This is a genomic window from Pseudomonas fragi (assembly GCF_002269505.1).
GTDB lineage: Bacteria > Pseudomonadota > Gammaproteobacteria > Pseudomonadales > Pseudomonadaceae > Aquipseudomonas > Aquipseudomonas fragi_D.
This window is the reverse complement of sequence record NZ_NQKQ01000001.1, coordinates 230,686-288,356: the sequence shown is the minus strand read 5'-3', so window position 1 is coordinate 288,356 and position 57,671 is coordinate 230,686. Positions and strand designations below refer to the sequence as shown.

Here is a 57,671-nt window from a genome sequence, read left to right as displayed (position 1 = left end):
GCGGTGCCGTTCATCAGTGCCAGCGCTTCCTTGGGCCGCAGTACCAGCGGTGCCCAGCCCAGTTCCCGGTGCACATCTGCGGCAAGGCGGCGCTCGCTCTTGAACAGCACTTCGCGCTCGCCCGACAGGGTGGCGGCCACGTAAGACAGTGGCGTCAGGTCGCCACTGGCGCCCACCGAGCCTTCTTCGGGGATCAGGGGCAGGATGTCGTGGGCAATAAAGGCCTGCAACCGCTCCAGCAACTCAATGCGCACCCCCGACACGCCGTGGCACAGCGACTGCAAGCGTGCCGCCAGCACAGCGCGGGTGGCCTGGGCGTCGAGCAACTTGCCCAGTCCGCAACCGTGGAAGGTGTAGAGGTGGCGCGGCAAGGCTTCGACGTGTTCCAGCGGCACAGCCACCACGCAGGAGTCGCCATAGCCGGTGGTTACGCCGTAGATCACGCCTTCCTTGTCCAGCAGCGAATCGAGAAAACGTGCGCCCTTGGCGATGCGCTCGCGATAGTCGGGGTCGTCCTGCAGCCGGGTTGGCGCCTGACGATTGGCCAGGGCCAGCACGTCTTCAATGCGCAACGGGGTTTGGCCGAAGGTTACTGGCTCATGCGGATGCGTCGTCATCGGTCTTCCAGAATGGGTAAAAATTGAACCATTGTTGCGGCGCTTCAAGGCAGTAGTGCCCCAGGCGTTCGGCGTAGCGCGTGGCCCAATGGGCGATCACCTGCTCGCGGTCGCTGCGCCGCCAGATTACGGCGTCGGTGAAGGGTTCGAGGATCACCCGGTAACGCCCTTCATGTTTGAGGCAAAACATCAGGTTGACCGGGCACTTGAGCAACCCGGCCAATAGCCACGGGCCTTGTGGAAAGAGCGCCGGATGGCCAAGGAAGTCGACCTCGACATTGCGTCCGCCATGCAGCGGCACGCGGTCACCGGCAATCGCCAGCCATTCGCCGTTCTCCAGGCGCTGGTTGAGTTGCAGCATGACCGCCGGGTTGAGCTCGCTGACCTGAATCAGGCGCAAGTGGCTGGCGCCGGCTTCGCCCAGCAGGCGGTTGAATTGCTCGGCGTGCCTGGTGTGCACCAGCACGTTCATGGTCACTTGCTCGCCCAGTTCGGCGAGCGCACGGCAAACCTCAAGGTTGCCCAGGTGAGCGCCTACCAGCATTTGCCCGCGCTCGCCGCGCAGTTGATTACGCAACTGGGCGGGGTCGACGATTTCGATGTCTTCGATCTTGAGGCGGCCGTTCCATACGTCGAGTTTGTCGAGCAGGGCATCGGCGAACGCCATGAATTGCCCGAACACCCGCCAGCGGGTGGGGCGCAGTTCGTCCCGGCCGCTCCACTCGGCCAGCCGCTGCTGATACAGCCAGATGCTGCGCCGGGCGCGGGCACCGAACAAAAAGAAGTACAGCACGATGGCGTACAGCACCGGGCTGAGCACGCGTCGACCGAGTAACTTGACGCCCAGAGCGGTGAGCTTCATCAGCCGGAAGCTGCCGCGCTCCTTGTGGTCGGCCCAATGCTGCTGAGGTTCGCTCATGCTTTGCAGCGCCTCCACAGAAAGCCCGGCAGGCGTATCAACATGCCGAAAAACAGCTTGGTGTGCATCGATGAAATCAGCGCATTGTCATGGAACAGGCGAAAGTGCGACAGGCCGTCCTGCGGGTAGTGGACCTGGGTCGGCAGCCAGCGCATGGGCTGGTTGCGCCACGCCAGGCGCACCAGAATCTCGGGGTCGAAATCCATGCGTTTGCCCAGCTTTACCGAATTGATCAGCGCCAGGGTCGGTGCCAGCGGGTAGACCCGAAAACCGCACATCGAGTCGGGAATCTGCAGAGACAGGCTGTTGATCCACACCCATACATGGGTCAGGTAGCGCGCATACAGGCGGCCCTTGGGCACGCTGGCGTCGTACTGTGGATAACCGCAGATCAGCGCTTCGGGATTTTGCCGGGAAACCTGCATGAATGTGGCGACGTCGCGCAGGTCATGCTGGCCGTCGGCATCCACTTGCAGGGCATGGGTGAAGCCCAGTTGCGCGGCTTCACGCAGGCCGGCCATGACCGCGCCGCCCTTGCCCTGATTGACGGCAAGGCGGATCAGGAAGACGTTTTCGCCACGGGCCAGCTCACCGAGGACGGCGGCGCAGGCGGGGCTGCTGGCATCGTCGACCAGCACGCAGGGCAAACCGGCGGCGAGCAGGGCGTCGACCACGGCCGGCACGGCGGTTTCGTGGTTGTACACCGGGATTACGGCGCAGGGGTTATGCATGGGCGGCCTCCAGCACGATGCGGCCACTGGAGCAGGGCGCTGTGGCGTTGCGGTAGGCGAAGTGCAACTTGCTACGCTCTCGGTCAAAACGCAGGGTCAGTTCAATGGCGTCGCCGGGGCGCACCAGTTGCTGGAACTTGAGCACTTCCATCCCAGCAAAACGCGGCGGCAGGTCGAGCAGTTGCTGACCCAGTGCCATTGCCCAGTCCACTTGCACCACGCCCGGCAGTACCGGGGTTTTGGGGAAGTGACCGCTGAAGTACGCCAGATCCGGCGGGATCGACAGATTCAGCGTCCATTGGCCGTCACTTTCGCTCTGGCTCAGTACTTCGGGGGTTTTCGGCCGAGCGGCCAGCAGTAATGCATCGACCTGGGACTGCGGCAGCTTGCCCTGGCTGTTGAGTGGCAGTTGGCGCAGTAAACGCCAGCGACGCGGCAAGGCCAGTGCTTCGCAGTGTTGGCTCAAGTGTTGGCGCAGGGTTTGGGTCAGGGCGCGACGGCCCTGTTCGCGCAGGGCATACATCCCGCTGTCAGTGAGCACCAGCAAGGCGCCCAGCGATGCGCGGCCTTCGCTGACTACGCCCAGACGGGCTTCCGCGACCCAGTCATGCTTGACCAGGGCCTGTTCCAGCATGGGCAGCGAGATGCGCTTTTCTTCCAGTTTGACAATGCGATCCAGTCGCCCGAGCAGCTCAAAACGACCGTCTGCTCCAATGCGGGCCGCATCAGCCGTGTGTTCGACATGACCCGTGGGCAAGTAGGCAGAGGCGATGATCAAGGCGCCGTCTTCACTCTGGCTCAATTGCACATCGGCAAAGGGCTGCCACAGGTTCTGCCCCTGGCGCCAGGCGATGCCGCCGGTTTCCGAGCTGCCGAGGATCTCGGTCGGCCACTGGCCCAAGCGTTCGTACAGGGCTTGCGCCGCCTCTTGCGGCAGGGCTCCACCTGAGGAAAACACTCGGCGGACCGGGCTTAGCGCTGGCCAGTCGAGGTTGTCGGCCATGCGCTTGAGCAAGGCCGGGCTGGCGATCCAGGCAAAAGCAGCGTGTTCGCGGCTGGCCCGTTGCATGTCTTCAGGGAAGGCCAGTTGTGTACGTACAAAGCTGCGACCTGCGCACAGTGGCCACAGCACACGGAACAACAGCCCATAGATGTGCTGCGCCGCCACACTGGCGATAATGCACGCATCACCCAGATCAGCGCCCCACAGTTGCTCCAGTGCCTGAACTTCGTTGGCCATCTGGCGCAGGCTTTTATCGATGCGTTTGGGCTCGCCGCTGGAACCCGAGGTGCACAGGCTCAGTTGACACTGGTCCAGATCCAGCTGAGCGGCAGGCAGCGGGGCGGCGAAAATGCCCCGCAACTCATCGTTTTGAGTTATCCACAGGTCAACCTGACTGTCCCAGCGCAGACGGGTTTGCGCTTGCAGGTCGGCGGGCAACAGCACACTGACCCCGGCCCGCCAGGCTCCAAGCAGGGCCACGGCCAGTTCGGCAGCGTCTTCAAGGTGTACGGCAATGCGCTGCACGCCGCGCTGTTGCAGGCCGCCCGCCAAACGCAGGGCCTGTTCGCGCAGGGTGTCGTGGTTCAGTTCGGGGTCAACGGTGACCCGGCGATCTGCGTACCCCTTGAGCAACAGCTGCTCAAGTTTTATCCAATTCATGCCCGGCCTCTTACCTTTTGTCGTATCAGCCATTCAATGGCAAACAGCAGCCCCATCAGCCCGTAGGCGATCAGGCCGTTGTACAACGTCCACCAGCTCAGCGGCGCCCACAGCGTCAGGGCGGCTGCGATTAACCCGTTGAGCATGAAAAACAGGCACCAGACCTTGGTGACCTGCCGCGTGTAACCAATTGCGATGTCGGGCAGCATCGGCTCGCGCAAACGTGCCAGTCGCTCGATCATCGGTGGCCCGAACTTCAGGCTCAGGCCGAACAGGCAAAGCATGAAGGTGCTGACCAGCACCGGGTACCAGCGCAGCAGTGCCGGGCTGTTGAACAGCCCCAGCAGTGCGCAGAATACCAGTGCAACTACCGCCATCCACACACTGCCGGGGCGGCGCTCGCCGGTCAGGGCGCGGGCCAGCCACAGGCTGCCCAACAACAACGCAAACTGCCACGGCGCGAAATGAGCCATGCCGAAATACACCGCAAAGGGGTACATCAGCCCGGCCAGCAACAGGCCGAGGCCAATCAGGCGACTCATGCGTCAGCGTGAACCAGACGGTAAACCGCCTCGACCACGTCATTGACGGTTCGCACCGATTTGAATTCTTCAGCGGCGATCCGTTTGCCGGTCTTGCGCTTGATGTGGTCGATCAGGTCCACGGCGTCGATGCTGTCGATCTCCAGATCCTGATACAGGTTGGCATCCAGGGTGACGCGCTCGGGTTCCAGTTCAAAGAGTTCGACCAGTGCGTCGCGCAGGGTGTTGAAAATATCGTCACGGTTTTGCATGGTTCGGTCTCAGGCTGCCTGTTTGGCGGTGACAAAAGCCGCAAGGCTGGCCACGTTGGAAAAGTGATTGCGCGTGTCTTTGGCGTCGGCGTCTATTTTGATGCCGTAGGTTTTTTGAATCGCCAGGCCCAGTTCAAGCGCGTCGACCGAATCCAGCCCCAGGCCATCGCCAAACAGGGTTTGCTCGTCGCCAATGTCGCTGATGCTGATGTCCTCGAGGCCCAGTGCATCGATGATCAGCTGTTTAATGTCGCTTTTCAGATCGCTCATCTGTGGCGAGCTCCTTAATGAAGTAGTCATGCACGAAGTCATTGAGCAGGCGCGAGGCCTTGGGCGGCGGCCCAAGCGCGGCAAACGTGTGTGGATCTATATCGGCACCTACACGAAAACTGAAGTGCACGCGTCGATCGGGTATTCGATACCAGGGTTCGGCTTTGGTCAGCGTGGTGGGGCTGACCTTGATCACCACCGGGGTGAGGATCTTCGCACCCCGCAGGGCAATGGCTGCTGCACCCCGATGAAAGGCCGGCGGTTGGCCGGGCCGGGTGCGGGTGCCCTCCGGAAAAACGATCAGGGTCTGACCTTGCTGCAACGCCTGCGCAGCATTATCGAGCATGTCCACGCTGCCATCATTGCTGATGTACTGCGTGGCACGCACGGGGCTGCGGGTAAACGGGTTTTGCCAAAGGCTTTGTTTGACCACGCAATTGGCGTTTCTCACCAGGCCGATCAAAAAAACCACATCGATAAGCGACGGGTGGTTGGCGATGATCATCTGCCCGGGGCGGCCAAGCCGTTCTGCGCCTTGCACCTCGTAGGTTAAAACACCCATGCGTGCCATCGTGCGGATAAACAGCCAGAACAGTCGGCTGACGGTTGCGCGTGCGCGCTCGCGGTGCCGAATGGCGTCTCCCGGCAGCCAGCTCAGCACCGGGAAAATCACCAGCCGCAGGCACAGGCAACCCATGCCGAACAGCGCAAAGCTGATGGCGGTGGCGATCAAACGCCAAAAATAAGCATCGCGACGGTTACTCACAGTCTGCGTTGCCAGTTCCATACGCGGTTTTTCCAGGCGTGTTGGAATGACGCCTGCTCATCGAGCAGATGGCGCAACAGGTTCAGGGCATGGGGCCAAGGGGCTTTTACGGTATCGGCAGGTCCTGTTGCGAGCGTAACATGCCATTGCTCACCCGGTGTCAGCAGCAGGCCAACGGCATAAGGAAAGGGCACATCATCAATCCAGCTTGCGTAGGCATGTGGCGGTTGCTCTTCGGTGATGATCAGCAACACTGCGCGCGCGCCTTCGTTGAGCAGGGCACAGGCTTCGATCAGGCCGTGTTCCAGGCCATCCCCGGCAGCAGCGATGGCGGTCATTTCGCTGGTTTCACCGCGCATGATCGACCACAGGCCAATGACTGCGTTATGCACCGAGAGGCTGAACTGGGTAGGGGACAGGGGCTGCTCGGCCGCCAGGTCGCTGAGGATGTCGAATGTGCGCGGGGTTTCGCCGTGGCGCGAGGCAAACACCAGTGGCAGTGCTTCATGGCCTTCGGCTAGCGGCCAGCCGACGCTGAACGCCATGCGCGCAAGGCGACTGAGGCGGCGGCGTTGCATCGCGGGCAAAAACGACACGTCGGGTGCTGAGTTGCTGGCGGCAAGTACGCAGGGGCGCTGGCTCCAGGCCTGCCAATCGGCCACGCTGTCGAGGCCCGGAGCCCAGGCACGCCACGCGGCGATATTGAAATTGATCACTGGAGTTTCATCCCGCCTTTGCAGGCTTCCTTGATGCGAAAGCGGGCACCGATCGACGCCGCACTTGATACAGAATGGCGACATTATCCCGGTGCAGTTGGTTCGTAGCAAATTTTGCTTACACTTGAAGTATGTTTTGTCTGTGATTTGAAAAAAATCGGACCAATGCAATTTATGTGTGAGGGGCGTTTATTAGTTTTCGTGGATAAGCGCCCAATGGCTGTAGTTCATTTCGTTGCAAGGTAGCTAAGCCGCGCAAAGGGCATCTACACTCGGGTACTCATTGGTACACGGAGGTTTTGAAATGCGTCGCGTGGTGTTTAACCAGAAAGGCGGTGTGGGCAAGTCCAGCATCGCGTGTAACCTGGCTGCGGTCAGTGCCAGCGAGGGGTATCGCACATTGTTGGTGGATCTGGATGCCCAGGCCAACTCCACTCAATACCTGACCGGCCTGACGGGCGACGATATCCCGATGGGGATTGCCGATTTCTTCAAGCACAGCTTGTCAGCCGGGGTCGGCTCGAAGAAGAATCGGGTCGATATTTACGAAACGCCCTTCGAAAACTTGCATGTCATTACCGCCACCGGCGAACTGGCCGATTTGCAGCCAAAGCTTGAGGCAAAACATAAGATCAACAAGCTGCGCAAGTTGCTTGATGAGTTGGCTGAAGACTACGACCGTATTTACGTCGATACCCCGCCTGCACTGAACTTTTACGCCGTATCGGCACTGATTGCCTGTGATCGTGTACTGATCCCGTTTGATTGCGACAGTTTTTCCCGACAGGCGCTGTACGGTCTGTTGTCCGAGATCGCTGATCTGAGAGAAGACCACAACGAAGACCTGCTGATTGAAGGCATTGTGGTCAATCAGTTCCAGGCGCGGGCCAGCCTGCCCCAGCAAATGCTCGATGAGTTGATTGCCGAGGGGCTGCCGGTGCTACCGATGTACCTGAGCAGCTCCGTGCGCATGCGCGAGTCGCATCAGGCGTGCCAGCCTTTGATCCACTTCGACCCCCGGCACAAACTGACACAGCAGTTTGTGGAGTTGCACGATTATCTGGATCAGAACGCTTAAGCGCTGATTCCTTGGCTGCGCAGCCAGGCGTTAAGTTGCTGCAAAGGCAACGCACCGCTCTGGCGAGCAACTTCTCGGCCGTTTTTAAACAGGATCAGGCTGGGGATCGAGCGAATGCCCAGTTGCCCGGCCAGTTGTTGGTTGGCCTCGCTGTCGAGCTTGGCCAGACGGCATTTGCCCAGCAGTTGGCTGGCAGCCTGCTCAAACACCGGAGCAAAGGCTTTGCACGGCCCGCACCATTCGGCCCACACATCCACCAATAACGGCAGATCGCCTTTGATCTGGCTGGCGTAGTCGGTTTGCTGCAAATCAAAGGGTCTGGCCTTTAGCACTTCATTTTTGCAGCGCCCGCACTTGGGGTGTTCGCCCAGGCGATCGCTGGGGATTCGGTTAAGACCGTTGCAATGGGGGCAGGGGATCAGCAGCGGTTCGGTCATAGGGGAACTCCTTGAAAATGGGTCTTTATCGCCGTTTGCAGCAGTGACTGCAGATTGATGGCGTGCAGTTCAGCAGATGATCACCCGGGCCGCCACCCGTCGTGACGTATCTGCTCACAATGTGCCGAAACCGATTCGCAGGTCTCTATCTAGGCTGTGAAAACCCTTCGGGCTTTATGCCACTGGTCAGGCGCAAAATATCGCAAGTTGCGATGATCCTGATCCGGGTTTAGCCTTCATAGCAAGATGCGATAGGGACATTGCATGCGACTAATAACAGCAAAACGAATTTGGGAAGCGAAAGACCAATGGCCGCATTCGGCCAGCGCACTTGATGAGTGGTATCGCAAGATCAAGATCCTCAACCCTCAGGACTTTGCCGCGTTAAGGGCGTTTTTCCCGACTGCCGACAAGGTCGGTTCGTTTCACGTTTTCAACATAGGCGGTAACAAGCTGCGGCTGATTGCCGTGGTCCGTTACCGGGTACAGCGCCTCTACATCCGTCATGTGCTGGATCACCGTGACTATGACAAGGGCAAATGGAAGGAGTAAGCACAATGAACGCTTTGATCACACAAGCGGCAGAGCACTGGAAGTTCGTGGCGCCCCTGCTGCGCAAACCGAAAACCGAAACCGATTACGATGAGCTGGTCGCAGCCCTCGATCAGTTGACCGACTTGATCGGTGACGATGAAAGCCATCCCTTGATGAGCCTGGTGGACATTCTTGGTGACTGGGTTGAAGCCTATGACCTTGAGCATCGACCAATACCCAAGGCCAGTGGTGTAGATGTACTGCGCTCGGTAATGCAGGAGCACGGGCTGACCCAGAGCGATTTGCCGGGTGTGGGTACCCAGTCGGTAGTGAGCGAAATCCTCAGCGGCAAGCGCCAACTCAACGTTCGGCAGATTCGTTGGCTGGCGGATTACTTCAAAGTGCCTGTGGATATGTTTATCTGAGGCTTCACATCACGATGAACAGCTGATTTCCAGATGCTTGCCCCATTCCGGCGGGCGTTCGGCGTAGCTTTGCATGCCAGCTTGCTCGGTAAATGGCTGAGTCAACACGTCATGCAGGCGCTGCACCTCGCTGTAGTCCCCGGCTTGCGCCGCATCGATGGCTTTTTGTGCCAGATAGTTGCGCAAGATATACAACGGGTTGACCGCGTGCATGCGTTCACGGCGAGCATCTTCATCCTGTATGTCTTCACGGGAAACCCGGGCCAGGTACTGCGCGGCCCAGTCGTCAAAGCCCTTGAGGTCGACAAATTCTTCCCGCAGGCGGGCGACGGCCTGCTCGGCGGGTTCGTCGCCCAAACGACGGAAAAACAGGGTGTAGTCGATACTGCTGCCTTGCATCTTCTGTAGCAGTGCTTCGATCAATTGCTGATCAGCCTCTTCGGCGCTGGTCAGGCCCAGCCTGCGGCGCATCAGGTCCAGGTAGTGAGCCTGATACAACGGCAAAAACAGCCCAAGGGTTTCGCGCAAGGCTTCAACGCTAATAAACGGCGTCAATGCCTGGGCCAGCGCGCTGAGGTTCCATTGACCGATCGGTACCTGGTTGCTGAAGGAGTAGCGGCCTTCATGGTCGGAATGGTTGCAGATGAAATTGGCGTCAAAGTCGTCGAGGAAGGCGAACGGACCAAAGTCGAAGGTGATGCCCAGGATCGACATGTTGTCGGTGTTCATCACTCCGTGGCAAAAGCCGTAGGCCTGCCACTTGGCGATCAGTTCGGCGTTGCGCTCGACGATTTCGCGAAACATGGCCAGATAGGGCTCGGGTTGCTCCTGGCATTCGGGGAAGTGCATCGTCAGCACATGCTCGGCCAGTAGCTTTTGTTGCTCGGGGCGCTTGGTGTAGTAGAAGTATTCGAAATGCCCGAAGCGTACATGGCTGGGTGCCAGGCGCAGCACCATGGCGGCGCGCTCCTGGGTTTCGCGCCACACCGGTGTGTCGGAGCCGATCACGCACAGGGCGCGGCTGCTGGGAATGCCCAGTGCATGCAGGGCCTCGCTGGCGAGAAACTCGCGTATCGAGGAGCGCAGTACGGCGCGGCCATCACCCATGCGCGAGTAAGGGGTCATTCCTGCGCCCTTGAGGTGCAGGTCCCAGTGTTCGCCTGCGTCGTTATACACCTCGCCCAGCAATAACCCGCGGCCATCGCCCAGTTGCGGGTTGTAGGAACCGAACTGATGACCCGAATAAACCATCGCCCGCGGCTCGGCGTTGGCCCACAGGGTATGGCCGCCAAACAGCTGGGCAAACATCGGGTCCTGGGCGACAGCCGGGTCGAGATCGAGTAGCGCCATAGCGGCGTTGCTGGCAACCACTACGCGGGGTGCGTCGATGGGCTCGGGCAGCACGTGAGTTGAAAGCGCGTCACCCAGCCGAGCGAAACGGTTATCAAAAGTCAGTTCGTCGAGGGCTTTCAATGACCGTCTCCAGTAAGCATTTTTAGGGGTGGGAGCGGGCTTGCTCGCGATGGCATCCACGGGCTTGGCCAGTTAAACCGATTTGTCTGCATCGCAGGCAAGCCAGCTCCCACAGAAGTTGTATCAGCCTTGAGTCAGTCGAGCTTGCCCAACTGCGGCTTTTGCGCGGGTGGTGTCGGCTCGGGCGGGACTTCCGGCCCTACGGGCACCAGCTTGTATTCCTGACCCTGCAAGTTCTTGAGGTACACCTCCATCTGCTGGAACGAGATGTTGATGTGGTGGTTTTTGAACTCGCGGTTGATAAAGCGGTTGACCTCGTCGATCACCGGGTTGCGGTCGCCCAGGTCACGCACATGCATGCGCAGTTCGTGATCGAGGGTGCTTTGGCCGAAGTTGAGGAAGTACACGTGAGGCTCCGGATCTTTCAGCACCCGCGGGTTCTCTTGCGCGGCCTTGAGCAGCAGGTGTTTGACCAGATCGAGGTCGGAGCCGTAATCGACCCCCAGCTTGAGGGTCACGCGGGTGATGGTATCGGTCAGCGACCAGTTGATCAGTTGCCCGGTAATAAATGTCTTGTTCGGGACGATGATGTCTTTGCGGTCGAAGTCGGTGATGGTGGTGGCCCGGATGCGGATCTTGCTCACAGTGCCCGACAGGTTGCCGATGGTAATGGTGTCGCCGATCCGTACCGGGCGTTCGAACAGGATCATGATCCCGGAAATAAAGTTGGCGAAGATTTCCTGCATGCCGAAGCCCAGGCCTACCGACAGCGCCGCAACCAGCCATTGCAACTTGTCCCAGCTCACGCCCAGTGTCGACAGGGTGGAGACAAAGCCGATACCGATGATCACGTAGGTCAGCAGGGTCGTAGTGGCATAAGCACTGCCCTGGCCCAGATCAAGGCGCGACAGCACCAGCACCTCCAGCAGGCCGGGCAGGTTGCGCGCCAGCGCGATGCTGATGCCGATGATGACCAGCGCTCCGATTACGTCGCCGATACTGATGGGCACCATGCTCATGTTGGCGCCGGTGCCGCTGGTGTATTCGTACAGGGTGATGTTGTCGAGGTAGGAGAAAACCGAGATCAAGTCAGCCCACACCCAATATAGAATGCCGATAAAGCCTGCCAGCAGGGCCAGGCGGATCAGGCGCAGGGACTGTTGGTTGACCTGTTCGATGTCCAGGGTCGGCTCTTCGATAATCGTATCGTTGCCTTCGCCTGCTTCCTTGGCGGCCTGGCGTTTTGCTAGTGCACGCTGGTAGGCCAGGCGCCGTGCGGCCACTGCCAGACCACGGACAAACGCCGCTTCGACCACCAGCCAGAGCATCAGCAGATAGAGGGTGTTGATCAGGCGGTCGCTGAGCTTGAGCGCGGTGTAGTAGTAGCCAAAACACACCGCCACAAACAGCGCCAGAGGCAGCAGGGCGAAGGCAAAACCGAGCAGCTTGCGCAGGCGATAGGCTTTTGTTGCTGTTTCAAAGTCGTTGAGCAACAGGCGGCACAACAGCCAGGCCATGGCCGCATAGCAACTGAGCACAACGAGGATACCCAGTACATCGTCGGCCAGCGCTGCCGGTTGCTGCTCGGCAAAGGCGACCACTGCCACCAGGGCCAGCACCACAAAACCGAGTTTGCGAATCCAGTTTTGCAGGAACGCGACCAGCGGTTTTTCCCAGCGGAAATGCAGTTCGGCCACGCCACCCGGGGCCAGAATCCGATAAGCGGTGTAGAACACCAGCCAGGCCTCGGCCATCTGGATAAGGGCAGCGCCCGTATTGGCGTTCATGCCCCGGGCATCGGTTTGCAGGGCGTAGCCGCACAGGGCCAGCGCTAATGAAATCGGCATCGCCAGCAGGATATTGATCAGGATCGCCAGCGGCGTGTGCCATTGGCTGTCACGCTTGAAGTGACCGATGTCCTGATGGATCTTGTTCAATTTGCTGTAGAGATAGCGGCGCTTCCAGAGCAGGGCTACCACCACCAGCAAAAACGGCAAGAACAGCAGTGGGCGTTGCACCAGGCCTTCTGCCAGCTCGGTAACGCTGGAGCCCCAGGGCAGGGTGGTGATTTGCTGTTCCAGCTGGCGCGGGGCCGTTTCCAGCCACTCCAGATCCAGCGGCTTGTTGCTGGGGATCCAGAACATCTGCTCATCCAGCGTCGCCCGTAAGCTTTGGGCGGTGCTCAGCAGTTGCTTCTGGTTCAGTTGCAGGGTGATCGACTCGTTGAGCAGCGAGCTTAACTCGCGGTTCAGGCGATCCAGCAGGTCGCTGCGGGTATTGACCAGTTCAAGCAAGGTTTTGCGCAGTTGCGGGGTGACCTGATCGGCGGGCTGGGTTGATAGCAGGTTATCGACGTAGGTCGTGGGGTTGCTGATCAGCTCGCGCTGCTGGTTGATTTCAAACTGGTACAGACGGATATCGGCGATTTCGTCCGCCAGGTTCTTGTCCATTTTTTGCAGGCGCGGCAGAGCCTGTTTTTGTTTATACAGAATCTTGGACAGCAGCAAACTGCCCTTGAGCACGTTGATTTGCTCATCCAGCGCCTGGTCACTCTGGGTGACGTTGTCCAGTTGTTGCTTGGTTTCGAGGTTTTGCTGGGTGACTTCGTTAAGGCGGTCGGTGCTGCGCAACAGGTAGTCGGAGAGCTTGAGGTTGATCGCGCTTTCGGTCGCCAGCAGGCTGCTGCTGCCAGATTTTTTTGCCTCGATGGATTGTTCGGTCACGGTCTGCTGCGACTGGGCCAGGCGCTTCTGGTTGATCAGGGTTTGCAGATCCTGGATTTCCTGATCCTGGCGCGTGGTTTTTTCCAGCAGCAGGTCGTGCTGGCTGCCACTGAGGTCTTGCAGCAGGCTGTTGCCAGCCAGTTCCTGGCGGCGCAGAGCTATCAGTGCGGTGAGCGAGGCGGCTTCGGCATTGAGCTGGTTGCGTTGATCAGGGGTGAGCAATTTGCCATTGTCGCGCCCTGTTTTCAGGATGTTGTTGATCTGCTGGATACGTGTCTGGCTATTGCTGATTTCGGCCTGGGCCCGTTCTGGACGGGTCTGCGCGGCAATGCTTTGGCTGTTGGCGATAGCCAGGGCTTTTTGCAGTTCGCCCTGTTGCGTGGTGCGTTCAGCCAGTAGCTGTTCCAGCTGCTGCACGGACAGGTCGCTGTAGCGTTGGGCTACGGGTATGGCTTTGCTGGCCTTGAGCCGGGCCAGTTCGCGCTGGTTTTCGCTCGTCTGGCGCGGTGCGTTGCTGAGCTGTTGCTTGACGTCGTTCAGGCGTTGTTCGTAGTCAGCCTTGTTGTCGAGCAGGGTCAGGGTCTGCTGGAGCACCGCCTGCAGGGTTTTTTGGTCGGCGTCCGGCAGTTTGCGCTCGGCAATTTTGTCCAGGCTTTGCTGCACCGCTTCGGCGGTAGGCGGCTCGGCAGCCTGGAGTGTGCCGACACAAAGGCTCAGGCCGAGCAGGACGGTTGCGATGAACGTGCGCAGAGTTGGCATAGATACCGGTCAGACAAAGGTCAGAAAGTTGGAGTTTAGAGGAACAGCCCCGGGCCCGGGGTACTTCCTTCGGGGAATCTGACGCCCACTTTGGCGATCTTGTTCCCTTCCATCATCGCGACCGTCCAGATGGTGTTGTTCCACTCCACCTGGTCGCCGACCACCGGCGCGCCGCCGACCTTGTGGGCAATGAAGCTGCTCAGCGAGGTGTCCGGGTCGATGCCGTCCAGCTTCAGGCCGTACAAGGCGGCTACAGCGCCCAGCTGAGCGTCGCCTTCGAGCACGAAGTCGCCGAAGAAGCGCAAGTCCAGGCCACGGCTCGGAGGCTGGCTGAACAGTTTGCCCAAGGCAGGCAAGTCGTGTTCGTGGCCGATGACGCAGAGCAGATCACCCACTTCAAGAGTGGTACTACCCGACGGGTGGAGCAGTTTTTTATCGCGAAACAGGGCTGCGATACGAGTGCCGTCGGGCATTTTCAGTTCACGCAGGGCCGCACCGATGCACCAATTTTGTGCGTCGAGGCGATAAACAAAGAGCTCCCACTCGCTGGTGACATGGACTTCAAGGGCTGAGCGGGATACAGGGGCCAGATCAGGCGGCACGGTCACCTTGAGCAGCTTGGCGACCCACGGCAGGCTGGTACCTTGCACCAGAAGAGATACCAGCACGATAAAGAACGCCAGGTTGAAATACAGCTGGGCATTGGGCAGCCCTGCCATCAACGGAAACACGGCCAGAATGATCGGCACCGCTCCACGCAGGCCAACCCACGAGATAAAGGCTTTTTCGCGTCCATGGAAGGCTTTGAAGGGTAGCAGGCCCACCATTACCGACAGCGGACGGGCGAACAGAATCATCCACAGGGCCAGTGCCAGGGCCGGAATGGCGATGGGCAGCAGATCGTGTGGCGTGACCAGTAAGCCCAGCACCAGGAACATGCCGATCTGGGCCAGCCAGGCCATGCCGTCGAGCATATGCAAAATGCCATGACGGCTGCGGATCGGGCTGTTGCCGATTACCAGGCCGCACAGGTAGACCGCGAGGAAGCCGCTGCCGTGCAGGGCGTTGGTCAGGGAGAACACCACCAGCCCGCCTGCGATCACCAGAATCGGGTACAGGCCGTTGGCCAGATTGATACGGTTGACCATCTGCAGCATCAGCCAGCCACCTGCCAGGCCGACCGTGCCGCCGATGGCAAACTCACTCAGCAAATTGAGTAACAGGCTCCAGTGCAGGCCGGTTTCGCCACTGGCGAGCATGTCGATCAGGGTAACGGTGAGGAACACCGCCATAGGATCGTTGCTGCCGGACTCGATCTCGAGGCTGGCTGAAACCCGTTCGTTCAGGCCCTTGCCGCCCAGTAGCGAGAACACTGCGGCGGCATCGGTGGAGCCGACAATGGCGCCGACCAGCAAGCCCTGGATCAAGTTGAGATTGAACAGCCAGGCGGCCATCAAGCCGGTCAACCCCGTGGTGATCATCACCCCCACCGTGGCCAGCGATAACGCGGGCCATAACGCCACGCGAAAACTGGAAACCCGGGTGCGCAAGCCGCCATCGAGCAAAATCACCGCCAGGGCAAGGTTGCCCACCAGATAGGCCGTGGGGTAGTTGTCAAAAATGATGCCGCCGCCATCGACCCCCGCCGTCATGCCTACCGCAAGGATGATGACGAGTATCGGGATGCCAAGGCGCGAAGACAGAGAACTTACCAGGATGCTTGCACCTACCAGCAACGCGCCGATCAAGAACAGGCTGTTGATGGTCGTCGCATTCAAAGGCAGTACTCCAGAAAGCTCAAAAGACAGGGTGCAGGCCTGGCATGCAGTCTGCGTGCCATCGATTCTAACCTGCGCTATTGGCGGGCTGTCAAAAAGGTTTGAATGTTTTACACCCTGGGGGTGTTTGTGTCTGCCTAGTAGGACTGAAGGTCTTTCTTACAAAATTATGGGATTTTTACTGCATTTTTGTATCAGGTAAATTGTGTGTACTGCGGCCTCACACTTACGCACGGACTTGATATGAACCCTGCTACTGAGGCTGGCAACAGGCTATCGAAGACAACATTGTCTTGTGACGACAAACGAATCGATCTCTATGTCGTGTCTGTCAGCAAGTTTCTGCTGCTGTATGGGCTTACGGCAGGTGGATACATGGTCTACTGGTCATATCGCAACTGGGCGTCCTACAAAGCGGTAACCGGGGTGCAAATCACGCCGGTGATGCGCGCTGCGCTCTGGCCGTTCTTTATCCTGCCGCTGTTTGAAGTGGTTCAGAACGGTCTCGACAGAACAGGGCGTTGCTTTTTTTGGCAGCCCGAGACCAGAGGCCTGCTCATCATGCTACTGGTCATGTTCTCGGTGCTGGTGTCCACGCTTTTTACCCGACCCTCGGATGCTGTCTATGTGCTGTTCACCAATGCGGTGCTGATTGCCGGTTGTTGTGCCATGTTGGTGGCGGCCCAGCGTGCAATCAATATGCTGGCGGGTGACCCGCAGGGCAGCGTTAACAAGGCCCTGAGCTACGCCAATTTTGCCTGGATGGTGGCCGGCACGCTGTTGATGGCCATCGTTGCCTATATCGAGTGCACGATCCAGCGCTGACTTCATGGCGTAAAAAAACCGGGCAAACCTTTCGGGTGCCCGGTTTTTTATTGCCCTGTCACACCATCAACCGATGGTCATCAGGCTTGCGTTGCCACCCGCAGCAGCGGTGTTGACGCTCAGTGCGCGCTCGATCACCAAGCGTTCCAGGGCAATGTTGGTTTCGCCCTGGGACAGGCCCTGCACGCCAACGATAGCGCCTGCGCGTTGCGCCACTTGCTGACACACATCACGCAACTGGTCGCAGTCGCCGTGGTGCAGGACGGCGTCGAAGATCACATCGTCCTTGGTCCAGTCCGCCACCAGAGTGGTGCGTGCTTGCACCTCTTTTGGCAGACGTGCCAGCAGGGCCTTGGCCAGTTCGCTTTGCGGCAGAACAGCCGAGCTGCCCACGGCCAGAACGGCAGCCAGTTGGATCAACAGGTCGCTTTCAACCTCGGCCAGGCACAGCACATGTTCGCGCGGCAGGATGGCGTAGCTGTTGCGCTCGCCGGTCGGGCCGTTGAGCAAGCGCGTGATGCCGCTTTGCGAATGTGCGGCGTATTCGCTGCACAGTTCGGCCAGCGCTGGCTGCTGGTTGCTGGTTGCCCAGGCTTGCAGGGCGGTAAGCGGTTTGCTCATGGCTTCGCGGGCCTGGGTGTCCGGTGCGGTCACAGCATCGACCTTGGCGAACGATTGCTCGATTGCATTGCCGGGGCGGGTCGACAGCAGGCGGTACAGGTACAGCGGGCCACCGGCTTTCGGGCCGGTACCTGACAAGCCTTCGCCGCCAAAGGGTTGCACGCCGACCACGGCACCCACGATGTTGCGGTTGACGTAGACGTTACCGGCGTTGACGTTGTTGACCACCTTGGCGATGGTTTCGTCGATACGGGTATGCACGCCCAGCGTCAGGCCATAACCCGAAGCGTTGATCTGAGCGATCAACTGGTCGATGTCTTTACGCTTGTAGCGAACCACGTGCAGCACCGGCCCGAAGATTTCCCGTTCCAGCTCGTCAAAGCTTTCCAGTTCAATCAGGGTCGGCATGACGAAGGTGCCGCGTTTGCATTCTTCGATATCGGCAATGGCCATTTGGTAAACAGTACGGCCCTTGTCGCGCATGCCCTGGATGTGTTGCTCGATCCCGGCTTTGGCTTCGGCGTCAATCACCGGGCCAATATCCACGTTCAGGCGCTCAGGGTTGCCCATGCGCGACTCGGCCATGGCACCTTTGAGCATTTCGATGACGCGGTCTGCCGAATCTTCCTGCAGGCACAGTACGCGTAGAGCCGAGCAGCGTTGACCGGCGCTGTCGAACGCCGAAGACACAACGTCGATAACCACTTGCTCGGTCAGCGCCGAAGAGTCGACGATCATGGCGTTCTGGCCGCCAGTTTCGGCGATCAGCGGGATAGGACGGCCCTGAGCATCCAGGCGGCCTGCCACGTTGCGTTGAAGCAACCGTGCAACTTCGGTGGAGCCGGTGAACATCACGCCTTTGACGCGATCATCGCCCACCAGGCGTGCACCGACGGTTTCGCCACGGCCCGGCAGCAATTGCAGCACGCCTTGCGGGATGCCGGCTTCGAGCAGAATGCGTACGGCTTGGGCAGCTACCAGCGGTGTTTGCTCGGCAGGCTTGGCCAGTACCGGGTTGCCGGCAGCCAATGCTGCAGCTACCTGGCCGCTGAAGATTGCCAGCGGGAAGTTCCACGGGCTGATGCAGACCACCGGGCCCAACGGACGGTGGGCATCGTTGGTGAAGTCGTTGCGGGCCTGTACCGCGTAGTAACGCAGGAAGTCGACGGCTTCGCGCACTTCGGCGATAGCGTTGGCGAAGGTCTTGCCGGCTTCACGGGCCAGCAGGCCCATCAGTGGCTGGATCTCGCCTTCCATCAGGTCGGCGGCACGTTCCAGGATCGCTGCGCGCTCGGCGGGCGGAGTGGCCTGCCAGATCGGCGCGGCGCTCAGGGCGCACTGGATGGCGTTGTCGGCATCCTCAACGGTGGCTTCTTGTACATAACCGACCACGTCACGCAGGTCGGCCGGGTTACGCACCGCCGCAGGCGTTTCGCTGCTGGAGTCGCAACCGAGCATCGGCGCGGCTTTCCAGTCGTTGTGGGCCGTGGCCAGCAAGGCGCAGGACAACGACGCCAAACGGTGTTCGTTGGACATGTCGATGCCGCTGGAGTTGGCACGTTCGCTGCCATACAAGTCACGCGGCAGCGGGATGCGCGGGTGCGGCAAGCCGAAGCCGCCTTCGGCCGTAGCCATTTGCTCTATCTGGCTTACCGGGTCGGCTACCAGCTCATGGATCGCGATGGTGTGGTCGGCGATACGGTTAACGAACGAGGTGTTCGCGCCGTTTTCCAGCAAACGGCGAACCAGGTACGCCAGCAGTGTTTCGTGGGTGCCGACCGGAGCGTATACACGGCACGGACGGTTCAACTTGCCTTCAGAAACTTTGCCTACAACCTGTTCGTAGAGGGGTTCGCCCATGCCGTGCAGGCATTGGAACTCGTACTGGCCCGGGTAGTAGTTCTGACCGGCAATGTGGTAAATCGCCGACAACGTTTGGGCATTGTGGGTGGCGAATTGCGGGTAAATGGCTTCTGGCACGGCCAGCAGCTTTTTCGCGCAAGCAAGGTAGGACACGTCGGTGTACACCTTGCGGGTGTAGACCGGATAGCCTTCCAGGCCTTCTACTTGGGCGCGTTTGATTTCGCTGTCCCAGTACGCGCCCTTCACCAGGCGGATCATCAGGCGATGACGGCTGCGGCGCGCCAGGTCGATGACATAGTCGATCACATACGGGCAGCGTTTCTGATAGGCCTGAATCACGAAGCCAATGCCGTTCCAGCCCGCCAGTTGCGGCTCGAAGCACAGGCGTTCGAGCAGATCGAGGGAGATTTCCAGGCGATCGGCTTCTTCGGCATCAATGTTGAGGCCGATGTCGTACTTCTTGGCCAGCAAGGTCAGCGACAGCAGGCGCGGGTACAGCTCGTCCATCACGCGCTCATACTGGGCGCGGCTGTAACGCGGGTGCAGGGCCGACAGCTTGATGGAGATGCCCGGGCCTTCATAGATACCGCGACCGTGGGAGGCTTTGCCGATCGAGTGGATGGCTTGTTCGTAGGACGCAAGGTACTTCTGGGCGTCATGTTCGGTCAGTGCGGCTTCGCCGAGCATGTCGTAGGAATAACGAAAGCCCTTGGCTTCAAAGCGCGTGGCGTTGGCCAGGGCTTCGGCGATGGTTTCGCCGGTGACAAACTGCTCGCCCATCAGGCGCATGGCCATGTCGACGCCCTTGCGGATCATCGGCTCGCCGCTTTTGCCGATAATGCGGCTCAGGGAGGAGGTCAGGCCTGCTTCGTTGTGCGTCGAGACCAGCTTGCCGGTCAGCAGCAGGCCCCAGGTCGCGGCGTTGACGAACAGCGACGGACTGTTGCCCAGGTGCGGGTGCCAGTTGCCGGTACTGATCTTGTCGCGGATCAGGGCGTCGCGGGTGCCTTTGTCCGGGATACGCAGCAGCGCTTCGGCCAGGCACATCAGTGCCACGCCTTCCTGGGACGACAGGGAGAACTCCTGCAGCAGGCCTTGCACGATACCGGCACGGCCACCGGCGCTCTTCTGATTGCGCAGTTTTTCGGCAATCGAGGCAGCCAGGGCTTGCGTGGCTTCGGCCATCGGGGCCGGCAGGCGAGCCTGCTCCAGCAGCATGGGCACTACTTCGGGTTCCGGGCGACGGTACGCCGAAGTGATGGCAGCGCGCAGTACGGATTGCGGCAGGATGCTTTCGGCAAACTCCAGGAAGCATTGATGCGCGTGGTCGGCGTGTACTTCGTCGGCGTCATCACTGGCAGTGCCAGGGATGCCGCTCAACTCGGTCAGGGTTGCACCACCCTCGAGTTTTTCCAGGTAATTGAAGATTGCCTGCTTGATCAGCCAGTGTGGCGTGCGATCAATCGAGGTCGCGGCGGCCTTGAGGCGCTCGCGGGTCGGGTCATCAAGTTTGACCCCAAGGGTGGTGGTAGCCATTTTTTTATCCTCATGGGTGCCACATTTGCGTGGCAGCAGCTGGCGGCCAGATTAGCGCTGCGCAGAAACGGGTGCAACTAGGTGCAACCCGTTTTTTTGTCGATTGGTCGACGCTTCGTCAGGAATATTCCGGCGGGGTGAAATCAGTGCGCTGCTGTGGTGCTTTTTCTTTGGTTTGGTCGGGTCTTTGCTCCGAAAAGGCGCAAAAACTCCGAATTGAGACGAAAAGGCGACAAGGTGCAACTTGGCTCGCAGAAACTGGTTGCACCTGATTTGCTTTGTTGCATAGCATTCGCGCCCAAGGTGCAACCTCCTACAGAAGATTGGTTCATCGGCTGATGGATTTCCTGGGGAAACATCAGTCATAAATGCGCGGCAAGGTTAATCGTCTCAAACAGGACGTTTGTGAGCGTACGGCCAGACCGCCGCTAAACATAAAAACAATGCCAGGGCTTTATCAATGAGTGTTAGTAACCCAACTCTGATCACGTTCGTGATCTATATCGCGGCAATGGTGCTGATTGGCCTGATGGCTTATCGCTCCACCAACAACCTTTCTGACTATATTCTCGGTGGCCGTAGCCTGGGCAGCGTTGTAACTGCATTGTCCGCTGGCGCCTCCGACATGAGCGGCTGGTTGTTGATGGGTTTGCCGGGCGCGATCTACATGTCCGGTCTGTCGGAAAGCTGGATCGCCATCGGTCTGGTGACCGGTGCTTACCTGAACTGGCTGTTTGTTGCCGGTCGCCTGCGGGTGCAGACCGAGCACAACGGTGATGCACTGACCTTGCCGGATTACTTCTCCAGCCGTTTTGAAGACAAAAGCGGTTTGCTGCGAATCATCTCGGCCATCGTGATTCTGGTGTTCTTCACCATCTACTGTGCATCCGGCATCGTGGCCGGTGCCCGTCTGTTCGAAAGCACCTTCGGCATGTCTTATGAGTCCGCTCTCTGGGCCGGCGCTGCTGCGACCATTGCCTACACCTTTATCGGCGGCTTCCTGGCCGTGAGCTGGACTGACACCGTGCAGGCCACCCTGATGATTTTCGCGCTGATCCTGACGCCAATCATCGTGCTGCTGGCCACTGGCGGCGTGGACACCACGTTCCTGGCCATCGAGGCCAACGACCCTAGCAACTTCGACATGCTCAAGGGTACGTCCTTTATCGGTATCATCTCGTTGATGGGCTGGGGCCTGGGTTACTTCGGCCAGCCGCACATCCTGGCGCGTTTCATGGCCGCTGATTCGGTCAAGTCGATCGCCAAGGCGCGTCGCATCTCCATGACGTGGATGATCCTGTGCCTGGCCGGTACGGTGGCTGTAGGTTTCTTCGGTATCGCGTACTTCTCGGCACACCCTGAAGTGGCCGGGCCTGTGACCGAAAACCCGGAACGCGTGTTCATCGAACTGGCCAAGCTGCTGTTCAATCCGTGGATTGCCGGTGTCCTGCTGTCGGCCATTCTGGCTGCGGTCATGAGTACCCTGAGCTGCCAGTTGCTGGTGTGCTCCAGTGCCCTGACTGAAGACTTCTACAAATCCTTCCTGCGTAAAAATGCCTCCCAGCTGGAGCTGGTATGGGTTGGCCGGATCATGGTGCTGGTGGTTGCACTGATCGCCATCGCACTGGCCTCCAACCCTGAGAACCGTGTGCTGGGTCTGGTGAGCTACGCATGGGCAGGCTTCGGTGCTGCGTTCGGTCCGGTTGTTCTTATCTCGGTACTGTGGAAAGGCATGACCCGTAATGGTGCGTTGGCCGGTATCCTGGTCGGTGCCATTACCGTGATCGTGTGGAAGCATTTCGCCCTGTTCGGTCTGTACGAAATCATCCCGGGCTTTATCCTGGGTAGCCTGGCCATCGTGCTCGCAAGCCTTGCAGGCAAAGGCCCAAGCAAGGGCATGATCGAGCGTTTCGACGCTGCTGAGAAAGACTTCCAGCAAAACCACTGATCGGGCAAGCGCATGCGCTGACCCTGAAGTGTTCAGAAGCGGCCCGTCTCCAGGTGAGACGGGCCGTTTTTTTTTGCCTGGGTGTTGCTCACCGTATCTCGGAAAAACCGCCCGCCACCTGACGTCAGGTTGCGTACAAGGTAAACTTCGGCTCCTGCGCAGGAGCAACCATGAACTATCGTCACGCCTTCCACGCCGGCAACCATGCCGACGTCTTCAAACATATCGTCTTGACCCGCCTCATCGCCCTGATGTCGCGCAAAGAGCAGCCTTTTGCTTACCTCGATACCCACGCCGGTATTGGTCTGTACGACCTCAAGGGCGATCAGGCCAACCGCACGGGCGAGTACCTGGAAGGCATTGCACGGTTGTGGGGGCAGAAAGACCTGCCTGCAGTGACTGATGACTACATGCAAGTGCTGCACAAGATGAACCCGGATGGCGAGTTGCGCTATTACCCGGGCTCGCCGGAGTGGACGCGGCGCTTGACCCGTTCCCAGGACCGCGTGCTGTTGAACGAAAAACACCCCGAAGACGGCGTGTTGCTCAAAGACAACATGAAGGGTGACCGCCGCGTAGCGGTGCATTTGGGCGAAGGCTGGCATGTGCCGCGTGCTTTGCTGCCGGTGGCTGAAAAGCGTGGCTTGATGCTGATCGACCCGCCGTTCGAGAAACTCGACGAAATGAAGCGCTGCGCTGAATCGTTGAAAGACGCGATCAGCCGCATGCGCCAGACCGTGGTAGCGATCTGGTATCCGATCAAGGACAAACGCCAGCTGCGCCGCTTCTATCAGGATCTGGCAGGTTCAGGTGCACCGAAGTTGCTCCAGGTGGAGTTGTTCGTGCATCCGCTGGACACGCCTAACAGTCTCAATGGCTCGGGTCTGGCCATTGCCAACCCGCCTTGGGGGCTGGAAGAAGAACTGCGTGAACTGCTGCCGTGGCTGGCCAAGAAACTGGGGCAAACCCAGGGTGGCTGGCAGATGGAATGGTTGATCGCTGAGTAAACCGTAGTCGCTGACGAGGTACGAAGGCTGCGATGGGCTGCGCAGCAGCCCGGGCTTTCTGAAGGTCCTTCGGCCCTTTTCGCAGCCTCGTGCCTCGTCAGCGACTACAAGCAGGTGTACATCAAATCGGGCACGTCACGCCGGTGCCGCCAATGCCGCAGTAGCCCTGCGGGTTTTTCGCCAGGTACTGCTGGTGGTATGCCTCGGCGAAGTACACCGTTGGTGCCTGGTCGATTTCGGTGGTGATGGTGCCCAGCCCGGCCTTGTCCAGTTCAGCCTGGAATACCTTCTTGCTTTCCAGAGCCTGCTCAAGCTGTTCAGGGGTGGTGCAGTAGATCACCGAGCGGTACTGAGTGCCGATGTCGTTGCCCTGGCGCATGCCCTGAGTCGGGTTGTGCAGTTCCCAGAACATGGCCAGCAATTGCTTGTAGCTCACGACTTCCGGCTCGTAGACCACCAGCACCACTTCGGTGTGACCGGTCAGGCCCGAGCAGACTTCTTCGTAAGTCGGGTTGGGTGTGTAACCGCCTGCATAGCCCACCACGGTGCTGACTACGCCTTCACGCTCCCAGAACTTGCGTTCTGCGCCCCAGAAACAACCCAGGCCAAAAATCGCAAAGTCCACGTTCATCGGGAACGGGCCCAGTAGCGGCTGGCCGGTGACGTAGTGGGTTTCCGGCAGTTGTACGTGAGTGTCGCGGCCGGGCAGGGCTTGTTCTTTAGTGGGTAGCACGTTTTTATTCACCAGGATTTCCGAGCGCAAGACCATGTGTCATGTCCTCTCAGTCAGAGTGTAGGAAGTCAGGCTGCTAGTGTGCCCGAGTGTTGCAGCGCTGTCAGGCCAGTGGGCCACGCGGGTAGCGTTTGAGCTTTTCTATCAGTTCGCTGCCGGGGATAGGTCGGTCGAACAGATAACCCTGGCCCACATCACAGCGATGGCGGCGCAGGAATGCCAACTGTGCAGCGGTTTCAATACCCTCGGCAACCACTTTGAGCTTGAGGTTGTGGGCCATGGCAATCACGGCGGAGGTGATTTCCATGTCGTTCTGGTTGTCGGGGATGTCTTTGATAAAGCTGCGGTCGATCTTGATGATGTCGATCGGGAATTTTTTCAAGTAGCTGAGCGATGAGTAGCCAGTGCCGAAGTCGTCCATGGCCAGGGTCAGGCCCAGTTTTTTCAGCTGGTCGAGCTGCAGGCGGGTGTCGTCGGTGGCTTCCAGCAGCAAGCCTTCGGTCAGTTCCAGTTCCAGTAGCGCAGCAGGTAGCTGTTCTTCCTTGAGAATGCTGGCAATCGATGCAACCAGATCCGGATCGGAAAACTGCTTGGGCGACACGTTGATCGCCACTTGCAGATTGCCCAGCCCGGCCAGGCTCAGTTGCCGGCTCATGCGGCAGGCCTGGCGCGCAACCCATTTGCCGATGGGGATAATCAGTCCGGTTTCTTCGGCAACGCTGATGAACTGGTCGGGGCGGATCATCCCGTTTTTCGGGTGGTTCCAGCGCAACAGCGCTTCCATGCCCAGCAGTCGCCCGGTGCGCAGACACAGCTTGGGCTGATAGAAGACTTCGAGTTCGTTTTGAGTCAGGGCGCGGCGCAAGTTGTTTTCGACAAACAGCTTGTAGCTGGCCTCGGCATTCAGGGCTTCAGTGAATACCTGCACCTGATGCTTGCCGCAGGCCTTGGCCTTGTGCAGCGCCAGGCCTGCGTTGCGCATCAGGGTTTGCGGATCCCGGCCATGCAACGGCGCGCAGGCCACCCCGACGGAGCCCGTGACGCTGATCAACTGGTTGTCGACGAACATCGGTTTATCGAGAGTCATCAACAACTGGCTGGCAATTTGTTGCCCTGTCGCCAGGTCAGTGTCGTCGAGCAAGACTGCGAATTCGTTGCTGGCAAAACGTGCCAGGCCATCGCTGGCACTCAGGCTGTTGCGCAGGCGTCGGGCCAGGCTGATCAGCAGCTTGTCGCCGGTCTGGTGGCCGAGGCTGTCATTGATGCGCTTGAAGTTGTCGATGTCTACCAGCAACAGGCAAACCGGCGTGTTGCTGTTGCGGGCGAAGCGCTCATCGAGGTTGCGGATAAAGGCCGGGCGGTTACCCAGATTGGTCAGGTTGTCAGTGTAGGCCAGGCGCTCAATGCGCTGCTGCGCCAGCTTGGATTCGGTGATGTCTTCGTAGATGCCGATGTAGTGGGTCAACTCGCGGTTGTCGCCATACACCTTGGAAATCGACATCTGGCCCCAGTAGGGTTCCAGGTTTTTACGCCTGCTCTTGAATTCGCCTTGCCAACTGTTGCCCTTGCTCAGGCTTGAGTGGGCGTCGAACAGCAGCTCGCTGAGATTTTCCAGTGCTGGCAGTTCGGACAGTTTATGGCCCTGTACTTCTTCGGTGCTGTATTGGGTGATAGCGGTGAAACTGGGGTTTACGTATTCCACCACACCGTCGCAATTGACCAGCAAAAAAGCGTTGGCGCTTTGCTCGACTGCACGTTGGAACAGGTGCAGGGCGTTGGTGGCAGCGCGGCGGTTGTGGTTGTTGATGACCTGGGCAAACTGGTCGGCCAGCTCGCCGGCAAAGGCGATTTCATCCGCCTGCCAGGCTCGGGTTTTACCGACTTGCTCCAGGCACAGCACGCCAACGACCTGGCCGTCGATACGAATCCCTGCGTCGAGCATGGCATTGGCTTCGTGGCGTCCCAGGCTGGCCACCAGCTCGCGGGTGCGCGGGTCGCGAGTGGCGTTTGGCGCGTCGATCGAGCGACTGGTGTGCAGGGCTTCCAGGTAGTCCGGAAAAAGGCTGGCATCGAAGATGTCCTGCGCGACATGGGCCTGGGTTTCGCGCTCAAAGGCCGAAACCGGCAGCAACTGGTTGCCTTCAAGGTTCCACAGGCTGGCACCATCGATTTGATAGATATCGCAGGCGCTGCGGGTGATCAGCTCGGCGGCTTCTTGCAGCGAATTGTGCTGGCTGTAGCGATGGCGGGCCAGGCGCAGGATCAGGTCCTGCTGGGCACGCACGCGCTCCAGATGTTGAAGTTGATCCGCCTGAGTGCGCTGGTTGAGTGCCAGGGCGATCTGCAGGCGGCTGTTTTGTGTTTCAAGTTCGGCCACCGGGGCGGGCGAAGGGCTGGCAGCGCTGTCTTCAATGGCCAACAGGTAACCGCGCAAAAAATGACGATTGTGCTGCTTGTAGGCTTCGCCCAGCTCCATCAGGTTCAGCGGACCCATGGCGGTGTGCAGGGTGTAATGCACAACGTAGTGGTGGCTGGTCCTGAGTTGATGCTCGATCGCATCGTGCAGGCGATAGCGTTCCCGGGGTTCCATCAGGCTGGCGTAAGGCGAGCCAACCAGAGCGCACAAGTCCGCAGCGGGCATGCCAAATTGGCGCTCGCAGTGAGGGTCGAGATAAAGCATGGCCCAGCTGGCTTCATTAAGCCGTTCGAAACGCAGCATACCGAGCCTGGAAGGCACGGGGAGCTGGGTCACGACCTCGGCTGCCATACGCGGGGCAGCATCAGGCTGGCTTTTCATTAGGGCACTCGCTTCACAAATGCGGATTGCGCACGGGCTATCACCCTGTTTCTGTGGTTTGCGGCAAGGTTGCATCATGCTCAGCGTGCTGACAAGTGAACATAAAGGCTAAGTGCTATAAGGGCTTATCGGCCGGTCGGCGAATATCTGCAGGCCGATGGATAAGCTTTGGAGCTTATTTAAGCGCAATAGTTGCTGACTCGATGATACGACCCTTGTTGTTGTGAAAATCGACCTTGAGCTGTTGGCCGGTAATGGTCAGGCATGCAAAGTTGTCTTCGCTGACCACTCGACTGTCGAGCTGGAGCGAATAAGTACCTGCACCAACGCTGGTGAGGGGGGCGTTGACGATCAGGTCCCTGACGTTCGCGTACGGCAGCAGTCGGGTATTGCACAGGGGTGAAGACACCACGCTGTGTACGATAAAGTCCGGGCTCATGTCGTGGGTCAGATGGCAGCAGAGCGAACCATGAATATCGCCAGACACGAACACCACGTTTTTGATGGCGTTGGAGCGAATGGTCTCGAGGATCCGGTTGCGCTGTGCCGTGAATGCTTTCCAGCCGTCAGTGTCACGCTGTTGATCAGGCATGAACATAACGCTGCTGACAATGAATTTGACCTTGGCCGAACTGTTGACCAGCCATTTGAGCAATGCCTGTTCCTGAGCGACGCCGATCATGCGTTTGTCGCCCCCGGACAGGATCCGTTCGGTGCGACAGTCCATGACAAACCAGTCGATATCAGCGTTGGCAAAGGTGTACCAATAGCGGGTCAAGTTACGATTGATACGCCCGTCTGGCTGTAATTCGTGAGCCGGGCCGTGGCTGCACTGGTAAGCCTCATAAGCGCGCATGGCGTTGTTGTAGAGCGCCCTGTCGCCATTGCCGCGATTGGCTGGCCAGTTATCTTCGATCTCGTGGTCGTCGAGGATCATATACGTCGGCGTGCGGGCCATGAGTGAGCGGATATTGGGTTGCCCGAAGGCCGCGCGATATTTTCGGGTGATGGCCGGGTAGTCGCTGTCCGGGGCGACAATATTCAGGTCGTCGACATACACCTGGTCACCGGTCATGACCACGGCATCAAGGCCTTGCTTGCGGGCCAGGGCGTGGATGCTGGCGAAAATTTCATCACCCAGGTGCGGAGCCGAAGGAATGCCTGCCGTGAGCCTGAGGTAGCGACAGGATCCTATGACGTACCGGCGGGTGCGGTTGCGCGTGGTTGAGTCGGTCTTGAAGGTGTAAACCGTGGCTGGCCATTGCAGTGCAATCTGTTTGACTGTTTCAGGCGTATGCCCCGGGCTTGAGGTGGTGAACCAGCCTGCCTGGTATTCGTAGTGGGTATCGTTGAGCAGGTTATTCAAGATCAGCGTGTCGGACATGTCGAATTCAGGGCTCAGCCTGGAAAACACACCGGCAGACCATTGGCTGTCACCGGCTTTGCGGTGCCGGATGCCGGCGAATACGGCGCCATTTTTGTCGGCTTCGCCGCGCACAAAAATGCGCGCGTGCCGTGAGGTGGTAAAGCCCACTATCGGGCCAACTGTAGGTGAGATCATATCGAAATCCTTTCTGGTGTTTGGGCGATGACAATCGCGTGGTTCAACTCCTTTGGTTAACGGTAGAAGTGGCCGGGCGGGTGACCCATTCATGGATTCAGCGCTGGTTGTAGTGCTTGACGGGCAATGGGTGTGAGAAAAGCCCCTCTCCCTCCGGGAGTGTGTTGGGGTGAGGGGGTCTTCAAATCGCAGGCAAAAAAAAGCCCCGCCAAATGGCGGGGTTGAGGTACGAGCGTGGCGCTCGGAAAACAGTGCGCTACCCCGGCCTTCGGTGAAGAAGGCCGGGATGTGGCTTACAACAGGATAGTGCGGATATCGCCCAGCAACTGGCTCAGACGCTGGGTGAAGCGTGCAGCAGCAGCGCCGTTGATCACACGGTGATCGTAGGACAGCGACAGTGGCAACATCAGTTTTGGCTGGAAGGCTTTACCGTCCCAGACAGGCTGGATGGTTGCCTTGGAAACGCCGAGGATCGCCACTTCCGGTGCGTTGACGATCGGCGTGAAGCCGGTGCCGCCAATGTGACCGAGGCTGGAAATGGTGAAGCACGCGCCTTGCATGTCGTCTGCGGTGAGCTTCTTGTCACGGGCCTTGGCAGCCAGTGCAGCCGCTTCAGCAGCCAGTTGCAGCAGGCTCTTCTGATCAACGTTCTTGATCACAGGCACCAGCAGGCCATCCGGGGTGTCAACGGCGAAGCCGATGTTGACGTACTTCTTGCGGATGATCGCTTTGCCGCTTGGCGCCAGCGAGCTGTTGAAGTCCGGCATTTCCTTGAGCAGGTGGGCGCAGGACTTGAGCAGCAGAGGCAGTACGGTCAGTTTCACACCGGCTTTTTCTGCGACGGCTTTTTGCGCGACGCGGAAGGCTTCCAGCTCGGTGATGTCAGCCTGGTCGAACTGAGTCACGTGAGGAATGTTCAGCCAGCTGCGGTGCAGGCTCGACGCGCCGATTTGCATCAGGCGGGTCATGGCCACTTCTTCAACTTCACCGAAACGGCTGAAGTCGACAGCAGGAATTGGCGGGATGCCAGCACCACCGGTTGCGCCGGCGGCCGGTGCTTCCTTGGCCTTCTGCATCATGGCTTTGACGTGCGCCTGCACGTCTTCCTTGATGATACGGCCATGCGGGCCGCTCGGGGTAACCGCGCTCAGCTCGACGCCGAATTCGCGGGCCAGTTGACGCACGGCCGGGCCTGCGTGAACTTTGCCACCCTTTGGCGCAGGCGCGGCAGCCGGGGCAGGTGCTGCCTCGGCTTTGGCGGCTGGCGCAGGAGCAGCGGCTGGTGCTTCAGCTTTGGCCGGTGCTGGAGCAGCAGCGGCTTGAGCAGGAGCAGCAGGTGCAGCAGCGCCTTGAACCTTGAGCTTGAGGATAAAGTCGCCAGTGCCGACTTCGTCATCCAGCTTGACCGAAATGCTCTCAACCACACCGGCGGCTGGCGATGGAATTTCCATGCTGGCCTTGTCGGATTCGAGGGTGATCAAGGATTGATCAGCCTCAACGGTATCGCCGGCCTTGACCAGGATTTCGATGATTTTGGCTTTGCCCGACGAGCCGATATCCGGGACGTGAATGTCCTGGACGGTGGCAGCGGCAGGTGCAGCCGGGGCCTCGGCAGCAGGGGCGGCAGCTGGCTTTTCAGCCGCGGCCGGGGCAGCCGCAGGGGCTGCAGCTTCAGGCGCCGCAGCGGCGCCCTCGACTTCCAGTTCCAGCAATTCGTCGCCTTCTTTCAGGCGGTCGCCCAGCTTGACCTTCAGACTCTTGACGATACCGGCCTTGGGAGCAGGGATTTCCATGCTCGCCTTGTCCGATTCCAGGGTCAGGATGCTCTGATCGGCTTCGATACGGTCGCCGACTTTTACAAACAGCTCGATGACTTCACCGTCGCCGCTGCCGATGTCAGGTACTCGAATGAGTTCGCTCACAAATATTCTCCTCAGCAGTCCAGTGGGTTGCGTTTTTCCGGGTTGATACCGAACTTGGCGATGGCTTCTGCCACCACCTTAGGTTCGATATCGCCACGGTCAGCCAGTGCTTCCAGGGCTGCCAACACCACGAAGTGACGGTCTACTTCAAAGAAGTGACGCAGTTTTTTGCGGCTGTCGCTGCGGCCGAAACCGTCAGTGCCCAGCACTTTGAATTCCTTGACCGGTACCCACTGGCGAATCTGTTCGGCGAACAGCTTCATGTAGTCGGTAGAGGCAATAACCGGACCTTTACGGCCAGTCAGGCACTCTTCAACGTAGCTCAGCTTAGGCTTCTGGCCCGGGTGCAGACGGTTGCTGCGTTCAACGGCCAGGCCGTCGCGACGCAGTTCGTTGAAGCTGGTAACGCTCCATACGTCAGCGCCGATGTTGAACTGTTCACGCAGGATGATCGCCGCTTCACGGACTTCACGCAGGATGGTGCCGGAGCCCATCAGCTGAACGTGGTGAGCCGCTTCCTTGGTGTCTTCCTCGAGCAGGTACATGCCCTTGACGATGCCTTCCTCGACACCGGCCGGCATGGCTGGCTGCTGGTAAGACTCGTTCATCACGGTGATGTAGTAGAAGACGTCCTGTTGCTCTTCGGTCATCTTCTTCATGCCGTCCTGAATGATCACCGCCAGCTCATAGCCGTAGGTCGGATCAAAGGTGCGGCAGTTCGGGATGGTGCCGGCCAGGATGTGGCTGTGACCGTCTTCGTGCTGCAGGCCTTCACCGTTGAGCGTGGTACGCCCGGCGGTGCCGCCGATCAGGAAGCCACGGGTGCGACTGTCGCCAGCGGCCCAGGCCAGGTCGCCGATACGCTGGAAGCCGAACATCGAGTAGAAGATGTAGAACGGCAGCATCGGCTGGTTGTGGTTGGAGTACGAAGTACCGGCGGCGATGAAGGAGCTCATGGCGCCTGCTTCGTTGATGCCTTCTTCGAGGATCTGACCTTTTTTGTCTTCGCGGTAGAACATCACCTGGTCTTTATCGACTGGCTCGTAGAGCTGGCCGACGGAGGAGTAGATGCCCAGCTGGCGGAACATGCCTTCCATACCGAAGGTACGGGCTTCGTCCGGGATGATCGGAACGATGCGCGGGCCGATTTCCTTGTCCTTGACCAGCTGCGCCAGGATGCGCACGAAAGCCATGGTGGTGGAAATTTCACGGTCGCCGGAGCCGTCAAGGATTGCCTTGAGGGTTTCCAGTGGCGGGGTCGGAATGCTGGTGCTCAGAGCACGACGCTGAGGAACGAAGCCGCCCAGTGCAGCACGACGCTCGCTCAGGTAGCGGGCTTCTGCGCTGCCTACTTCCGGTTTGAAGAATGGCAGGTTTTCGATTTCGTCGTCTTTGACCGGGATGTCGAAACGATCGCGGAACAGCTTCAGGCTTTCAACATCAACCTTCTTGGTGTTATGCGCGGTGTTTTTCGCTTCGCCGGCGCCGGTGCCATAACCCTTGATGGTCTTGGCCAGGATAACGGTTGGCTGGTCTTTGTGGTTGACCGCTTCGTGGTAAGCCGCGTAGACCTTGTACGGGTCGTGGCCGCCACGGTTGAGTTTCCAGATCTCGTCGTCGGATAGATCGGCAACCATCGCCTTGAGTTCTGGCGAGTTGAAGAAGTGTTCACGCACGAATGCGCCGTCTTTGGCTTTGTAGTTCTGGTACTCGCCGTCGATGACTTCGTCCATGCGACGTTGCAGGATGCCGTCGACGTCCTTGGCCAGAAGCGGGTCCCAGAAACGGCCCCAGATGACTTTGGTCACGTTCCACTGAGCACCGCGGAACACGCCTTCGAGTTCCTGGATGATCTTGCCGTTGCCGCGAACCGGGCCGTCGAGGCGCTGCAGGTTGCAGTTGATGACAAAGATCAGGTTGTCGAGGTTTTCACGGCCTGCCAGGGAGATTGCGCCCAGGGATTCCGGCTCGTCACACTCGCCGTCGCCCAGGAAGCACCAGACTTTCTGGCCTGCAGGGATGTAGCCACGGGCTTCCAGGTACTTCATGAAGCGCGCCTGGTAGATCGCCTGGATCGGGCCAAGGCCCATCGATACAGTCGGGAACTGCCAGAAATCAGGCATCAGCCAAGGGTGCGGGTAGGACGACAGGCCCTGACCGTCCACTTCCTGGCGGAAGTTGTTCATTTGTTCTTCGCTGATGCGACCTTCCATGAACGCACGGGCGTAAACGCCTGGCGAGGTGTGACCCTGGAAGTAGATCAGGTCGCCGCCGTGTGCGTCGGTTGGGGCCTGGAAGAAGTAGTTGAAGCCGATGTCATACAAGGTGGCACTGGATGCGAAGCTGGAAATGTGACCGCCCAGGTCCGAATCTTTCAAGTTCGTGCGCATCACCATGGCCATGGCGTTCCAGCGAACCAGCGAGCGAATGCGGCGTTCCATGAACAGGTCGCCAGGCATGCGTGCTTCGTGGGTTACGGGAATCGTGTTGCGATAAGGCGTGGTGATGGCATACGGCAGCTGCGAACCGGTGCGGGTAGCGAGCTCACCCATACGGGTCATCAGATAGTGAGCGCGGTCTTCGCCTTCTTTGTCGAGAACCGATTCCAGGGCGTCCAACCATTCCTGGGTTTCGACGGGATCGAGGTCTTGCATGGCTTGCTCCAGGGCGGATAGGCTTCCAGAATCGGTTGCCTGAGTTTGCGACTGGCCTTGTGGGCAGACGACATAAATTCTTGGATGGCCGGAGGTTGATTCCAGCGGCGTGTAGTTTTACTACAAATCGTCGGCCATTTCAGCCTTTCGAGTGTGTCATGCAGTAGTAAAACTACAGGAATGGTCCTGATGGCCACCTGTTTCGTTGTGCGAAAAATCGATATTGTTGGTGCTTTTATCTGCAGGCAGTCGGTATTTAGCAGGCTTTATGCTAAACAAAATGATCTTGCAGCTATTTATAACCTTTGTTCGACAGTCGGATTAAACCGCTGTTTCTTCCTGTCACCGTACTCGGCAACACCATAGCCGATCAAGGATAGACCATGAGCCTCCCGTCGCTAGCTCCAATTCCCGGTCTTTTACAGCCACTGGCCAGCCGTGCCGAGCAGTCGTGGCGCGCGGCAGTCGCCGGGCTAGAGGGCGGGTACGGGCTCGATGACTGGTCGCCCGAGCGCTGGTCGGCGTTCAGCCGGGTCAGTGCGGCCAGCGACTTCTTTATAGAACAGTCTTTGCGTGACCCTTTGATGTTGCTCGAGCTGGCGCGCTCAGGTGAGCTGGACTGCACCTTCGCCCCCGGCGAGTTGTGTGGGCAGATTGCTGCTGCGGCGCAGGCCGCAACCAGTGATGACGAACTGGGCCGCGCACTGCGCCGTCAGCGTACCCGGCAGCAAGTGCGGATTATCTGGCGCGATATCAATCGTCAGGCCGACCTGATCGAAACCTGTCGCGACCTGTCGGACATGGCCGATGCCAGCATCGATCAGGCCTACCGCTGGTTGTATCAACGGCATTGCCAGCAGTTTGGCACCCCCGTGGGCAACCGCAGTGGCGAGCCACAGGAAATGGTGATCCTGGGCATGGGCAAGCTCGGCGCTGTAGAGCTGAACCTGTCCTCGGACATCGATCTGATCTTTGCCTACCCCGAGGGCGGCGAAACCGTGGGGGCCAAGCGCCCGCTGGACAATCAGGAGTTCTTTATCCGCCTGGGCCAGCGCCTGATCAAGGCACTGGACCCGATGACCGTCGACGGTTTTGTGTTTCGCGTCGACATGCGTCTGCGCCCTTATGGCTCATCCGGTGCGCTGGTGTTGAGCTTCAACGCGCTGGAGCAGTATTACCAGGATCAGGGGCGCGACTGGGAGCGTTACGCGATGATCAAGGCCCGGGTCGTGGCCGGTGATCAGGTGATGGGCGCACAGTTGCTCAGCCTGTTGCGTCCGTTTGTGTATCGTCGCTATCTCGATTTCTCGGCGATTGAAGCACTGCGCACCATGAAACAGCTGATCCAGCAGGAAGTGCGACGCAAAGGCATGGCCGACAACATCAAGCTGGGGGCAGGCGGGATTCGTGAAGTCGAGTTCATCGCCCAGGCCTTTCAACTGATTCACGGCGGCCGTGACCTCAGCCTGCAACAACGACCGCTGCTCAAAGTCCTGACCATTCTGGAAGGCCAGGGTTATTTGCCTGTAGAGGTGGTCAGCGAGCTGCGCGAAGGGTATGAATTTCTGCGTTACACCGAGCATGCGATCCAGGCCATTGCCGACCGGCAGACCCAAATGCTGCCCGATACCCCGCAGGATCAGGCCCGCATCGCTTTTATGATGGGTTTTGACAACTGGGCGGCATTCCATGAGCAATTGATGGCGTGGCGTGGGCGTATCGACTGGCATTTCCGCCAGGTCATTGCCGACCCTGATGAAGAAGAGGTCATCGACGAAGGCGAGCTGATTGTCGGCGGTGAGTGGTTGCCGCTGTGGGAAGAGGTCCAGGACGATGCTGCAGCCTGTGTCCAGCTTGAAGAGGCCGGATTTGTCGACGCGCCCAAAGCCCTGAAACAACTGGCCGCCCTGCGTTCAAGCCCGCAGCTGCGCTCCATGCAGCGCTTGGGGCGCGAGCGTCTGGACGCCTTTATCCCGAGATTGCTGGCCCAGGCCGTTGAGCACGCCAACCCCGATCTGGTGCTTGAGCGCGTGTTGCCGCTGGTCGAGGCGGTGGCCCGGCGTTCTGCTTATTTAGTGTTGCTCACCGAAAACCCTGACGCCCTGCGCCGTTTGCTGACGCTCTGTGCGGCCAGCCCGTGGATCGCCGAGCAGATCACCCGTTTCCCGTTGCTGCTCGACGAGTTGCTCAACGAGCGCCGTTTGTTCAAGCCGCCGCTGGCCCCTGAGCTGGCCGCCGAGTTGCGTGAGCGCCTGACGCGCATCCCCGAGGATGACCTGGAGCAGCAGATGGAGGCCTTGCGAAACTTCAAGCTGGCCCACCGCCTGCGAGTCGCTGCGTCCGAAATCGCCGGTAGCTTGCCTCTTATGAAAGTCAGCGATTACCTGACCTGGCTGGCCGAGGCGATTCTGGAGCAAGTGCTGGCACTGGCCTGGCGCCAGACCGTGGCCAAGTACGGCACACCGCAGCGTACCGACGGCAGCCTGTGTGACCCCGGCTTTATTATTGTGGGTTACGGCAAAGTCGGCGGCATCGAGCTGGGGCATGGCTCGGATCTGGATCTGGTGTTTATCCACGATGGTGACCCGAATGCCGAAACCGATGGCGCCAAGCCCATCGACGGCGCGCAGTTTTTTACCCGCCTGGGTCAAAGGATCATCCATTTGCTCACGGCGCAGACCAACTCCGGGCAACTGTATGAGGTCGATATGCGTCTGCGCCCGTCAGGCGCTTCGGGGTTGCTGGTCAGCTCGCTCGGGGCTTTTGAGCGTTATCAGGAAAACGAAGCCTGGACCTGGGAGCATCAGGCACTGGTGCGCGCCCGCGTGCTGGTGGGCTGCAAACAAGTAGGCGCGGCGTTTGAGCAGGTGCGTGCCAGCGTATTGGGCCGCGAGCGGGATTTGCCGACCTTGCGCCAGGAGGTCAGCGAGATGCGGGCCAAGATGCGGGACAACCTTGGCACGCGGATAACCGCCGCAGGCACTGCCGAAAATGCCTATGAGGCCACTGTGCCATTCGACCTTAAGCAGGACGCCGGAGGTATCGTCGATATTGAATTTATGGTGCAATACGCGGCCCTGGCGTGGTCCAGGGAACACCCGGCGTTACTGCGCTACACCGACAATATCCGCATTCTGGAAGGGCTGGAGCAGGTCGGGCTGATGCCCGCCACCGATGCCAGCCTGTTGCGTGAGGCTTACAAGGCCTTTCGCGCCGTCGCCCACCGCCAAGCCTTGCAAAAGGAGGCCGGGGTGGTCACGGGGGATCAATTTGTCGTCGAGCGTCAACACGTGCGACGCATCTGGTCCGAGCTAGGATTGAGCTAGGTTGCTGGCTCACACACAGAGTTAAAGCTGTAAGAACGTATCCGGCGGGTCCATAAGCCCCGTCCAATTTGCCTGACGCCTCGTGGTGCGGGTGCTGGATTCTTTGAGGAGCGTAATGATGTCGATGGCTGATCGTGATGGTGTGATCTGGTATGACGGCAAGCTGGTGCCGTGGCGTGATGCCACCACCCATGTGCTGACCCATACATTGCACTACGGCATGGGCGTGTTTGAAGGTGTGCGCGCATACGAAACTCCGCAGGGCGCGGCGATTTTCCGCTTGCAGGCGCACACTGACCGCCTGTTCGATTCGGCCCACATCATGGGCATGAAGATCCCGTTCAGCAAAGACGAAATCAATGAAGCGACCCGCGTAGCGGTGCGTGAAAACAACCTCGACAGCGCCTACATCCGCCCGATGGTGTTCTACGGTTCCGAAGCCATGGGCCTGCGTGCCACCGGCCTCAAGGTGCACGTGATAATTGCACCGTGGAGCTGGGGTGCCTATATGGGCGCCGAAGCCCTGGAAGTCGGGATCAAGGTGCGAACCAGCTCCTTTACCCGCCATCATGTGAACATTTCCATGACCCGGGCCAAGGCCAACGGTCATTACATCAACTCGATGCTGGCCCTGCAGGAAGCCATTTCCGGCGGTGCCGACGAAGCGCTGTTGCTGGATCCGGAAGGTTTTGTGGCCGAAGGCTCGGGCGAGAACGTGTTCCTGGTCAAGGATGGCGTGATCTATACCCCGGACGTGACGGCCTGCCTGAACGGCATCACCCGCAGCACGATCCTGACTCTGGCCACCGAGCTGGGTTACAAGTTTGTTGAAAAACGCATTACCCGCGACGAGGTGTATATCGCCGACGAAGCGTTCTTCACCGGCACTGCCGCTGAAGTGACGCCGATTCGCGAAGTCGACGGGCGTCATATCGGGATCGGCCGCCGTGGCCCGATCACCGAAAAACTGCAAAAAGCCTATTTCGACCTGGTGACCGGCAAGACAACGGATCACCCAGAGTGGCGTACACTGGTCAAATAAAGCGATATGGCACTACAGCAGGGAGGCGAATGCCTCCCTTGCTTGTTTATGGAAACTTATGAATATTTTGATCGTTGGGCCCAGCTGGGTCGGTGACATGGTGATGGCGCAGACACTGTTCCAGTGCCTCAAGCAGCGCCACCCGCAGTGCGAAATCGATGTGCTGGCCCCTGAGTGGAGCCGGCCCATCCTTGAACGCATGCCTGAAGTTCGCAAGGCCTTGAGCTTTCCGCTCGGCCACGGCGCGCTCGAACTGGCCACGCGACGCAAGATCGGCAAGTCCCTCAAGGGCCAATACGATCAGGCAATTTTGTTGCCCAACTCGCTGAAGTCGGCCCTGGTGCCGTTTTTTGCGGGCATCCGCAAACGCACCGGCTGGCGCGGCGAGTTTCGCTACGGCTTGCTTAACGATGTGCGCAAGCTCGACAAACAACGTTATCCGTTGATGATCGAGCGATTCATGGCACTGGCCTATGAGCCGGGGGCTGACCTGCCCAAACCGTACCCGCGCCCGGATTTGCAGATTGACCCGCAAAGCCGTGCCGGCGCCCTGGCCAAGTTTGGTCTGGAGCTGGATCGTCCGGTGCTGGCGCTGTGCCCGGGCGCCGAATTCGGCGAGTCCAAGCGCTGGCCGTCCGAGCACTACGCCAAAGTCGCCGAGCAGAAGATCCGCGAAGGTTGGCAAGTGTGGTTGTTCGGCTCCAAAAACGATCACGCGGTGGGCGAAGATATCCGCTCGCGCCTGATCCCCGGGCTGCGCGAAGAGTCGGTCAACCTGAGCGGCGAGACCTCGCTGGCCGAGGCCATCGACCTGTTGTCGTGCGCCGATGCCGTGGTGTCCAACGACTCGGGGCTGATGCACGTCGCCGCTGCACTGAACCGCCCGCTGGTGGCCGTTTACGGCTCCACGTCACCCGGTTTTACCCCGCCCTTGGCGGATAAGGTGGAAATCGTGCGCCTGGGCCTCGATTGCAGCCCCTGTTTTGACCGCACCTGCCGTTTTGGCCACTACAACTGCTTGCGCGAGCTGATGCCGCAGCCGGTGGTTGAAGCCTTGCAGCGCTTGCAGGGTTCACCGGTCGAGGTTAACTAGGTGCGAGTTCTGTTGGTCAAAACCTCATCCCTCGGGGATGTGATCCATGCCTTGCCGGCACTGACCGATGCGGCGCGGGCGATCCCGGGCATCACCTTTGACTGGGTTGTGGAGGAGGGCTTTGCCGAAATCCCGACCTGGCACCCGGCGGTGGGCAAGGTGATTCCGGTGGCGATACGCCGCTGGCGCAAAAACATCTGGCAGACCATCAAAAGCGGCGAGTGGAGCCGTTTCAAGCAGAGCCTGCGCGCCGAAAAATACGACCTGGTGATCGACGCACAGGGCCTGGTCAAGAGTGCCTGGCTGACCCGTTACGTAAAAGCCCCGGTTGCCGGCCTGGATAAAGACTCTGCCCGTGAACCGTTGGCCAGCCGCTTTTATCAGCGCCGCCTGGCGGTGGCCCGTGGGCAGCATGCGGTTGAGCGTCTGCGTCAGTTGTTCGCGGTCGCGCTGGGCTACGACCTGCCCAAAGGGCTGGGCGATTACGGCCTGGATGTCGAAAAACTGGTCGAGCTGCCGCGCAAAAAACCCTTCGTGCTGTTTTTGCACGGCACCACCTGGGACACCAAGCACTGGCCTGAAGTCTACTGGCGCGATCTGGCCCAACGCATGGGCCATCTGGGTGTCGAAGTGCGCCTGCCATGGGGTAATCCTGCTGAAAAAGCCCGGGCCGAACGCATTGCCAATGGCTTGAATAATGCCGTGGTACTGCCCAAATTGAATCTGGCCGGTGTCGCCAAGGTTTTGGCCAGTGCCAGTGCCTGCGTGGCGGTCGATACCGGGCTGGGGCATTTGGCTGCCGCACTGGATGTGCCGACCATTTCCCTGTTCGGGCCTACCAATCCGGGCCTGACCGGTGCGTATGGCAAGGTGCAAATCCACCTGGCCAGCGATTTTCCGTGTGCGCCATGCCTGCAGAAAAAATGCACCTACACTCCGACTGCACAGGACCAGCAGCGGTTTGATCTGAAAAACGAGTGGCCACTGTGCTTCACCCGTTTGAACCCTGAGCGTGTCGCGAGTCGATTAAGCACGTTGTTACTGGCTGAGGAACTGCGCTGATGCAACTGGCTTTTGTGCTGTACAAATACTTTCCGTTTGGCGGGCTGCAACGGGATTTCATGCGCATTGCGCTGGAATGCCAGAAGCGCGGCCATCAAATCCGCGTCTACACCATGATCTGGGAAGGCGACATTCCACCCGGATTCGAAGTGCTGGTGGCGCCGGTCAAGGCGTTCCATAACCACACCCGCAACGAAAAAATGCTTGCCTGGATGCAGGCCGATCTGGCCAAGCGTCCGGTGGATCGCCTGATCGGCTTTAACAAGATGCCCGGGCTGGACGTGTACTACGCGGCGGACGGCTGCTTTGAAGACAAGGCGCAAAACCTGCGTCATTCGTTTTATCGCTTCTTCAAGCGCTACAAGCACTTTGCCGAGTACGAGCGTGCAGTGTTCGCCAAGGATGCCAAAACTGAAATCCTGATGATTTCCGAAGTTCAGCAGCCGCTGTTCATCAAGCACTACGACACCCCGCTCGAGCGTTTCCACCTGTTGCCGCCGGGCATTGCCCTGGATCGACGGGCGCCGGCCAATGCGGCCGAGATTCGTGCCGAGTTCCGGCGTGAATTCAATCTGGCAGACGACGACTTGCTGCTGGTGCAGATCGGCTCGGGCTTCAAGACCAAGGGCGTGGACCGCAGCCTCAAAGCGCTAGCGGCCTTGCCGGGTGAGCTTAAAAAACGCACGAAACTGTTTGTAATCGGTCAGGACGACCCCAAAGTCTTTCAATTGCAGAGTGCCACTTTGGGCTTGGGCGATCATGTGCAGTTCCTCAAGGGGCGCAGTGATATCCCGCGCTTCCTGTTGGGCGCCGATTTGCTGATTCATCCTGCCTACAACGAAAACACCGGCACCGTACTGCTTGAAGCACTGGTCGCAGGTTTGCCGGTGCTGGTTAGCGCTGTTTGCGGTTACGCCCATTACATCAGTGACGCTGATTGTGGCCGGGTACTGGACGAGCCGTTCGAGCAGGCACAACTCAATGAATACCTGACACACATGTTGTCCGACGACACTGCGCGCGCGGCCTGGAGCCAAAACGGCCTGGCCTACGCGCAGACGGCCGACCTCTACAGCATGCCGCAGCACGCTGCGGATGTGATTCTGGCGGAGCAACACTGATGAAACTGATTCTTGCCGAACCGTTCAAGAGCTTGTGGGCAGGACGCGATGCGTTCACCGAAGTCGAGCGTCTGGAAGGCGAGGTTTACCGCGAACTGGAAGGCCGGCGTACCTTGCGTACCGAAGTCGACGGGCGCGGTTTCTTTGTGAAAATCCACCGTGGCATTGGCTGGGGTGAAGTGTTCAAGAACCTGCTGACGGCCAAGCTGCCAGTCCTCGGCGCTGGTCAGGAGTGGCGGGCGATCAAACGCCTGCACGAAGTGGGCGTGCCGACCATGACGGCCGTGGCTTACGGCGAAAAGGGCAGCAACCCGGCGGCGCAGCATTCGTTCATCATCACCGAAGAACTGGCGCCCACGGTCAGCCTCGAAGATTTCAGCCTCAACTGGGTCAAGCAGCCGCCGCAGCCCAAGCTCAAGCATGCGCTGATCGCTGAAGTGGCACGCATGACCGGCATGATGCACCGCGCGGGGGTCAACCATCGCGACTGCTATATCTGCCACTTCTTGCTGCACACCGACAAACCGGTGACCGCGGATAACTTCCGCCTGTCGGTGATTGACCTGCACCGCGCGCAGACCCGTGCCGTGATCAGCAAGCGCTGGCGCAACAAGGATCTGGCCGCGCTGTACTTTTCGGCGCTGGATATCGGCCTGACCCAGCGGGACAAGCTGCGCTTCCTGCGCGGTTACTTCCAGCAACCGCTGCGCCAGATCCTGCGTGAGGAAGCCCGCCTGCTGGCGTGGCTCGAAGGCAAGGCGAACAAACTCTACGAACGCAAACAGCGCTATGGAGATGCACTGTAATGGCGGGTTGGAACCTGGAACCTGCTTACAGTGCATTGGCGTCTGATTTTGGCAGTTTGGAGGCGGTATTTGCCCTGCAGGGCGAGCACCTGACCCGTGATCCGCTGTCGGAAGTGATCCGCGTGCAGCGCGATGGCGTCAATTACTACGTCAAGCGCTACACCGGCGCGGGCAAGGGCTTGCGCCGTTATCTGGGGCGCCCGCGGGTCAAGTCCGAATGGCAGAACCTCAAACGCTTCGCCAAGTGGGGCATCCCCACGGCCGAGGTGGTGGCCTGGGGCCTTGAGCGCAGCGGCTTTGCCTACTCCCGTGGCGCCATGATCACCCGTGAACTGCCCAATACCCGCGATTTGTCAGAGCTTGCCGACAACCATGATCCGCTGCTCAAGGACCGTGCCTGGGTTGATTGCGTCAGCCGTCAGTTGGCGCGATACACCAAGACCATGCATGACCATCGCTTTACCCATAACGACCTGAAATGGCGCAACTTGCTGATCGACGACCAGCCCAAGCTGTTCTTGATCGACTGCCCCAACGGCGATTTCTGGCGCGGCTTCTGGCTCAAATACCGCATCACCAAAGACCTGGCGTGCCTGGATAAAGTGGCCAAGTACCATTTGTCCTATACCCAACGTTTGCGTTTCTATTTCCAATACACCGGACGCACTACGCTCAATGCGGCGGACAAGGAACGTGTTCGTCATATCGTGCGTTTTTTTGAGGGCCGGGAATGACTGATTTTATGGCACAAGCCGACCGCGCATTGCTTGAACGCAATGGCCTGGCCGACTTTGATGCGCTGTGGGCCGTCCAGCTGGAAGCTGTAGACGAGCCCAACACCAGCGGTGGCGGCTGGAGCAGTGTGTTCCGCATGGACCTCGAAGGCCGCGGGTTCTACCTCAAGCGTCAGAGCAACTACCTGACCCGCACACTGCACAGTCCGCTGGGCGAACCAACGTTCGCCCGCGAGTTTCGTAATATTCAGCGCTATCAGCAGATGGGCATACCTGCGCTGGAAGCGGTGTTTTTCGGCGAGCGTAAAGTAGCGGGCGAGCGTCGTGCGGTGCTGATGACTCGGGCGCTGGACGGTTGGAACGACCTCGACTCGTTGCTCGAACAGTGGCCGCAGCTGACCGATGAGCAACAGCAGGCGATTGTGCGCGAGTGCGGGCTGTTGGCCCGGCGTGTTCACGCTGCGCGCCAGGTGCATGGCTGTTTTTACCCCAAGCACATCTTCTTGCAGGCCGATGGAGCGGGTTATCGCGCGCAACTGATCGACCTGGAGAAAACCCGGCCCTTGCTGCTGGGCCAGCGTGACCGGGTCAAGGATATCGAGCCGTTGCTGCGTCGGGCCCATGCCTGGGGCGAGGCTGAGGTGCGGGCCTTGCTCGCGGCTTATCTGGAGCAGCCGGCCGACAGTGGTCTGGTCGATGCCTGGCTGGCGCGGCTGAATGTGCGACGCAGTCACAAGGGGGCGCGCTGATGCGATTATCCGAACTGCAAAAGGCCGGTCGCGCGCCGGGCTTGCCGCTGAGCATTGAGCTGGCCGATGCTGCCGGGCCTGCGCAATTGCAACTGTTGAGCTTGTTGCGAGTCTTGCCGGGCCAGCGTTATGTCGGCGCCGGTGTGTGGCGCGGGCGTACCGTGCTGGCCAAACTGATGGTCGGCAGCAAGGCGGCGCGCAACTTTCAGCGCGAGTTGACGGGTGTGCGCCTGCTGGCAGAGCAAGGCCTGACCACGCCGCAACTGCTGGCCGATGGCTTGCAAGAAGGTGAGGGTGGCTGGCTGTTATTTGAGTACCTGGAAGGCGCTCAGAGTTTGGGCGATGCCTGGCAAGCTGTCGCGTCATTGCCGGTGCTGGCTGACGAACAAGTGGCCGTGCTCGCCGAGGCTTTGGCTGCCATCGGCCAGATGCACCTCAAGGGCCTGTGGCAGGAAGACCTGCACCTGGACAACCTGTTGCGTCAGGGTGGCAAGCTGTACTTGATCGACGGCGCCGGCATTTGCGTTGAAGAGGCGGGCAAGCCGCTGTCGCGGCAAAAGGTGTTGGAAAACCTCGGTGTATTCTTCGCCCAGCTACCTAAAACCCTTGAGCCGTTTTTCGAAGAGCTGCTGGTGCACTACCTGCTGAGCAATGGTGAACACGCCTTGCCACTGGAAGCGCTGCTCAAGCAGGTTGAGAAAGTCCGTGCCTGGCGCCTGAATGACTTTTTAAACAAGGTTGGCCGTGATTGCTCGTTGTTCAGCGTGCAACGCGGGGCGTTTGCCCTGCGTGCCGTGCTGCGCGAAGAAGAGCCGGCCATGTTGCCGGTACTGGCCAGGGCCGATGCCTTGCTCGACCAGGGGCACCTGTACAAGACCGGCGGCGCGGCGAGCGTCGGCAAGGTCGACGTGGCGGGCCGCACGCTGGTGGTCAAGCGCTACAACATCAAGGGTTTCGCCCATTGGCTGAAACGCTTTTGGCGCCCGAGCCGGGCCTGGCACTCATGGTGTGAAGGTAATCGTCTGGCGTTTTTGGGGATTGCCACGCCCAAGCCGCTGGCGCTGCTGGAAACCCGGTTTTTGTGGTTGCGGGGCAAGGCGTACCTGGTGACTGAGTATTTGCCGGGGCCGGACATCATTGAGCGCTTTGCGCCCTATGTTGAGCACGGTGATGCGCCCGAAGCCGAGCTGGTAGCACTGGAGCAGCTGTTTGCCGACTTGATCCGCGAGCGCATCAGCCACGGCGACCTCAAGGGTCATAACGTGTTCTGGGATGATGGCCGCTGGGCATTGATCGATCTGGATTCGATGTGCCAGCACCGTTCAGCGGGCAGCTTTGCTACGGCTTATGCCCGTGACCGGGCGCGTTTTATGCGCAACTGGCCGGTGGGCAGTGCGTTGTATCAGGTGATTGACGGGCGGTTGCCGAAAAACCTTGGCTGAAGCCTGACTAAGACTTTCTGTGGGAGCGAGCCTGCTCGTGAATGCTCTTCGCGAGCAGGCTCGCTCCCACAGGGATGGCGTTATGGCTTTAGAAGCTGTACTGCGCCCCGGCCCCGGCATACCACGAGCGACCAGGCGCAGCTTCGTAGTAGCGGCTGTTGGAGTCGCCGACAATCACCGAACCCACATACTGACGGTCCAGCAGGTTGTCCAGACGCAAGGTCTGGTGGAAGGTCCAGTGCTCGATCTTCTGTTCAAACTTCGCCCGCCAGTTGAATACCGTATACGCAGGTGCCGCCTTGGCGGTGTTGGTGTCTTCGACATACACCTTGCTGCGGTACATGCCTTCAATGGCCGTGCTGACCCAGTCGGTCGGCTTCCAGTTCACTTCGGCAAACAGAGTCGTCTGCGGCACGCCTGGCAGGTAGTTGCCTTTGTCCACGGTACCGCTGGTGCTGGCGAAGTTGCTGTCGTAAGTCGCTTGCAGGCGGGTGTAGGCCAGGGTTGAGGTCCAGTGCTCGGCAAGCTGGCTTTCTACGCCCAGCTCAAAACCCCGGCGCAAGGTACGTCCGGCGTTTTGATAAATTGCTCGGCCTTGATCATTCTCCAGAATTGCCAACTCATCTTCTGTCGTAATTTGAAATATAGCTGCGTTGATTCGGGTGTTGTTTAGTTGCGCCTTCAGACCTATTTCGTATTGCGTGCTTTCAGCGGGTTTGAGAGCAAAGTTAAATCCGTTGTTACCTTTGGTGTATGCGAGTTCGGCCTGCGTCGGCGTTTCAAAGCCTTTGCCTGCGCTGACATAGCCATGCAGCTCGGGGGTGAAGGCGTACATCACGCTGACAGAGGGCGTGGCCTTTTCATAACGCTTGGTACCGCTGGCGTCGCCATTGCTCAAAAATTGATCATCGACGTCCATTTCCATGGTGCTATAGCGCAGGCCGGCTTGTACCGTCCAGTTGTCCAGCGCCCAGTTGGCCTGCACATACGGGTCGAGGCTACGGGCGGTGTCTACTTCATCACGCACCAGTGCGCCTTTGACCCCCAACTCACTGCCGATAAAGTTTTGGTAACCGTGGCGGCTGTCCTGGCTCTGGTCGAAGTCCAGGCCACCGATCAAGGTCAGATCACCCGGGACGCCGTACACCGGTTGCATCCAGCGCAGGCTGCCACCGTAGAATTTGCGATCGAATTGCACCACGCCGCCGCCCTGTTTGTTGCTTGCCGCCGTGGGTGGAATCGCCAAATATTGAATGACGCTGCGTGTGCCGGTGTAGGCATTGACCTGTAGGGTCGCGTCACCGATATAGCGTTCGTAGTTCAGGCCCAGTTGTTGATGGTCGATGCTTTTACGGGTGTTGTAGGTAATGGCGTTGGGCGTTACCGAGCGCGGGTCGGCCTTGTAGGCTTCCCAGCTTTGGCCCAGCGGGTCCTGCGTGCCGTTCTGTTCGAGGCTGCTGTAGATCAGCGCCAGTTTGCTGTCTTCATCCGGCTTGAGGTTGAGCTTGGCAAAGGTCTGGTCGCGGCGCGCGGCGCTGTGTTCGCGGTAGCCGTCGGTGTCCATGCGCGAGGCATCAAGCACAAAGCCAACGTCGTCGGTGGCGCCCTCGGCAGTGAGGTGGTTTTTGCTCATGCCGTCGCTGCCGACCAAGGTCTCGGCACCAATGCGCGGCGGGCCTTCGCCGTCGCGGGAGAACATCTGGATCACCCCGCCGGCATTGCTGCCGTACAGGGTGGCTGCCGGGCCGCGCAACACTTCGATGCGCTCGGCGGTGTCGAGGTTGAAAGTCGCAGCCTGCCCTTGGCCGTCGGGGGTACTGGCCGGGATGCCATCGGCAATCAGTTTGATACCACGCACACCAAACGCCGAGCGGGCGCCAAAGCCACGGGAGGATATTTGCAGATCCTGAGCGTAGTTCTGACGGTTTTGCACCACCAGCCCCGGTACGCGGGACAGCACCTCGGAAGCATTGATGCCCAACTGGCCATCCTGGATTTGCTCCTGGTTGATACTGTCGACCGAATAAGGCAGGTCAAAACTCGGGCTGGCGCTGCGCGAGCCGGTAATGACGCTGGGGTCCAGTTCCAGGGTTTCGGCGCAGACGACAGGCGTCAGGCACAGGCCTGGCAAAAGCAGGGCAAAGCGGGCGGGTGCGAAATATTTCATGGGCAGATCGGGGTTCCATTTGACGCGACCCGTCTAGGTCAACGGGGATGAGGCTAGCAGAGGGCGCGCAGTTTAGCGGCTGGGGTGAGGATATCCAGTAAAACCAGTGACAGGGGCGCACTGACGGCGCCCTTGTCTTGAAAGGGGCGGGTTATTGCACTTGCGTCATGTTGATGTCGAGCAAGTCGTGGATAAGACCCTTGAGTGCGTCATAGCGCTTGCGGTGAATGGTTGGCCAGCTTTCGCGCTCAATGAAAATCTGGCCGCCGGGGTCGGTCTGCAGGGCGGTATAGACAATTTCGTGGTTGCTTGAGCGATGGATCAAGCGGGCGCCCCGTGAGGGTGAACTGTCAAATCGGAAATAACCTGCATCTTTGAGTCTTTCATTGGTTTGTTCCGGCGTGAGATCAAGGAGGTTGGGCTTTTTGCCGGGGATGTCGATCTGCAACCAATAGTCATTTTTCAATAATCGGTAGTAAGCATGTTTGGTGTCTGACGCAATGATGACTGCAATATCCTGATGCAGGCCGCGGCTGGTACCGGGTGCTGAATCCGAAACTCGCAAGCCGATTGCAGACTCCAGTTCGGCCAGCCCGGGGATGCTCTCAAAGGCGTTGGTATGTGAGTTGCCCATAAGGGCTATCCATTTGCCTGCGCCAGCCTGGGCCTGGTTGGCCCGAATGGTACGGGAGGCAAAGTAACTGAACATCTCATAGCGGGTCAGCCAGGGCGTTTCGCTAGGCACGCCCTTTGGGTAGTAGCTGGCCGCGCAATCAAGTGCAACAACCCGGACACCATGGCGCCTGGCCGTACGTACCAGTTGGCTGAAGGTATAGGCGCTGGATGATTCAATTTGATGGCCTAAATCCTGGTTCTCCAAAAACCTGTCCAGGCGCAGCGGCATTTTGCCAGTTCGTAAGTAGTCATCCAGAAGGCTTTGGTGCATGTCGGTTTGCAGGTGCTCCATGTAGAGGGTTTTTACGTTGTTTCTGGACAGTTCGGCCATATTGTCGATGAGGATTTTCTTGCTCGACTGGTGGGAGTGGGTTTCACCGCAGATGATGCCGTCCGTGTGCTCGAACAGGCGCTTGAAGAGTTCTTGCTGCGAGATGTCAGCCGGCAATGGCGGGCGGGTGACACGGGGTTTGGCTGGCCTGGTCTGGAGCCAGGCCTTGGCCTCTGCGAGGAGTTTGATTCGCAGCTCCTTGTATGCCCTGTGGGCGAGGCTGCGCCTGGAGGCCAGGTCCAAGAAGTCGGTTCTGCCGTCCAGCACGGAGCGGTGGTGTTCGATGATGTCGCGCAGGGCCTCCTTGAATTCGTCGGGGATGTCGTAGTCGCTGTGCCTGGCCTGCGGTATCTCCAAATCCAGCTGCGCAGGTTGGGTTGTCAGCGGTTCCCAGCGTTTGCTGTTGTCAGCCAGTCGGTGGCGGATTTCCCATTGGCCGGCTGTGCGCCGTACCTTGTAGCTGCCGCTCACGGCCCTGCTTGAGCCGGACTGCAGTTGCAGGTACCAGTTACGGCCCAGCCAGCCGCTGTAAACTTCAAATATGTCACCGTTTTGCCGGATGTAGCGCAGGTTGTCGATACGATAGATGCCCTGTTCGTCAGGGGTATGACGGCCCAGGTCGATGCTGCTTACCCTGGCACTGTCTATCACTCGCTCTATGCCGGTTTTTTGCTTGAGCAACGGGATGGCCGGGTCGACATCCCACAAACCGGCCGACAGTTCGCGCAGGGGGATGCTGTAAGGCGCGTCCGGTTTGCGCTCATCCAGCGCGCGCCATGTGTTGTCGAGGTTGTCGTACTCGCTGCGGTAGAGCCTGCCGTTGCCGTCTTTTATGTAGTGGAGGGGCTGGCCACTGTTGGTGGTTGCTTCATAGACGCCGGCACCGAACTTATCCCCCTTGCGCAGCCTGAGACCGGTGCCGGAATCACTGCTGGCCGCTCCGAGGCTCAAGGTGGGGGCGGGCTGCTTGAGGCGCTGGCGTATCGATTTACCGAAGATGGCGGAGCCGGCAAAGTCCGAGGCGCCGTCCGTCAGGTGAGTGACGGACTCCATGAAATGCAGCAGTGCTTCGTGTTCTTCGTCTCGCTGCAAGGCGTCGAGGCCTCTGCTGATCTGGGCAATAAATCGTGCCAGCACAATGGGTAGCAGCACACGGGCGGGCAGCACGAACGAGACAATATCGATAACCGTGAGCGCGGTGTCTTTGGCGGTGTTGACGTTACTTTCCCAGGTGGAGGTTGATTGTTCGTCAGCGTCGCGAATGGCATACAAGGCTTCGGTGTCGTATGAGACTTCAAACAGGTTGCGACTGATTTCCTGCAGTCGAAGGCTGGAGCTGTTCAGCCCTTGCTCCAGCAGCGGTTTGATATAGGGGCGCTGGGCCGGTGTAACGCGGCGCATCACGTAGGCTTGCCAGTTTGCGCGGGACAGTATCAAGCCCAGGTCGTTGTGCGAGTCGGCGACTAAAAACCAGCGATTTTCCGGCGCGTCGGGGGTGTAGCACAGCAATTGGCCTGAGCCGGAGGCACTGAAGACCAACATGCCCGGAACGGGTTTGTAGCGCAGAATCAGTAGATGCACATCGATGTGCTTGCCATTGACGGTGGGGCGCAGGCTCTTGACCGGGTATTGCAGTGCAACTCTGACCATGGCTGCCTGATCGGCACTCAGCGCGCCTGAAAGTGTGGCTTCAAGCAGGTCCAGGCTCAGTTGCGCCTGTTTCAAGGCCACGTAACGTTCCTTGCGCCATTGGGCCTGCCGGGACTTGACCAACAGTTCGATCAGCCGGTTTTTGTAGCTACCGCCGATATCGAGCTGACGTATCAGGGCTTTGAGGTAGCGGCTGGTCAATATGGGGTGTTTGTTGCCTGCGCCATCCTTGACCTGGGCGGTGAGGGCAAAGGTCACATCCAGCACGCCGACATTGGCCAGTGCCAGTTCGCTCAGGCTGTGGCGGGTGGTGTGGTAGCTGATGACCGGGCCGGTCCTGTCCAGGCTCATGCCTGCGGCAAACCCGGATCCGCTGATCGGATTGATCAATGGCCCGGTGCGTACAGCCTCTGTGGTCGAGATGAAAATAGTGTCGGGGTCGACGTCGATGCCGTGGTCTTTTTTGATCTGTAGCTGCAGTTGCAGGCGGGCATAGCCCAGCAGAGTGTGTTTTTTTCCGAGTTCACTGAGGGAGTGGACATCGTCGCTTTCTGACGCCAGCCGTTCGTGGTTCAAGCGCTCTACAGCCAGTCGCCATTGGCTTTTATTGGCCTCGGAGGCGTTTTTAAGCCAGTCGGGAAACTGGCTTTCCATCAACCGCGTGTAGCGGCCCAGCACGATGCTCGCGGGCCTGAGAGCCAGGCTTGAGCTCAGGGACTGGTCGACACATTCGGATAACTGATCAAGGGACGTGTCCTGTTTCAGGCTGCGCGCAATTGACCATGCGTGGCGCATGTCGCGCTGTTGCTTGTTGATCAATTGGTCGCTGTAGAACGTTGTCGTGGCGTTATCTGCGACCGGGCTGTAGTCCACATGCCCGTGGGCCAGGGCGCGTACACGGTCTTCGGCCAGCACGCAGGTGAGTAGCGCTTCGCGCTGATACGGGTCGTTGAGGCGGGCACTCAGTTCCAGGGTCAGGGCGGTGAGTGAGTCGAAGGTTTCCAGGCCGCTGTTCGGCAGGTAAAGCACCACGGGGCGTGGGTTGGCATCCTGAACAATGCGCTTGTCTTGTGGGTGGGAGGGGATCAGGGGCAGGTTTTTCATGGTGATCATGAACGCGCCATGCAGGGCAGCCGCCTGCAACGTGGGATGCCCACTGAGTGTCAGCGTGTAAAAGCCGTAGGCGCCGGGCGCAGAGGGCGAGTTGCTTTCAGGTAATAGTTGATCAATGACTTCCATCGCGTTGGGGCTGAAAGTGGCGTCGCCGTGGCGCACGGTGGCTTCAGTGCGGATCAGTTTGTGGGTAAATTGCGACAGCCATTCTTTAGGCATCAGCCCGTCAAGATCCTGGTGAGGTGTTTGCCAGAAACTGCTCAAGGCGTCCCTTACACATAATTCCGGGGAGCGGACGACAAACTCAAGGTACTTTTCCAGCGCCGGGGCGGTAATACCAATGGCCAGATCCTGGTCGTCGAGGGTGTAGGGGTAGTTGTAAATACCTGTGGTGCCTTGCACGAAAGTTGGGATCTGCCCGGTCAGGAAGCACTGGTCGATAAGGGCGGTTACCGATTGACTGGCGACGGTAGGGGACTGGCCGGGTTCGGGCGGGACGGGTTCATTAAGGAAGAGAAAGTCTGTGCAGGCGTCTGCTGGCAAGCGAGGGAAAAACCTTCGCAGGCTGTAGTCCAGTGACAGGTCGAGGTTAGGCAGTGCATTACTGAGCAAGAGCAGTTCGCGGTCTGCGTTCTTGAGGTTTTCGAGTGCGCTGGGCATGGTGGATTTCCTGTTGGTTGACGCATGCGTCGGTTTTTCCACAGCAAATCCCAAAGCGCCCGGGCAATGGCGTTACATATGTCTGGCCTGCCAGCTTTTTCGCAACCGGTACCCTGGCACAGGGCGTGGCAAATCGCGCTGGGTCATTCCCGGTGTCTTTACGCTATAATCCCGCTCTTTAGCTGTTTCTCGAACTGCGAGGAACGCATCATTTTTTCAGGCGCCCGCCGCCTGCCTGCATTCAAAAGAGGCTAATTCAGTGGCATTGACGATTCTTGGCCTGTCCGGCGCCCTTAGCCATGATCCCTCCGCAGCCCTCTATATCGACGGCAAGCTGGTAGCGGCGGCTGAAGAAGAGCGCTTCGTACGCGATAAGCATGCAAAGAACCGCATGCCCTACGAGTCCGCAAAATTCTGTCTTGAGCAAGCGGGCATCAAGCCTTCCGACGTTGACGTGGTTGCGATTCCGTTCGCCCCGATCAGCTTGTTCGGCAAGGCACGCTGGCACTACGCCAAGCGCTACTGGTACGCCCCGGACCGTGCCCTTGACGCGATCCTGATGGGCAACCGTCGCTACAAGCGCTATCGCAACAAGATCGTGTTCTGCCTTGAGCAACTGGGCTTTGATCCGAAGAAAATCAAGATCGAACCGGTCGAGCACCACCTGGCTCACGCTTCCAGCGCCTACCACTGCTCGGGTTTCAAAGAAAAAACCGCGATCCTGGGCATTGATGGCAAGGGCGAGTACGCGACTACGTTCTTCGGCTATGGCGAAAACGGCAAGATCACCAAGATCAAGGAATTCTTCGACCCGGACTCCCTGGGTGGCCTGTACGGCGCGATCACCGAGTTTCTCGGTTTCGAAATGCTGGACGGTGAATTCAAGGTCATGGGCATGGCACCGTATGGCGACGCCAGCAAATACGATTTCTCGCGTCTGGCCTCGTTTGAAAACGGCGAGCTGGTGATCAACACCGAATACGCCAACGTGATCGGCCTGCGTCGCTACAAAGAAAAGGGCAAGGGTTTCTACTTCTCGCCAAAACTGATCGAGTGGCTGGGTCCAAAGCGCGAAGGCGATATCGCCGACGAGCCGTACATCCACTACGCGGCCAGCATGCAGGCGCTGTTTGAAAAACTGTCGCTGCAGATGATCGACTACTACCTGGGCGACATCCTTAAAGAGACCGGCAAGATAGCCTTTGCGGGCGGCTGCGCGTTGAACGTGAAGCTGAACCAGAAAATCATTGCCCGCCCGGAAGTCAAAGAACTGTTCGTACAGCCTGCGTCCGGTGATGCCGGTACCGCAGTCGGTGCAGCGGCGTATGTGTCGCACGCTCGCGGCGTGCCGGTCGAGAAGATGGAACACGTCTACCTCGGCCCTGCGTACAGCAACGAAGACGTGATCGCAGCCTGTGCCCGTCACCCTGGCAAGCCTGCGTACCGCAAAATCGAAAACACCCCGGAGCGCATCGCCAAGATCATGGTCGATGGCAACCCGGTGGCGTGGTTCCAGGGCCGCATGGAGTTCGGTCCGCGTGCATTGGGCGGTCGTTCGATCATTGGTTGCCCGAGCAGCGAAGGCGTGGCTGACCGCATCAACGAACAGATCAAGTTCCGCGAGCGCTGGAGGCCTTTCTGCCCGTCGATGCTCGACACCGTGGGCCCGCAGATGATCAAGGTCGATCACCCGGCACCTTTCATGACCTTCACCTTTGAAGTGGCTGAAGAGTGGAAGACCCGCGTGCCAGAGGTTGTCCATGAAGATGGCACTTCCCGGGCACAGGTGCTCAAGCGCGAATACAACCCGCGCTACTACGACATGATGAAGGCACTCGAAGTGCTGACCGGTAACGGCGTATCGCTGAACACGTCGCTCAACCGTCGTGGTGAACCAATGGTTTGCTCGCCGACTGACGCGCTGAACATGTTCTTCGGTTCCGATCTGCAGTACCTGATCATGGAAGATATTTTGGTAGTTAAAGACGGCGCCGAGACTTATGAATCGCTCGACTGAGCGTCATGTGCTGCAGTTCTGCCACGGCTATGACGGGCCGTTTCTGGACTGCGCGCGCCAGTACGCCAGCCTGTTCGCCGGCACCGGGTACAAGGTCACCACGGTCTTTCTGACCGGGGCGGCCGACCCCGAAGTGGCCGCAGGCTGTGCATCTGATGAAGTGATCTTCATGGAATTCAGCTCCAAGGCCATTCGTGGCCTGAAGCTGGGTGCCATCGCCAGGCTGCGCAAGATCGCAGCCTCGCGCAATTTCAGTTTTTGCATCGCCCATCGCTTCAAGCCGATTTATGTGGCCTTGCTGGCTACCGGCTTGCCGGTGATTGGCGTGCATCATGCGTTTGGCGATTATCAGCGCCGCAGCCGCAAGCTGTTTGCCCACCTGTTCCGTAAACGCCTGAGCTTGCTCGGAGTTTCCGACGCGGTGCGTGACGACATGCGCAAGTGCCTGCCCAAGTGGCCGGCCGGGCGCATCAATACGCTCTATAACCGCATCGATATCGACGCCGTTCAGGCAGGGCAGTTGTCTGGCACTCCGGCGCGCGAAGCGCTGGGCCTGTCGGTCGATGGCTTTATTGTCGGCAACGTAGGCCGCCTGCACCCGGACAAGGACCAGGCCACGCTGATCCGTGGTTTCGCCAGGGCTTTGCCCGGTCTGCCCGCTGACAGTCAGTTGGTCATCATGGGCAAGGGGCGTCTGGAGCAGTCTCTCAAGGCGCTGGCCGTCGAGCTGGGTGTTGACGGGCAGGTGCTGTTTTTGGGCCAGGTGCCCGATGCGCGCCGCTACTTTCGGGCCTTTGACGTGTTTGCGTTGAGTTCCGACCACGAGCCGTTCGGCATGGTGCTGCTTGAGGCCATGGCCGCAGGCGTACCGTTGCTGGCAACAGCCTGTGGCGGTGCCAAAGAAGTGGTTGAAGGCGTGGGTATTCTGTTCCCGCTGGGCGATGCCGACCATCTGGCCCAAGGCCTGCAACATTTGGCGCAACTCGATGACGAACAGCGCCTGGCCTGTGCTCAGTTGATGCTTGAGCGCCTGCATGAGCGCTTCAGCGATCAGGCCGTGCGCAATACCTTCTGGCACTTGGCGCAAGTCACTGACCTGACCGCGGAGTCCTGATGCTCAATCGATTTCAAGGCTGGCGCGAGCGCGGCTGGAGCGTTGTTGATTCGGCCGCTTATGCTGATGCTTGGCAGCGGTTTGGCGGCAGCGTCGCCACCCATCCGATGGTGGTCGAGCGTCTGGCACAGCTGGCTGGCATCCCGGTGCGCTACCTGGCCTGGGAGCAGGGCGGCGAGTTGAAGGCTGCTATCCCGACCTGGGGGCGCGACCTGGCCTTGTCCAAGGACGTGCTCAAGCGTCATGGCAAAAAAGGCTTGTTCGATCTGGGCAATGCCGAGCTTATTCTGCCGGCGGCTGCCGATGCGGCGGCACCTTTGCGTCATCGTGGGCGGTATCTGTCGCAGCTCAATGAAGGTCGTTTCAGCAACCTGGTGTTGCAAACCGAACAGTTGGCCATGGCTCGCACGCCTGAAGAGCTATCAAAAAAATTCCGCTACAACCAGCGCCGTGAACTGCGTTTGCTGGAAGAAGCGGGCGGTGTTGTGCGTCCGGTGTCGGAGTTTTCCAGCGTTGAGCTGGCAAGCATTTATTGCGATCTGTTTTTGCGCCGCTGGGGTTTTGTTGCCACCGGGGCCGAGCGGATGGCCGAGGTTATCGAGCTGTTGCGCGAGCTGCTGATTGGCTCGGTAATCTTCCTTAACAATGCACCGATTGCAATTCAGCTGGTGTATAGAGTTGAATCGCCCGGTTGGATCAGCGTCGAATACGTCAATGGCGGCGTCGACCCCGAAACCCGTGAATTCAGCCCTGGCAGCGTGTTGAGCTTTATCAACACCCAGGCCGCGTGGGAGCAGGCGCGTAGCGTCAACAAACCGCTGCGTTTCTCGTTCGGCCGCGCCGACCGTGAGTACAAAGAGCGCTGGTGCAACCCGGTGCCCGTGTTCAAGGTCTGACACACACACATCTTGTGGGGGCGGCAGGCTACGCGGTATCTCAGAAGTATCGCCGTGATGCTATCGCGAGCAAGCCCGCTCCCACAGAGTCACAAGAGCCAAATCATGAGCCAACCCGTCTCGCGCAAGCAGCAACTTCTCAAGCGCCATCGGCGCAACAAGCGTATTGCCCTGCTGATCGGCCTGCTGGTGCTGATTGCCAGCGGTGTGCTGCTGGCCTGGTGGTTGCCGCCGGTGTTGGCGGGGCTGGGCTGGGTGGCCCATGAGGCATGGTTCGCCGACCATCTGTTCTATTCGCCCAAAGACGATTACCAGTACAGCTTCCCGGTCGACAGCGAGCAGCTGGCGGTGCGCCTTGAAGGCGACAGGCTGGTAGTGGCGCAGCCTCTTGAGCTCGCTGGCGATGAAACCCTGATTGTGGCGCTCAAGGTCAAAAGTAGCTGGCTGGGGCGTTTTTTCGACCCGTACGTGCAGCTGTCGGGCGGCGAATCGGCGGACCGACAGACCTTCGAGCGAGGGGTCAATGGCCTGCGCTATCTGAATGCAAGCGACTTCTGTCAGGCGCTGGTCGCCGGTGAACTACGCGTGCGCGGGCATTTTTGCCGGGTCATGGGCCAGCCTGAGCTGCGGGTATTTCGTCACGCCGATTACCGCGAGCAGCGGGTCATGGTCATCGCCCCTCACGCCGATGATGCCGAACTGGCCGCTTTCGGGCTTTACAGCCAGGCCAAGGAAGCATGGATCGTAACCCTGACCGCTGGCGAGATCGAAGCCGAACATTATCAACAGATGGGCCTTGAGCGCGCCGAAGCAGCGCGGCTCAAGGGCCGCTTGCGTGCCTGGGACAGCATGGTGGTGCCGCGCTGGGCAGGTGTGCCTGAAGCGCATTGCGCACAACTGGGTTACTTCTGCCTGCAATTGCCTGCCATGCAGGCCGCGCCCGATCAGCCGATAGCTTCACGCGAGGCCGATTTGAGCGACATCCGCGTCTTTCGCCAATTCAACCCGTTTCCTTTGCCTGCTGATCAGGATGGTGCGCCGACCTGGCATAACCTGCTGGCCGACCTGCGCGCGTTGATCCTGCGCGCGCGCCCCGAAGTGATTGTGCTTCCGCACCCTTCAATTGACCCGCATCCGGACCATATCTGTGCCCATGGGGCAGTCATGGAGGCCCTTGAGGGCCTGGAGTGGCAGCCGACCACCGTGCTCGGTTACGCCAACCACCTGCATGACAACGACCGCTGGCCGATGGGCAACAGCGGTGACGGCATTGCCTTGCCGCCGGTGTTCGATGCCACGCTCAGCCTGCGTCCCTGCAGCCTGCCGTTGAGCCTGGCACAGCAACGTGACAAGGCCATGGCGCTAGGCATGATGCATGACCTGCAGCCGCGGGCTGCGCTCAAGCGCAGGCTTAGACGATCGATACAGCAACTCCTGGCTGGCAGAAAGTCATCTCCTTATGGAGAGAACGAGTTTTTCCGCAAAGCCGTCCGGCGTCATGAGCTGTTCTGGCAACTAAAATAATAAGCACATATAAAAAGCGGTCATAGCATTGACCCTAATCTCGACCTTTACATTGAGTTCCCAGTGATAAAACCATCACCGCGTATTTTATTTGTGATCCCGTACTTCGGCCGATGGCCGTTCTGGATGCCGTTTTTCCTCGAAAGCTGTCGGCACAATCCCGATATTAACTGGCTTTTTTTCAGCGACTGTGGGGTACCTGAAAATCTGCCGGTCAATGTGACCGTTGAACCCATCAGCTTTACAGACTATTGCCGTCATGTTTCTGCGCGCCTAAAGATCGATTTCGCACCTAAAGAGGCTTATAAGCTGTGCGATATCAAACCGGCGCTGGGCTATATCCACGAAGACCGTCTGCAGGGCTATGATTTCTGGGCCTTTGGCGATATCGATCTGGTGTATGGAGACCTGCGCAGTTATTTCACCGCAGAGCGGCTGGCGCGTTATGACCTGTTTTCAACCCACGAACGCCGGGTCGCGGGGCATTTGTGCCTGATGCGCAATACGCCTTGCAAGCGCGAGCTGTTCATGCGGATAAAGGACTGGCAGCAGCGCTTTACTGACAATCAGCATCATGCGCTGGATGAAGGTGCTTTCAGTCGGATCTTCCTGTGGCGCAAGAATCTGCCCAAGCCGCTGTTCGAGCTGGTGGGCAAGTTCAACCCGCTGCGTCGCACCAGCGAGTTCACCGAGGCATTCAGTACGCCGGGTGGCTGTATCAAGTGGCATGATGGCACGGAGAACTTCCCGGGCAAGTGGTTCTGGAAAAACGGCATATTGAAGAATGATCGTGACGGCGATCACACCTTTCCTTACTTTCACTTCGTGTGCTGGAAGCGTAACGAGTGGGCCAAACTGCCTGCTCCCGATCCAGTTGCAATCCAGCGTCTGGCCGCAGAGCCGGCCTGGGTTATTGATGCCACCGGATTTCACCGGGGAGAGTTATGAAGCGTTCCAAGGTTTTGCAATTGCAGCCCGACTACAACGTCAAATCCCATGA

42 protein-coding genes (2 of these 42 only partly in view) are annotated in these 57,671 nt (G+C 59.4%); 21 read left to right on the top strand and 21 right to left on the bottom strand.

Annotated elements, in window-relative coordinates:
• The 9 genes in view from CJU81_RS01190 to CJU81_RS01150 are tightly spaced (at most 9 nt apart) and all read right to left on the bottom strand, a layout consistent with a single transcriptional unit that may run on beyond the window.
• On the bottom strand, nucleotides 1-617 hold the 5' end (the start) of the coding sequence (locus CJU81_RS01190; protein WP_095035186.1) for an HAL/PAL/TAL family ammonia-lyase. Its footprint begins 928 nt before the window's first position; only the first 617 of its 1,545 coding nucleotides appear in the window; its start codon is at nucleotides 615-617; its stop codon lies beyond the left edge, outside the window.
• A complete protein-coding gene (locus tag CJU81_RS01185; RefSeq protein ID WP_095035185.1) occupies nucleotides 598-1,536 on the bottom strand; it encodes an LpxL/LpxP family acyltransferase in 939 nt (312 codons plus the stop codon). The genes CJU81_RS01190 and CJU81_RS01185 overlap by 20 nt, the downstream gene beginning before the upstream one ends.
• On the bottom strand, nucleotides 1,533-2,267 hold the full coding sequence (locus CJU81_RS01180) for a glycosyltransferase family 2 protein (RefSeq protein WP_095035184.1): 735 nt from the start codon (nucleotides 2,265-2,267) through the stop codon (nucleotides 1,533-1,535). Before CJU81_RS01180 ends, CJU81_RS01185 begins: the two co-directional genes overlap by 4 nt.
• On the bottom strand, nucleotides 2,260-3,930 hold the full coding sequence (locus CJU81_RS01175; protein WP_095035183.1) for an AMP-binding protein: 1,671 nt from the start codon (nucleotides 3,928-3,930) through the stop codon (nucleotides 2,260-2,262). The genes CJU81_RS01180 and CJU81_RS01175 overlap by 8 nt, the downstream gene beginning before the upstream one ends.
• Nucleotides 3,927-4,472 (bottom strand): hypothetical protein, encoded by a 546-nt coding sequence (locus tag CJU81_RS01170; protein WP_095035182.1) that lies wholly within the window; start codon nucleotides 4,470-4,472, stop codon nucleotides 3,927-3,929. Before CJU81_RS01170 ends, CJU81_RS01175 begins: the two co-directional genes overlap by 4 nt.
• A complete protein-coding gene (locus tag CJU81_RS01165; RefSeq protein WP_086799180.1) occupies nucleotides 4,469-4,723 on the bottom strand; it encodes an acyl carrier protein in 255 nt (84 codons plus the stop codon). Before CJU81_RS01165 ends, CJU81_RS01170 begins: the two co-directional genes overlap by 4 nt.
• Before the next feature lie 9 nt (nucleotides 4,724-4,732).
• Nucleotides 4,733-4,993 carry a phosphopantetheine-binding protein gene (locus CJU81_RS01160; protein WP_095035181.1) on the bottom strand — a complete coding sequence of 87 codons (261 nt, stop codon included), beginning with the start codon at nucleotides 4,991-4,993 and terminating at the stop codon, nucleotides 4,733-4,735.
• On the bottom strand, nucleotides 4,968-5,780 hold the full coding sequence (locus CJU81_RS01155; protein ID WP_095035180.1) for a lysophospholipid acyltransferase family protein: 813 nt from the start codon (nucleotides 5,778-5,780) through the stop codon (nucleotides 4,968-4,970). The genes CJU81_RS01160 and CJU81_RS01155 overlap by 26 nt, the downstream gene beginning before the upstream one ends.
• Complete coding sequence (locus CJU81_RS01150) at nucleotides 5,756-6,475, bottom strand: beta-ketoacyl synthase chain length factor (protein WP_095035179.1); 720 nt, start codon at nucleotides 6,473-6,475, stop codon at nucleotides 5,756-5,758. The genes CJU81_RS01155 and CJU81_RS01150 overlap by 25 nt, the downstream gene beginning before the upstream one ends.
• A gap of 304 nt (nucleotides 6,476-6,779) precedes the next feature.
• Here CJU81_RS01150 and CJU81_RS01145 point away from each other — a divergent pair, with 304 nt between their 5' ends.
• Nucleotides 6,780-7,553, top strand: a complete 774-nt coding sequence (locus tag CJU81_RS01145; protein WP_095028032.1) for a ParA family protein — start codon at nucleotides 6,780-6,782, stop codon at nucleotides 7,551-7,553.
• Here CJU81_RS01145 and trxC read toward each other — a convergent pair.
• On the bottom strand, nucleotides 7,550-7,990 hold the full coding sequence (gene trxC / locus CJU81_RS01140; RefSeq protein WP_095035178.1) for a thioredoxin TrxC: 441 nt from the start codon (nucleotides 7,988-7,990) through the stop codon (nucleotides 7,550-7,552). The two genes, CJU81_RS01145 and trxC, sit on opposite strands and share 4 nt — an antisense overlap.
• A 264-nt stretch (nucleotides 7,991-8,254) precedes the next feature.
• Between trxC and CJU81_RS01135 the strand changes: the two genes are divergently transcribed.
• Together CJU81_RS01135 and CJU81_RS01130 are read left to right on the top strand one after the other, a co-directional pair.
• A complete protein-coding gene (locus CJU81_RS01135) occupies nucleotides 8,255-8,542 on the top strand; it encodes a type II toxin-antitoxin system HigB family toxin (RefSeq protein WP_095035177.1) in 288 nt (95 codons plus the stop codon).
• A 5-nt stretch (nucleotides 8,543-8,547) separates the two neighbouring features.
• Nucleotides 8,548-8,949 (top strand): helix-turn-helix domain-containing protein, encoded by a 402-nt coding sequence (locus CJU81_RS01130; protein WP_095035176.1) that lies wholly within the window; start codon nucleotides 8,548-8,550, stop codon nucleotides 8,947-8,949.
• Nucleotides 8,950-8,958: 9 nt separating this feature from the next.
• Here the strand turns inward: CJU81_RS01130 and selO are convergent, their stop codons facing one another.
• The 3 genes from selO to CJU81_RS01115 all read right to left on the bottom strand — a co-directional run bounded on the left by selO (nucleotide 8,959) and on the right by CJU81_RS01115 (nucleotide 15,682).
• Nucleotides 8,959-10,422: a protein adenylyltransferase SelO gene (gene selO / locus CJU81_RS01125; protein WP_095035175.1), complete on the bottom strand. Its 1,464-nt coding sequence runs from the start codon at nucleotides 10,420-10,422 to the stop codon at nucleotides 8,959-8,961.
• A 134-nt stretch (nucleotides 10,423-10,556) separates the two neighbouring features.
• Entirely contained in the window at nucleotides 10,557-13,904 is a 3,348-nt protein-coding gene (mscK, locus tag CJU81_RS01120; protein WP_095035174.1) for a mechanosensitive channel MscK, read from the bottom strand.
• A 35-nt stretch (nucleotides 13,905-13,939) separates the two neighbouring features.
• A complete protein-coding gene (locus tag CJU81_RS01115; protein WP_095035173.1) occupies nucleotides 13,940-15,682 on the bottom strand; it encodes a potassium/proton antiporter in 1,743 nt (580 codons plus the stop codon).
• A gap of 375 nt (nucleotides 15,683-16,057) precedes the next feature.
• Between CJU81_RS01115 and CJU81_RS01110 the strand changes: the two genes are divergently transcribed.
• The gene (locus CJU81_RS01110) at nucleotides 16,058-16,507 is read left to right on the top strand and encodes a hypothetical protein (protein ID WP_254924742.1); all 450 of its coding nucleotides are present in this window, start codon (nucleotides 16,058-16,060) and stop codon (nucleotides 16,505-16,507) included.
• 66 nt (nucleotides 16,508-16,573) lie between these two features.
• On the opposite strand, the gene putA is transcribed toward CJU81_RS01110, so the two are convergent.
• A complete protein-coding gene (putA, locus tag CJU81_RS01105; RefSeq protein WP_095035171.1) occupies nucleotides 16,574-20,527 on the bottom strand; it encodes a trifunctional transcriptional regulator/proline dehydrogenase/L-glutamate gamma-semialdehyde dehydrogenase in 3,954 nt (1,317 codons plus the stop codon).
• Nucleotides 20,528-20,987: 460 nt separating this feature from the next.
• On the opposite strand from putA, the gene putP reads away from it, so the two are divergent.
• Nucleotides 20,988-22,475 (top strand): sodium/proline symporter PutP, encoded by a 1,488-nt coding sequence (putP, locus tag CJU81_RS01100; RefSeq protein WP_095028041.1) that lies wholly within the window; start codon nucleotides 20,988-20,990, stop codon nucleotides 22,473-22,475.
• A gap of 170 nt (nucleotides 22,476-22,645) precedes the next feature.
• Entirely contained in the window at nucleotides 22,646-23,482 is an 837-nt protein-coding gene (locus CJU81_RS01095; protein WP_095035170.1) for a 23S rRNA (adenine(2030)-N(6))-methyltransferase RlmJ, read from the top strand.
• A 121-nt stretch (nucleotides 23,483-23,603) separates the two neighbouring features.
• On the opposite strand, the gene msrA is transcribed toward CJU81_RS01095, so the two are convergent.
• From msrA to aceE, 5 genes are all read right to left on the bottom strand, one after another.
• A complete protein-coding gene (gene msrA / locus CJU81_RS01090) occupies nucleotides 23,604-24,251 on the bottom strand; it encodes a peptide-methionine (S)-S-oxide reductase MsrA (RefSeq protein WP_095000899.1) in 648 nt (215 codons plus the stop codon).
• A 67-nt stretch (nucleotides 24,252-24,318) separates the two neighbouring features.
• Entirely contained in the window at nucleotides 24,319-27,012 is a 2,694-nt protein-coding gene (locus CJU81_RS01085; RefSeq protein WP_095035169.1) for a sensor domain-containing phosphodiesterase, read from the bottom strand.
• Between the two features lie 175 nt (nucleotides 27,013-27,187).
• Nucleotides 27,188-28,573 carry an alkaline phosphatase D family protein gene (locus tag CJU81_RS01080; protein WP_095035168.1) on the bottom strand — a complete coding sequence of 462 codons (1,386 nt, stop codon included), beginning with the start codon at nucleotides 28,571-28,573 and terminating at the stop codon, nucleotides 27,188-27,190.
• Between the two features lie 293 nt (nucleotides 28,574-28,866).
• Entirely contained in the window at nucleotides 28,867-30,495 is a 1,629-nt protein-coding gene (aceF, locus tag CJU81_RS01075) for a dihydrolipoyllysine-residue acetyltransferase (protein WP_095035167.1), read from the bottom strand.
• Between the two features lie 11 nt (nucleotides 30,496-30,506).
• Nucleotides 30,507-33,149, bottom strand: a complete 2,643-nt coding sequence (aceE, locus tag CJU81_RS01070; protein WP_095035166.1) for a pyruvate dehydrogenase (acetyl-transferring), homodimeric type — start codon at nucleotides 33,147-33,149, stop codon at nucleotides 30,507-30,509.
• Nucleotides 33,150-33,532: 383 nt separating this feature from the next.
• Between aceE and glnE the strand changes: the two genes are divergently transcribed.
• The 9 genes from glnE (at nucleotide 33,533) to CJU81_RS01025 (ending at nucleotide 44,524) form a co-directional block, all read left to right on the top strand.
• The gene (gene glnE, locus CJU81_RS01065; RefSeq protein ID WP_095035165.1) at nucleotides 33,533-36,475 is read left to right on the top strand and encodes a bifunctional [glutamate--ammonia ligase]-adenylyl-L-tyrosine phosphorylase/[glutamate--ammonia-ligase] adenylyltransferase; all 2,943 of its coding nucleotides are present in this window, start codon (nucleotides 33,533-33,535) and stop codon (nucleotides 36,473-36,475) included.
• Between the two features lie 118 nt (nucleotides 36,476-36,593).
• A complete protein-coding gene (locus CJU81_RS01060) occupies nucleotides 36,594-37,517 on the top strand; it encodes a branched-chain amino acid transaminase (RefSeq protein ID WP_095035164.1) in 924 nt (307 codons plus the stop codon).
• Nucleotides 37,518-37,575: 58 nt separating this feature from the next.
• On the top strand, nucleotides 37,576-38,610 hold the full coding sequence (waaF, locus tag CJU81_RS01055) for a lipopolysaccharide heptosyltransferase II (RefSeq protein ID WP_095035163.1): 1,035 nt from the start codon (nucleotides 37,576-37,578) through the stop codon (nucleotides 38,608-38,610).
• Complete coding sequence (waaC, locus tag CJU81_RS01050; RefSeq protein ID WP_095028047.1) at nucleotides 38,611-39,672, top strand: lipopolysaccharide heptosyltransferase I; 1,062 nt, start codon at nucleotides 38,611-38,613, stop codon at nucleotides 39,670-39,672.
• A complete protein-coding gene (locus CJU81_RS01045; protein WP_016783250.1) occupies nucleotides 39,672-40,793 on the top strand; it encodes a glycosyltransferase family 4 protein in 1,122 nt (373 codons plus the stop codon). The genes waaC and CJU81_RS01045 overlap by 1 nt, the downstream gene beginning before the upstream one ends.
• Nucleotides 40,793-41,599, top strand: coding sequence for a lipopolysaccharide core heptose(I) kinase RfaP (gene rfaP / locus CJU81_RS01040; protein ID WP_095035162.1), 807 nt, complete (start codon nucleotides 40,793-40,795; stop codon nucleotides 41,597-41,599). Before CJU81_RS01045 ends, rfaP begins: the two co-directional genes overlap by 1 nt.
• On the top strand, nucleotides 41,599-42,333 hold the full coding sequence (locus tag CJU81_RS01035; RefSeq protein ID WP_095035161.1) for a lipopolysaccharide kinase InaA family protein: 735 nt from the start codon (nucleotides 41,599-41,601) through the stop codon (nucleotides 42,331-42,333). The genes rfaP and CJU81_RS01035 overlap by 1 nt, the downstream gene beginning before the upstream one ends.
• The gene (locus CJU81_RS01030; protein WP_095035160.1) at nucleotides 42,330-43,082 is read left to right on the top strand and encodes a lipopolysaccharide kinase InaA family protein; all 753 of its coding nucleotides are present in this window, start codon (nucleotides 42,330-42,332) and stop codon (nucleotides 43,080-43,082) included. The genes CJU81_RS01035 and CJU81_RS01030 overlap by 4 nt, the downstream gene beginning before the upstream one ends.
• Entirely contained in the window at nucleotides 43,082-44,524 is a 1,443-nt protein-coding gene (locus CJU81_RS01025; RefSeq protein ID WP_095035159.1) for a lipopolysaccharide kinase InaA family protein, read from the top strand. Before CJU81_RS01030 ends, CJU81_RS01025 begins: the two co-directional genes overlap by 1 nt.
• A gap of 88 nt (nucleotides 44,525-44,612) precedes the next feature.
• Here CJU81_RS01025 and CJU81_RS01020 read toward each other — a convergent pair whose 3' ends face one another.
• On the bottom strand, nucleotides 44,613-46,691 hold the full coding sequence (locus tag CJU81_RS01020) for a TonB-dependent receptor family protein (protein WP_095035158.1): 2,079 nt from the start codon (nucleotides 46,689-46,691) through the stop codon (nucleotides 44,613-44,615).
• A gap of 151 nt (nucleotides 46,692-46,842) precedes the next feature.
• A complete protein-coding gene (locus CJU81_RS01015) occupies nucleotides 46,843-51,120 on the bottom strand; it encodes a membrane-targeted effector domain-containing toxin (protein WP_095035157.1) in 4,278 nt (1,425 codons plus the stop codon).
• A gap of 259 nt (nucleotides 51,121-51,379) precedes the next feature.
• Here CJU81_RS01015 and CJU81_RS01010 point away from each other — a divergent pair, with 259 nt between their 5' ends.
• From CJU81_RS01010 to CJU81_RS00985, 6 genes are all read left to right on the top strand, one after another.
• Nucleotides 51,380-53,137, top strand: coding sequence for a carbamoyltransferase family protein (locus CJU81_RS01010; RefSeq protein ID WP_083369663.1), 1,758 nt, complete (start codon nucleotides 51,380-51,382; stop codon nucleotides 53,135-53,137).
• Complete coding sequence (locus tag CJU81_RS01005) at nucleotides 53,121-54,251, top strand: glycosyltransferase (protein WP_095035156.1); 1,131 nt, start codon at nucleotides 53,121-53,123, stop codon at nucleotides 54,249-54,251. The genes CJU81_RS01010 and CJU81_RS01005 overlap by 17 nt, the downstream gene beginning before the upstream one ends.
• Nucleotides 54,251-55,147 carry an antimicrobial resistance protein Mig-14 gene (locus CJU81_RS01000; RefSeq protein WP_095035155.1) on the top strand — a complete coding sequence of 299 codons (897 nt, stop codon included), beginning with the start codon at nucleotides 54,251-54,253 and terminating at the stop codon, nucleotides 55,145-55,147. The genes CJU81_RS01005 and CJU81_RS01000 overlap by 1 nt, the downstream gene beginning before the upstream one ends.
• Nucleotides 55,148-55,252: 105 nt before the next feature.
• Nucleotides 55,253-56,671, top strand: a complete 1,419-nt coding sequence (locus CJU81_RS00995; RefSeq protein WP_095035154.1) for a PIG-L deacetylase family protein — start codon at nucleotides 55,253-55,255, stop codon at nucleotides 56,669-56,671.
• A gap of 63 nt (nucleotides 56,672-56,734) precedes the next feature.
• Nucleotides 56,735-57,619, top strand: a complete 885-nt coding sequence (locus CJU81_RS00990; RefSeq protein ID WP_176464777.1) for a DUF6625 family protein — start codon at nucleotides 56,735-56,737, stop codon at nucleotides 57,617-57,619.
• A protein-coding gene (locus tag CJU81_RS00985) for a glycosyltransferase (protein ID WP_095035152.1) crosses the window boundary here: on the top strand, nucleotides 57,616-57,671 show its beginning. Its footprint extends 1,096 nt past the window's final position; 56 of the gene's 1,152 nt are visible here — the first part of the coding sequence; it begins with the start codon at nucleotides 57,616-57,618; its stop codon lies beyond the right edge, outside the window. Before CJU81_RS00990 ends, CJU81_RS00985 begins: the two co-directional genes overlap by 4 nt.

Coding starts and splice junctions, on each gene's coding strand:
- rfaP (WP_095035162.1), top strand. CDS start 40,793: ATGAAACTGATTCTTGCCGAACCGTTCAAGAGCTTGTGGGCAGGACGC.
- CJU81_RS01155 (WP_095035180.1), bottom strand. CDS start 5,780: ATGGAACTGGCAACGCAGACTGTGAGTAACCGTCGCGATGCTTATTTT.
- putP (WP_095028041.1), top strand. CDS start 20,988: ATGAGTGTTAGTAACCCAACTCTGATCACGTTCGTGATCTATATCGCG.
- aceE (WP_095035166.1), bottom strand. CDS start 33,149: ATGCAAGACCTCGATCCCGTCGAAACCCAGGAATGGTTGGACGCCCTG.
- putA (WP_095035171.1), bottom strand. CDS start 20,527: ATGGCTACCACCACCCTTGGGGTCAAACTTGATGACCCGACCCGCGAG.
- CJU81_RS01035 (WP_095035161.1), top strand. CDS start 41,599: ATGGCGGGTTGGAACCTGGAACCTGCTTACAGTGCATTGGCGTCTGAT.
- CJU81_RS01005 (WP_095035156.1), top strand. CDS start 53,121: ATGAATCGCTCGACTGAGCGTCATGTGCTGCAGTTCTGCCACGGCTAT.
- CJU81_RS01045 (WP_016783250.1), top strand. CDS start 39,672: ATGCAACTGGCTTTTGTGCTGTACAAATACTTTCCGTTTGGCGGGCTG.
- CJU81_RS00995 (WP_095035154.1), top strand. CDS start 55,253: ATGAGCCAACCCGTCTCGCGCAAGCAGCAACTTCTCAAGCGCCATCGG.
- waaF (WP_095035163.1), top strand. CDS start 37,576: ATGAATATTTTGATCGTTGGGCCCAGCTGGGTCGGTGACATGGTGATG.
- trxC (WP_095035178.1), bottom strand. CDS start 7,990: ATGACCGAACCGCTGCTGATCCCCTGCCCCCATTGCAACGGTCTTAAC.
- CJU81_RS01130 (WP_095035176.1), top strand. CDS start 8,548: ATGAACGCTTTGATCACACAAGCGGCAGAGCACTGGAAGTTCGTGGCG.
- CJU81_RS01000 (WP_095035155.1), top strand. CDS start 54,251: ATGCTCAATCGATTTCAAGGCTGGCGCGAGCGCGGCTGGAGCGTTGTT.
- CJU81_RS01180 (WP_095035184.1), bottom strand. CDS start 2,267: ATGCATAACCCCTGCGCCGTAATCCCGGTGTACAACCACGAAACCGCC.
- CJU81_RS01170 (WP_095035182.1), bottom strand. CDS start 4,472: ATGAGTCGCCTGATTGGCCTCGGCCTGTTGCTGGCCGGGCTGATGTAC.
- CJU81_RS01095 (WP_095035170.1), top strand. CDS start 22,646: ATGAACTATCGTCACGCCTTCCACGCCGGCAACCATGCCGACGTCTTC.
- CJU81_RS01160 (WP_095035181.1), bottom strand. CDS start 4,993: ATGAGCGATCTGAAAAGCGACATTAAACAGCTGATCATCGATGCACTG.
- CJU81_RS01085 (WP_095035169.1), bottom strand. CDS start 27,012: ATGAAAAGCCAGCCTGATGCTGCCCCGCGTATGGCAGCCGAGGTCGTG.
- CJU81_RS01030 (WP_095035160.1), top strand. CDS start 42,330: ATGACTGATTTTATGGCACAAGCCGACCGCGCATTGCTTGAACGCAAT.
- CJU81_RS01025 (WP_095035159.1), top strand. CDS start 43,082: ATGCGATTATCCGAACTGCAAAAGGCCGGTCGCGCGCCGGGCTTGCCG.
- msrA (WP_095000899.1), bottom strand. CDS start 24,251: ATGGTCTTGCGCTCGGAAATCCTGGTGAATAAAAACGTGCTACCCACT.
- CJU81_RS01135 (WP_095035177.1), top strand. CDS start 8,255: ATGCGACTAATAACAGCAAAACGAATTTGGGAAGCGAAAGACCAATGG.
- CJU81_RS01175 (WP_095035183.1), bottom strand. CDS start 3,930: ATGAATTGGATAAAACTTGAGCAGCTGTTGCTCAAGGGGTACGCAGAT.
- CJU81_RS01080 (WP_095035168.1), bottom strand. CDS start 28,573: ATGATCTCACCTACAGTTGGCCCGATAGTGGGCTTTACCACCTCACGG.
- mscK (WP_095035174.1), bottom strand. CDS start 13,904: ATGCCAACTCTGCGCACGTTCATCGCAACCGTCCTGCTCGGCCTGAGC.
- CJU81_RS01165 (WP_086799180.1), bottom strand. CDS start 4,723: ATGCAAAACCGTGACGATATTTTCAACACCCTGCGCGACGCACTGGTC.
- CJU81_RS01020 (WP_095035158.1), bottom strand. CDS start 46,691: ATGAAATATTTCGCACCCGCCCGCTTTGCCCTGCTTTTGCCAGGCCTG.
- glnE (WP_095035165.1), top strand. CDS start 33,533: ATGAGCCTCCCGTCGCTAGCTCCAATTCCCGGTCTTTTACAGCCACTG.
- CJU81_RS01015 (WP_095035157.1), bottom strand. CDS start 51,120: ATGCCCAGCGCACTCGAAAACCTCAAGAACGCAGACCGCGAACTGCTC.
- CJU81_RS01185 (WP_095035185.1), bottom strand. CDS start 1,536: ATGAGCGAACCTCAGCAGCATTGGGCCGACCACAAGGAGCGCGGCAGC.
- CJU81_RS01145 (WP_095028032.1), top strand. CDS start 6,780: ATGCGTCGCGTGGTGTTTAACCAGAAAGGCGGTGTGGGCAAGTCCAGC.
- CJU81_RS01060 (WP_095035164.1), top strand. CDS start 36,594: ATGTCGATGGCTGATCGTGATGGTGTGATCTGGTATGACGGCAAGCTG.
- CJU81_RS01110 (WP_254924742.1), top strand. CDS start 16,058: ATGGTCTACTGGTCATATCGCAACTGGGCGTCCTACAAAGCGGTAACC.